53 protein-coding genes, 1 tRNA gene and 2 riboswitches (1 of these 56 only partly in view) are annotated in these 56973 nt (G+C 65.6%); of the genes, 36 read left to right on the top strand and 18 right to left on the bottom strand.

Going from position 1 to position 56973, the window contains the following annotated elements; genetic code table 11:
• The 3 genes from QK290_RS13045 to QK290_RS13035 form a co-directional block, all read right to left on the bottom strand.
• Window positions 1-1036, bottom strand: partial view of a metallophosphoesterase gene (locus QK290_RS13045; RefSeq protein WP_282331075.1) — the 5' portion only. Its footprint begins 68 nt before the window's first position; only the first 1036 of its 1104 coding nucleotides appear in the window; the start codon lies at window positions 1034-1036; the stop codon falls past the left edge of the window.
• A 211-nt stretch (window positions 1037-1247) separates the two neighbouring features.
• Complete coding sequence (locus QK290_RS13040; protein ID WP_282331074.1) at window positions 1248-2087, bottom strand: siderophore-interacting protein; 840 nt, start codon at window positions 2085-2087, stop codon at window positions 1248-1250.
• A 14-nt stretch (window positions 2088-2101) separates the two neighbouring features.
• Window positions 2102-2872, bottom strand: coding sequence for a uracil-DNA glycosylase (locus tag QK290_RS13035; RefSeq protein ID WP_282331073.1), 771 nt, complete (start codon window positions 2870-2872; stop codon window positions 2102-2104).
• Window positions 2873-3057: 185 nt separating this feature from the next.
• On the opposite strand from QK290_RS13035, the gene QK290_RS13030 reads away from it, so the two are divergent.
• The 6 genes from QK290_RS13030 (at window position 3058) to QK290_RS13005 (ending at window position 8812) form a co-directional block, all read left to right on the top strand.
• The gene (locus QK290_RS13030) at window positions 3058-3336 is read left to right on the top strand and encodes a DUF3263 domain-containing protein (RefSeq protein ID WP_282331086.1); all 279 of its coding nucleotides are present in this window, start codon (window positions 3058-3060) and stop codon (window positions 3334-3336) included.
• 51 nt (window positions 3337-3387) lie between these two features.
• Window positions 3388-4005 (top strand): LytR C-terminal domain-containing protein, encoded by a 618-nt coding sequence (locus tag QK290_RS13025; protein WP_282331072.1) that lies wholly within the window; start codon window positions 3388-3390, stop codon window positions 4003-4005.
• Window positions 4006-4163: 158 nt separating this feature from the next.
• A complete protein-coding gene (locus QK290_RS13020; protein WP_282331071.1) occupies window positions 4164-4370 on the top strand; it encodes a cold-shock protein in 207 nt (68 codons plus the stop codon).
• The gene (locus QK290_RS13015; protein WP_282331070.1) at window positions 4367-5644 is read left to right on the top strand and encodes an ABC transporter substrate-binding protein; all 1278 of its coding nucleotides are present in this window, start codon (window positions 4367-4369) and stop codon (window positions 5642-5644) included. Before QK290_RS13020 ends, QK290_RS13015 begins: the two co-directional genes overlap by 4 nt.
• A gap of 290 nt (window positions 5645-5934) precedes the next feature.
• Entirely contained in the window at window positions 5935-7563 is a 1629-nt protein-coding gene (gene groL, locus QK290_RS13010) for a chaperonin GroEL (RefSeq protein ID WP_058929984.1), read from the top strand.
• A 190-nt stretch (window positions 7564-7753) separates the two neighbouring features.
• Complete coding sequence (locus QK290_RS13005) at window positions 7754-8812, top strand: ribonuclease HI family protein (RefSeq protein ID WP_282331067.1); 1059 nt, start codon at window positions 7754-7756, stop codon at window positions 8810-8812.
• Between the two features lie 20 nt (window positions 8813-8832).
• On the opposite strand, the gene QK290_RS13000 is transcribed toward QK290_RS13005, so the two are convergent.
• From QK290_RS13000 to QK290_RS12990, 3 genes are all read right to left on the bottom strand, one after another.
• Window positions 8833-9120, bottom strand: coding sequence for a WXG100 family type VII secretion target (locus QK290_RS13000; RefSeq protein ID WP_058932786.1), 288 nt, complete (start codon window positions 9118-9120; stop codon window positions 8833-8835).
• Between the two features lie 109 nt (window positions 9121-9229).
• Window positions 9230-10780: a HAMP domain-containing sensor histidine kinase gene (locus QK290_RS12995; RefSeq protein ID WP_282331065.1), complete on the bottom strand. Its 1551-nt coding sequence runs from the start codon at window positions 10778-10780 to the stop codon at window positions 9230-9232.
• 2 nt (window positions 10781-10782) lie between these two features.
• Window positions 10783-11496, bottom strand: coding sequence for a response regulator transcription factor (locus tag QK290_RS12990; RefSeq protein ID WP_282331064.1), 714 nt, complete (start codon window positions 11494-11496; stop codon window positions 10783-10785).
• A 308-nt stretch (window positions 11497-11804) separates the two neighbouring features.
• On the opposite strand from QK290_RS12990, the gene QK290_RS12985 reads away from it, so the two are divergent.
• Together QK290_RS12985 and QK290_RS12980 are read left to right on the top strand one after the other, a co-directional pair.
• On the top strand, window positions 11805-12062 hold the full coding sequence (locus QK290_RS12985; RefSeq protein ID WP_282331085.1) for a hypothetical protein: 258 nt from the start codon (window positions 11805-11807) through the stop codon (window positions 12060-12062).
• 6 nt (window positions 12063-12068) lie between these two features.
• Entirely contained in the window at window positions 12069-12941 is an 873-nt protein-coding gene (locus tag QK290_RS12980; RefSeq protein WP_282331063.1) for an FHA domain-containing protein, read from the top strand.
• Window positions 12942-13008: 67 nt separating this feature from the next.
• Here QK290_RS12980 and QK290_RS12975 read toward each other — a convergent pair whose 3' ends face one another.
• The 3 genes from QK290_RS12975 to QK290_RS12965 are packed head-to-tail and all read right to left on the bottom strand — an operon-like array spanning window position 13009 to window position 17402.
• Entirely contained in the window at window positions 13009-14655 is a 1647-nt protein-coding gene (locus QK290_RS12975) for a DNA repair helicase XPB (protein ID WP_282331062.1), read from the bottom strand.
• Window positions 14656-14668: 13 nt separating this feature from the next.
• Complete coding sequence (locus QK290_RS12970; RefSeq protein WP_282331061.1) at window positions 14669-17158, bottom strand: helicase-associated domain-containing protein; 2490 nt, start codon at window positions 17156-17158, stop codon at window positions 14669-14671.
• A gap of 10 nt (window positions 17159-17168) precedes the next feature.
• Complete coding sequence (locus QK290_RS12965) at window positions 17169-17402, bottom strand: hypothetical protein (RefSeq protein WP_185262630.1); 234 nt, start codon at window positions 17400-17402, stop codon at window positions 17169-17171.
• A 245-nt stretch (window positions 17403-17647) separates the two neighbouring features.
• Between QK290_RS12965 and QK290_RS12960 the strand changes: the two genes are divergently transcribed.
• Genes QK290_RS12960 through QK290_RS12950 form a run of 3 tightly spaced genes read left to right on the top strand, consistent with a single transcriptional unit; the run spans window position 17648 to window position 19954 of the window.
• Complete coding sequence (locus tag QK290_RS12960; RefSeq protein ID WP_056347308.1) at window positions 17648-18031, top strand: cold shock domain-containing protein; 384 nt, start codon at window positions 17648-17650, stop codon at window positions 18029-18031.
• Between the two features lie 9 nt (window positions 18032-18040).
• Complete coding sequence (locus tag QK290_RS12955; protein WP_282331055.1) at window positions 18041-18574, top strand: DUF3027 domain-containing protein; 534 nt, start codon at window positions 18041-18043, stop codon at window positions 18572-18574.
• A 45-nt stretch (window positions 18575-18619) separates the two neighbouring features.
• The gene (locus QK290_RS12950) at window positions 18620-19954 is read left to right on the top strand and encodes an MFS transporter (RefSeq protein ID WP_282331054.1); all 1335 of its coding nucleotides are present in this window, start codon (window positions 18620-18622) and stop codon (window positions 19952-19954) included.
• Between the two features lie 83 nt (window positions 19955-20037).
• On the opposite strand, the gene serC is transcribed toward QK290_RS12950, so the two are convergent.
• Entirely contained in the window at window positions 20038-21168 is a 1131-nt protein-coding gene (gene serC, locus QK290_RS12945) for a phosphoserine transaminase (RefSeq protein WP_282331052.1), read from the bottom strand.
• 276 nt (window positions 21169-21444) lie between these two features.
• On the opposite strand from serC, the gene QK290_RS12940 reads away from it, so the two are divergent.
• From QK290_RS12940 to QK290_RS12895, 10 genes are all read left to right on the top strand, one after another.
• Window positions 21445-22140 (top strand): metal-dependent transcriptional regulator, encoded by a 696-nt coding sequence (locus QK290_RS12940; RefSeq protein WP_282331051.1) that lies wholly within the window; start codon window positions 21445-21447, stop codon window positions 22138-22140.
• Window positions 22141-22270: 130 nt separating this feature from the next.
• Window positions 22271-22515: riboswitch (cyclic di-AMP (ydaO/yuaA leader) on the top strand.
• A gap of 3 nt (window positions 22516-22518) precedes the next feature.
• A complete protein-coding gene (locus QK290_RS12935) occupies window positions 22519-23343 on the top strand; it encodes a peptidoglycan DD-metalloendopeptidase family protein (protein ID WP_282331050.1) in 825 nt (274 codons plus the stop codon).
• A 148-nt stretch (window positions 23344-23491) separates the two neighbouring features.
• Window positions 23492-23654: riboswitch (cyclic di-AMP (ydaO/yuaA leader) on the top strand.
• 70 nt (window positions 23655-23724) lie between these two features.
• Entirely contained in the window at window positions 23725-24399 is a 675-nt protein-coding gene (locus QK290_RS12930) for a C40 family peptidase (protein ID WP_282331084.1), read from the top strand.
• Window positions 24400-24569: 170 nt separating this feature from the next.
• Window positions 24570-25322, top strand: coding sequence for an NlpC/P60 family protein (locus QK290_RS12925; protein WP_282331049.1), 753 nt, complete (start codon window positions 24570-24572; stop codon window positions 25320-25322).
• A 236-nt stretch (window positions 25323-25558) separates the two neighbouring features.
• On the top strand, window positions 25559-26059 hold the full coding sequence (locus QK290_RS12920) for an HNH endonuclease (protein WP_104062827.1): 501 nt from the start codon (window positions 25559-25561) through the stop codon (window positions 26057-26059).
• Between the two features lie 62 nt (window positions 26060-26121).
• Window positions 26122-26844 carry an NTP transferase domain-containing protein gene (locus QK290_RS12915; protein WP_282331047.1) on the top strand — a complete coding sequence of 241 codons (723 nt, stop codon included), beginning with the start codon at window positions 26122-26124 and terminating at the stop codon, window positions 26842-26844.
• Entirely contained in the window at window positions 26841-27134 is a 294-nt protein-coding gene (locus QK290_RS12910; protein ID WP_282331046.1) for a DUF6457 domain-containing protein, read from the top strand. Before QK290_RS12915 ends, QK290_RS12910 begins: the two co-directional genes overlap by 4 nt.
• Before the next feature lie 10 nt (window positions 27135-27144).
• Window positions 27145-28536, top strand: coding sequence for a molybdopterin molybdotransferase MoeA (locus QK290_RS12905; RefSeq protein ID WP_282331044.1), 1392 nt, complete (start codon window positions 27145-27147; stop codon window positions 28534-28536).
• A gap of 122 nt (window positions 28537-28658) precedes the next feature.
• Window positions 28659-29594: a formate dehydrogenase accessory sulfurtransferase FdhD gene (fdhD, locus tag QK290_RS12900; RefSeq protein WP_282331042.1), complete on the top strand. Its 936-nt coding sequence runs from the start codon at window positions 28659-28661 to the stop codon at window positions 29592-29594.
• Window positions 29595-29732: 138 nt separating this feature from the next.
• The gene (locus QK290_RS12895) at window positions 29733-32768 is read left to right on the top strand and encodes a glycoside hydrolase family 38 C-terminal domain-containing protein (protein ID WP_282331041.1); all 3036 of its coding nucleotides are present in this window, start codon (window positions 29733-29735) and stop codon (window positions 32766-32768) included.
• 269 nt (window positions 32769-33037) lie between these two features.
• Here the strand turns inward: QK290_RS12895 and QK290_RS12890 are convergent, their stop codons facing one another.
• Window positions 33038-33775, bottom strand: coding sequence for a hypothetical protein (locus QK290_RS12890; RefSeq protein WP_282331039.1), 738 nt, complete (start codon window positions 33773-33775; stop codon window positions 33038-33040).
• Window positions 33772-34518 (bottom strand): hypothetical protein, encoded by a 747-nt coding sequence (locus tag QK290_RS12885; RefSeq protein ID WP_282331037.1) that lies wholly within the window; start codon window positions 34516-34518, stop codon window positions 33772-33774. Before QK290_RS12885 ends, QK290_RS12890 begins: the two co-directional genes overlap by 4 nt.
• A gap of 249 nt (window positions 34519-34767) precedes the next feature.
• On the opposite strand from QK290_RS12885, the gene QK290_RS12880 reads away from it, so the two are divergent.
• Both QK290_RS12880 and QK290_RS12875 read left to right on the top strand, forming a co-directional pair.
• Complete coding sequence (locus tag QK290_RS12880) at window positions 34768-36441, top strand: ABC-F family ATP-binding cassette domain-containing protein (RefSeq protein WP_282331036.1); 1674 nt, start codon at window positions 34768-34770, stop codon at window positions 36439-36441.
• Complete coding sequence (locus tag QK290_RS12875; RefSeq protein ID WP_282331035.1) at window positions 36438-38351, top strand: ABC transporter ATP-binding protein; 1914 nt, start codon at window positions 36438-36440, stop codon at window positions 38349-38351. The genes QK290_RS12880 and QK290_RS12875 overlap by 4 nt, the downstream gene beginning before the upstream one ends.
• 9 nt (window positions 38352-38360) lie before the next feature.
• On the opposite strand, the gene QK290_RS12870 is transcribed toward QK290_RS12875, so the two are convergent.
• From QK290_RS12870 to QK290_RS12860, 3 genes are all read right to left on the bottom strand, one after another.
• Window positions 38361-38780: an NUDIX domain-containing protein gene (locus QK290_RS12870; protein ID WP_282331034.1), complete on the bottom strand. Its 420-nt coding sequence runs from the start codon at window positions 38778-38780 to the stop codon at window positions 38361-38363.
• Window positions 38781-38827: 47 nt separating this feature from the next.
• On the bottom strand, window positions 38828-39265 hold the full coding sequence (locus QK290_RS12865) for a DUF6314 family protein (RefSeq protein ID WP_282331083.1): 438 nt from the start codon (window positions 39263-39265) through the stop codon (window positions 38828-38830).
• A gap of 40 nt (window positions 39266-39305) precedes the next feature.
• Window positions 39306-39378: transfer RNA gene (locus QK290_RS12860), tRNA-Arg, on the bottom strand.
• A gap of 83 nt (window positions 39379-39461) precedes the next feature.
• On the opposite strand from QK290_RS12860, the gene QK290_RS12855 reads away from it, so the two are divergent.
• On the top strand, window positions 39462-40223 hold the full coding sequence (locus tag QK290_RS12855) for a DUF998 domain-containing protein (RefSeq protein ID WP_282331033.1): 762 nt from the start codon (window positions 39462-39464) through the stop codon (window positions 40221-40223).
• On the opposite strand, the gene QK290_RS12850 is transcribed toward QK290_RS12855, so the two are convergent.
• Entirely contained in the window at window positions 40220-40846 is a 627-nt protein-coding gene (locus tag QK290_RS12850) for a hypothetical protein (RefSeq protein ID WP_282331032.1), read from the bottom strand. The two genes, QK290_RS12855 and QK290_RS12850, sit on opposite strands and share 4 nt — an antisense overlap.
• Before the next feature lie 32 nt (window positions 40847-40878).
• Between QK290_RS12850 and QK290_RS12845 the strand changes: the two genes are divergently transcribed.
• From QK290_RS12845 to sucD, 5 genes are all read left to right on the top strand, one after another.
• A complete protein-coding gene (locus QK290_RS12845; protein WP_282331031.1) occupies window positions 40879-41724 on the top strand; it encodes an inositol monophosphatase family protein in 846 nt (281 codons plus the stop codon).
• Between the two features lie 98 nt (window positions 41725-41822).
• Window positions 41823-44402, top strand: coding sequence for a DNA helicase PcrA (gene pcrA / locus QK290_RS12840; RefSeq protein ID WP_282331030.1), 2580 nt, complete (start codon window positions 41823-41825; stop codon window positions 44400-44402).
• Window positions 44403-44571: 169 nt separating this feature from the next.
• Window positions 44572-45279: a hypothetical protein gene (locus tag QK290_RS12835; protein ID WP_282331029.1), complete on the top strand. Its 708-nt coding sequence runs from the start codon at window positions 44572-44574 to the stop codon at window positions 45277-45279.
• Between the two features lie 222 nt (window positions 45280-45501).
• Window positions 45502-46671: an ADP-forming succinate--CoA ligase subunit beta gene (sucC, locus tag QK290_RS12830; protein ID WP_282331028.1), complete on the top strand. Its 1170-nt coding sequence runs from the start codon at window positions 45502-45504 to the stop codon at window positions 46669-46671.
• An 11-nt stretch (window positions 46672-46682) separates the two neighbouring features.
• The gene (sucD, locus tag QK290_RS12825; protein ID WP_282331027.1) at window positions 46683-47585 is read left to right on the top strand and encodes a succinate--CoA ligase subunit alpha; all 903 of its coding nucleotides are present in this window, start codon (window positions 46683-46685) and stop codon (window positions 47583-47585) included.
• Window positions 47586-47738: 153 nt separating this feature from the next.
• On the opposite strand, the gene QK290_RS12820 is transcribed toward sucD, so the two are convergent.
• Both QK290_RS12820 and QK290_RS12815 read right to left on the bottom strand, forming a co-directional pair.
• Window positions 47739-48221, bottom strand: coding sequence for an SRPBCC family protein (locus tag QK290_RS12820; protein ID WP_282331026.1), 483 nt, complete (start codon window positions 48219-48221; stop codon window positions 47739-47741).
• The gene (locus tag QK290_RS12815; protein ID WP_282331025.1) at window positions 48218-48577 is read right to left on the bottom strand and encodes a metalloregulator ArsR/SmtB family transcription factor; all 360 of its coding nucleotides are present in this window, start codon (window positions 48575-48577) and stop codon (window positions 48218-48220) included. Before QK290_RS12815 ends, QK290_RS12820 begins: the two co-directional genes overlap by 4 nt.
• Window positions 48578-48746: 169 nt before the next feature.
• On the opposite strand from QK290_RS12815, the gene QK290_RS12810 reads away from it, so the two are divergent.
• The 7 genes from QK290_RS12810 to QK290_RS12780 all read left to right on the top strand — a co-directional run bounded on the left by QK290_RS12810 (window position 48747) and on the right by QK290_RS12780 (window position 56827).
• Window positions 48747-49151: a tautomerase family protein gene (locus QK290_RS12810; RefSeq protein WP_282331082.1), complete on the top strand. Its 405-nt coding sequence runs from the start codon at window positions 48747-48749 to the stop codon at window positions 49149-49151.
• A 185-nt stretch (window positions 49152-49336) separates the two neighbouring features.
• Window positions 49337-50371 (top strand): 5-dehydro-2-deoxygluconokinase, encoded by a 1035-nt coding sequence (iolC, locus tag QK290_RS12805; protein ID WP_282331024.1) that lies wholly within the window; start codon window positions 49337-49339, stop codon window positions 50369-50371.
• Window positions 50368-51291, top strand: coding sequence for a deoxyribose-phosphate aldolase (locus tag QK290_RS12800; RefSeq protein WP_282331023.1), 924 nt, complete (start codon window positions 50368-50370; stop codon window positions 51289-51291). The genes iolC and QK290_RS12800 overlap by 4 nt, the downstream gene beginning before the upstream one ends.
• 21 nt (window positions 51292-51312) lie before the next feature.
• Window positions 51313-53241: a 3D-(3,5/4)-trihydroxycyclohexane-1,2-dione acylhydrolase (decyclizing) gene (gene iolD / locus QK290_RS12795; RefSeq protein WP_282331081.1), complete on the top strand. Its 1929-nt coding sequence runs from the start codon at window positions 51313-51315 to the stop codon at window positions 53239-53241.
• A gap of 34 nt (window positions 53242-53275) precedes the next feature.
• On the top strand, window positions 53276-54787 hold the full coding sequence (locus QK290_RS12790) for a CoA-acylating methylmalonate-semialdehyde dehydrogenase (RefSeq protein ID WP_282331022.1): 1512 nt from the start codon (window positions 53276-53278) through the stop codon (window positions 54785-54787).
• Window positions 54788-54864: 77 nt separating this feature from the next.
• A complete protein-coding gene (locus QK290_RS12785) occupies window positions 54865-55776 on the top strand; it encodes a sugar phosphate isomerase/epimerase (protein WP_282331021.1) in 912 nt (303 codons plus the stop codon).
• A 37-nt stretch (window positions 55777-55813) separates the two neighbouring features.
• A complete protein-coding gene (locus tag QK290_RS12780) occupies window positions 55814-56827 on the top strand; it encodes a Gfo/Idh/MocA family oxidoreductase (RefSeq protein ID WP_282331020.1) in 1014 nt (337 codons plus the stop codon).
• Window positions 56828-56973: the final 146 nt, after the last annotated feature.

Raw genomic sequence — 56973 nt, 5'->3', positions numbered from 1 at the left:
GTGCGTCCGTCAACCTCACGTCCAACGTTCCGAGGGTCCGCTCGCTGTTTTTCCCTGTCCAGACAGCAAACAGGCCAGCCTCAGGATCATCGGCTTGGACGTCGTGGTGCCCGGCGCCGCCCACACCGACCGTGACAAAGACCGTGCCCTGCCCCTGGGCAAGGTCGTTGTCGGAGTCGGCCACACAATCGTCCCGGGCCTCTCCGGGGACCAGCACGGGGCAGCGTTCAGTCAGGCGGAGTTGACGTGTCCGCTGATAGACATGTTGGTGGCCGGTGAGCACGAGGTCCACGTCTTTGCTCACCAGCATGTTCGTCAGGTGCTCCCCGGGCTGGCAGCCGTAGTGTCCCATGCTGAAACACGGGGTGTGCATGCCCACCACAGTCCAGGGGATCTTTGCGGCACGGGCACCGTCGATGGCAGATTCGGTCCAGCGCCAACGGTTGCTGCCCTGCGAATAGTCCAAGGGCTGTCCGCCGGGAAAATCAATCCCGGGAGAAATGAGGATGAATCTCACCAGGGGCCGGTCCTGGGGGACGTCGACGTACCATTGCGTACCGTAATCGCCTTTCAGCCCGGGCAGCCTGTTGGGCAAGCATTGGGCGAACGTGCCGATGTCGCCGTCGTGGCCGTCGCTTTCATGGTTGCCCGTGATCAGCTCATACGGGAAATCCTGGCCAAGTTTCTTGGTCACCATGTCGCAGAACGCCTGCTCGGCGCCGGCCTGGTAAGAGAGGTCGCCGAGCACTATGTTTAGATCCGGCTTCAGCCCGGCGATCACGTCGAGCACTGCCTTGGCGCCGCCGCCCATGCCGATGTCCCCGGCTGCGGTGAAGTGAACAGACCTCGAGTCGGAGTCAGGCTGTTCTTCGGAGGCTGGCTGCTCCTGCGGCTGCACAGGTGGGCCCTCCGGCGCCGCTTGGCACGCCGAGCCCGCAAGGCAGATGAGGGCGGCCCAGGACAGGGCCGCCCAGATCCGGGGCGGGGCGGATGCTGCACGGGCGGCCGTTGGGGCGAACACTGCTGTTTTGACCACTGCGCGGCAGAAGGTAAAAACCCGGCGGAGGAATCGCCTGGTCGTAGCATTCATGACGGCTCCCCGGGACGCTCGAACGGCGTAACCGGAAGCCTGATCAGCAGCTGCCGGAGTGCCGTTTACGGTGAGTGTAGGCCTGTGTGGTGCGCCGGACAAGATTTGGACCATTTGTTGGGCGATTGGTCAGAGGGTGCGGAGCGCTGGCTACGGGTCAGACCTTCCCGACGGGGAGCTTTTTGTCGGCCTGGAAGTCGTCCTCCACCCGGCCCTGGGCCCAGTATCCAGACAGCGAAACCTGGCTCCGTTCAAGGCCGCGCTGGACGAAAAACACGTCCCGCAGGCCCTTCATGTAGCCGCGCTCGCCGTGGGCAAAAACGTCAACCCGGCCGGCAGGCCATTCGGCGCCGGCCACCGCTGAGACCAGAAGGTCCCCGACGCCGGCCGGTGCGCCGTTGCGGCGTAGCCAGGTCACCTGAACCCCGGCAGGGGACGCGACGGACTGGATGTCGGCATCGCTATCCACCTCGATAAATGCCAGGCCGGCCGCTTCAGCAGGCAACGATTCAATGGCGGCGGCGATTGCAGGAAGTGCGGCCTCATCGCCGGCAAAGAGGTACCAGTCCGCGTCAGGCGCCGGATTGTAGGCGCCGCCCGGCCCGGTGAAGGTGATGGTGTCGCCGGGCTTGGCAGCAGCCGCCCACGGACCCGCCAGCCCCTCGGCGCCGTGGATCACAAAGTCGATGGCGAGTTCCTGCGCCTCGGTGTCCACCCAGCGGACCGTGTACGTGCGGGCGAAGGGCCACTGCTCGCGGGGCATGGTTTCGCGGATGGTCCACAGGTCCAGGGGCTGGGCATAGTCCACGCCGGGCTGCGGGAAGACAATCTTGACGTAGCGGTCCACGAAGCTGTTGTTCACGTAGGCGGCAAAACCTTCGCCGCCGGCCACGATCCTGACCATGTGTGGCGAGAGTTCTTCCCGCCGAATGACCGTGAGATCAAACTGCGGACGTGTTTTTTTCGTGGCGTTGGTCGCGGCCGGAAGAGTGCTCATAAGGCAAGCCTAAGCTAAGGGATCGGGGGAAGTTCCCAGGTTACGCCAGGGCTTCCCTGGTCCTCCAGCAGCTGGTTGATGGTGCTGAACGGCCGGGAGCCGAAGAATCCGCGCGACGCCGACAATGGGCTGGGGTGGGCGCTGGACACGACCGCCGCGCCCGGCAGGAGGGGCCGGACGCTCTCCGCGTCCTTGCCCCACAGCACCGCCACCAGCGGCGCCGGGCCGCCGTCGGACGTCCGCCGGCTGGCAACCGCGGTGACAGCCGCCGTCGTGATGGCCTCCCAGCCTTTGCCCCGGTGGGAGCCGGCAGCCCCGGCGCGGACGCTCATGACCCGGTTCAGCAGCAGGACCCCTTGGCTGGCCCAGGCGGACAGGTCGCCGTGGACGCGCGCGGGAAGGCCAAGATCGGCCTCCAGTTCGCGGTAGATATTCGCCAGGCTCCGCGGGATGGGCCGGGTCCGCCCGTCAACGGCGAAGGACAGGCCGATCGCATGGCCCGGCGTCGGGTAGGGGTCCTGGCCCATTACCAGGACTTTCACGCTGGTCAGGGGCTGCCGGAAGGCGCGCAGAACGTTCGACGGCGCTGGCAGCACGTGGTGCCCCGCGGCAACTTCGGTGGCCAGGAAGTTCAGGACGCCACGCAGTTCAGCCTCAACGGGGCCCAGCGTCTCCGCCCAGTCGGCCGCCATCAGCTCACTGAGCGGCAAAACGGCCATCCCGGCAAAGCCGACGGGCTCGGCCGGGTCCGCCGTCAGTTCGAACAGCGCGTCAGAATCAAACACCCTCCCATTCTCGCAGGGTTACCGGCCACTGCAGCCGGGGCGCAAATGACATCAGTGTTATTCACGCCGTAACATGGGGAGGAGATTTTGAAACTTAACCGGTGATTCAGCAAAGACCAGCGAAGGGGTGTGCCGTGGCGGAACCTGCTCGGGAGCGCGTGCCGGAGCCTGAGGAGCGCGGCTCTTTGCTGGCGGGTTTTACCCTCCGTGGCTCTCCCCTGGGCGAGCGCGACCAGCAGATGCTGGCACTGGAGCGGCAGTGGTGGAAATACGCGGGGGCCAAGGAACAGGCCATCAGGGAGCTGTTCGACCTGTCCGCGACCCACTACTACCAGCTGCTCAACGCCCTTATTGACACCGAGGCAGCAGTGGCCCACGACCCCATGCTGGTCAAGAGATTGCGTAGACTACGTACGTCGCGTCACCGGGCACGCACTGCACGACGCCTGGGTTCCGACGCCTGACCACGCTCGTGCTGAGCCATCAGCAGCAATCAACAAGGACGTCTCCCCACCATGACCAAATACGCTCGGGATGAATTCGATAAGGTTCCGGAGTCCGCCTCGCGGCAGGGTGTCCACCGTGCGGCCTCGGCGCCGGCCCGCCGCAAGCTGTGGCCCATCCTTGCTGTGGGAATTGTGGCATTGGCCATCGGAGTATTCTCCTTCCTGATCCTTCCCAAGCTCGGGTCCACCCAGGCCGGCAGCGAAGCCTCAACCAGCCTGGAATCAACCGCGGCACCCGAGGCAAGCTCGGCACCGTCCGTCACCGCTGAATCCTCCGCGGACCCGGAGCCCTCGAAGAGCCCGGACGCAGAGCCCAGCGCTTCGCCCAGTAACGTCCCCTCCGCAGCTGTGCTGGACAAGACCCAGGGTGTTGCCATCTACAACGCGGCAGGTACGGCCGGGCTCGCCGGACGCGTCAGCTCGATGGTCCAGACCGATGGCTGGACGCTGGGCCAGGTGGGAAACTGGGGCGGCGCTCCGCAGCAGACATCCGCAATTTTCTATGCGGGCCCGGCGCAGGAAGCCAACGCCGAAGCACTCTCCAAACTCCTGAACATTCCCACGCTGGTGGATACCCAGGAATTCCAGGTGCCCTTGGTTGTTGTCCTGGGGCCGGGCTACCAGTAGTGGCCCGCGGTCACACCTGAATAACTTTTGGTCACCGGAGCGGCCGGGCGGGTCTGCCCGCCGGATGGCTTGTCGCTAGAGTGATTTCAGGCTTCGGTCCGTAACAAGCGGCACACTCCCGACGGGGACCGGCGGCACGACGGAAAAGAGCGGACATCATGGCATTGGGAACGGTTAAGTGGTTCAACGCCGAAAAGGGCTACGGCTTTATTACGGTGGACGGCTCCGGGAACGATGTCTTTGTGCACTGGTCGGCCATCGAGGGCGAAGGTTACCGGGCCCTGGATGAAGGCCAGCGCGTCGAGCTTGAGGTCGGCGAAGGCGAGAAGGGCCCGCAGGCAGAAAATGTCCGGCCCGCTCAGTGATCTCTCGCAGCCTGCGCTCAACAATCGTCCGCACAACTGCGGGGGCGTCCCTCCTGCTGGCGCTGGCCGGCTGCGCCGGGGCAGGCGGCAATGCACGCGTTGAATCCGCTGAAGCATCCGGTGACGGCACGCTGCGGATCGGGCTGATCCAGGACAGCATAGGGGAGCAGGCCTTCCTCAACGACTCGCAGCTCGCCGCGGCACAACTTGCCATCAAGGAAATCAATGCGTCCGGCGGCCACAAGGGCAGACCTGTTGATCTGGTGGTAGCCGCCGGCGATGGAGCCGATGCCCAAGCCAGGAATCTGGCCTCAGCCAGAGTTGATGCGGTGATCGGACCAACCGATTCGAGCCACGCTGCCGCCGCCATCGATGTCCTTTCGGCTGCGCGCGTCCCGCTTGTCTCGCCGGCCAACTCCGCTGCCGGCCTGTCCCGCTACAAGAGCGGCGGCTATTACTTCAGGACGGCGGCAGCGGACCTTGCCCAGGCATCGGTGCTGGTGAAGCTGGCCAAGGACGGCGGCGCCACGAGCCTTGCCGTGGTCCACCAGGACTCAGGCTACGGAAAAGACGTAGCTGCCGCGGTGGCCACCGCCGCCAAGGACGCCGGCCTGGATACCGTCTCCACTACCGCCTTCAAGCCCGGCGACGCCGGGGACGCGGCAGCCGCTGCCAAGGCCGCCACACCTGACGCGGTAGTGCTGATCGCCAGGGACGGCGCCCAGGGTGCCCTCGCAGAGCTCAATAACGCAGGGCTCCCGGGCAAGAGCATCATCCTGAGCGACGGCGCCTTCGCCCAGTATGGTCCGGGGCTGGGATCCAAGGCCCTCGACGGCGCCCGTGCAGTGGTGCCGGGTCTGTTGCCGTCCGCGGACTTCCAAGCCCGTCTTGTGGCGGTCACCCCTGCACTGAAAGACCTTTCATTCGCCGCAGAGACCTACGACGCCGTGAACCTCGTGGCCCTGGCCGCAGCAAAGGCTGACGACGATGCCGGCCGCTCCATTGCCGCCAACCTGATCGCCGTCTCCGGCGGGACAGCAGGCGGGCAGCCCGCGCAGGCCTCTGGCCCGGCCACCAAGCCGTGCCTGTCCTACACCGATTGCCTCGCGGTCCTGACGACCGGGGCCGGCATTAATTACGACGGCGAGTCTGGACCGGTTGCCTTCGACGCCAATGGTGACATCACTACGGCCAACTACATGGTGTTCACCTACGGCGCAGACAACAGGGCGGTGCTCACCGGCCGGGAGACTGCAAGCCGGGCAGCGGGCTGATCGCCGGTGGCGAACGGGCCGCCCTGACGGCGCGATTTGCGGGGCCTTTCGCTTGCACTCTCACCTAGGGAGTGCTAATTATTGAGTTAGCACTCTTACGTATCGACTGCTAAAGCAACGTCCGGTTTTCCGGCATCGGAGCTTGGCGGCGGTCGTGGAGCGAGAGAAATACCTAGCTGGAGTGAGATCCCCGGCCGCGGCATACAGAGGCCGCCGGTGAAGGATCGTCCGTCGCGGGCACTGCAGTGAGGTTCATTCTTAACGACTGTCCCGAAAGGACTACTGCCGTTATGGCCAAGATCATTGCATTTGATGAAGAGGCACGCCGCGGCCTTGAGCGGGGCCTGAACATCCTCGCCGACGCCGTCAAGGTCACCCTCGGCCCGCGTGGACGCAACGTCGTCCTCGAAAAGAAGTGGGGCGCCCCCACGATCACTAACGATGGTGTTTCCATCGCCAAGGAGATCGAGCTGGACGACCCTTACGAAAAGATCGGCGCCGAGCTGGTCAAGGAAGTTGCCAAGAAGACTGACGACGTCGCAGGCGACGGCACCACCACGGCTACCGTGCTGGCGCAGGCACTTGTCAAGGAAGGCCTGCGCAACGTCGCGGCCGGCGCTGACCCGCTGTCCCTCAAGCGCGGTATCGAAAAAGCTGTAGCGGCCGTCACGGTTGAGCTGCTGGCCTCCGCCAAGGAAATCGAAACCAAGGAAGAGATCGCGGCTACTGCCTCCATCTCCGCCGGTGACGACGAAATTGGCGCCTTGATCGCTGAAGCCCTCGACAAGGTGGGCAAAGAAGGCGTCATCACCGTAGAGGAGTCCAACACCTTCGGCCTGGAGCTCGAGCTCACCGAAGGCATGCGCTTCGACAAGGGTTACATCTCCGCTTACTTCGTTACCGATACTGAGCGCCAGGAAACAGTCCTTGAGGACCCGTACATCCTGATCGTCAACTCCAAGATCTCCAACGTCAAGGAACTGGTTGCTGTCCTGGAAAAGGTCATGCAGTCCAACAAGCCGCTGCTGATCATTGCCGAGGACATCGAGGGCGAGGCCCTGGCCACCCTGATCGTCAACAAGATCCGCGGCACCTTCAAGTCCGTTGCCGTCAAGGCTCCGGGCTTCGGCGACCGCCGCAAGGCCCAGCTGGCCGACATCGCTGTACTCACCGGCGGCCAGGTCATCGCCGAGGAAGTCGGACTTAAGCTGGAGACCGCCGGACTGGAACTCCTGGGACGCGCCCGCAAGGTTGTTGTCACCAAGGACGAGACCACCATCGTTGAAGGTGCCGGCGACGCAGACCAGATCGCTGGCCGCGTTTCCCAGATCCGTGCCGAGATCGAAAACTCCGATTCGGACTACGACCGCGAGAAGCTGCAGGAACGCCTGGCCAAGCTGGCCGGCGGCGTTGCAGTCATCAAGGCCGGTGCCGCAACCGAAGTTGAGCTCAAGGAACGCAAGCACCGCATTGAGGACGCTGTCCGCAACGCGAAAGCTGCTGTTGAAGAAGGCATCGTCGCCGGTGGCGGCGTTGCGCTGATCCAGGCCGGCGCCAAGGCGTTCGCGAACCTGAACCTGACAGGTGACGAAGCAACCGGTGCCAACATCGTCCGTGTTGCCATCGACGCCCCGCTGAAGCAGATCGCCTTCAACGCCGGCCTCGAACCTGGCGTTGTTGTCGACAAGGTCCGCGGCCTGCCTGCGGGCCACGGCCTGAACGCAGCAACCGGCGAGTACGTCGACCTGCTGGCTGCCGGCATCAACGACCCGGTCAAGGTAACCCGCTCTGCCCTGCAGAACGCGGCTTCCATTGCCGGTCTGTTCCTCACCACCGAGGCCGTTGTGGCCGACAAGCCGGAGAAGAACGCTCCGGCCATGGGTGGCGGCGACGACATGGGCGGCATGGGCGGCTTCTAGCCCCAATGTCCCCACAGTAAGACGCACTACGGCGGTCCTCACCAAACGGTGGGGGCCGCCGTCGGCGTTAACGCCTCGCCCCAACAGGAAGTTGCTCTATCAGATATGGTTCCTTAGAGGGCCGGTTGGCAACCAAAAGTGATAGAGCATCGCGGGCTGGCGTGCAGCGGAACTCTGGCAGGATGGTTCCGTGACAATTACTGCAGCGGCCGACGGTTCGGCTTTAGGAAATCCCGGCCCGGCCGGTTGGGCCTGGTATGTGAACGACGACTGCTGGCGCGCCGGGGGATGGCCGCACGGCACCAACAACCAGGGCGAGCTAATGGCTGTGCTGGATCTGTTCCGTGCCACCGCGCACGTCCCGGAAGAGGACCTGAGGGTTCTCTGCGACAGCCAGTACGTGATCAACTCCATCACAAAGTGGATGCCGGGGTGGAAACGCAAGGGCTGGCGGAAGGCCGACGGCAAACCTGTCCTGAATGTGGAGCTGCTCAAGGAACTTGACCGGGAAATCGCCGGCCGGAAATACACCTTCGAATGGGTCAAGGGCCACGCCGGCCACGACCTCAACGAGGCAGCCGATGTCCGCGCGCGTGCCGCCGCCACCGCCTACCAGCAGGGTGTGGCAGCGCGGTCAGGCCCAGGCTTCGCTGGAGCCCCGGAAGCTGTTGGCCCAACAGCTGATAGCCGCGTTGCCGTCAGCTCCGGGGCAGGCCCTGCGCTGGCCGGCCCCGACGCCGTCACTGCAGCCGGACTGAAGACGGCCACCACAGCCGGTGGTGCCGGCGCCGTCGGTCAGGCCTCGTACGGCCAGGACCTCGTGAACCAAGACCCCTACGACGGGCCGGACCTCTTCAGCGAACTGGAGATCGAATCGTTCATCCCTGCGGAGTCCGCCGGGGCTGAGATGAGCCCAGAGGCGATCGTCGAGGCCCTCGAACGCGAATTGTCGGGCCCCGACATCCGTGGCGACATCGGCCGTACCGGCGTCCTCCTCCACCCTGATTTTATGGAAATCGGAATCTCGGGCAGAGTCTGGACCCGTGACGCCACGATGATGGCGCTCGAAGAGGAACCAGTGCAGCACACCGAGCTGGAGATCCTGGGTGCGGACCGCATCGGCACCAGCGCGATCCTGCTGACGTGCCGAAGTTACTCGCGCCCCGGCACGGCTCTCCATAGCTCACTGTGGCTCCTGGACGGCAACAGGTGGCGGCTCCGGTACCGCCAGGGTACGCCGGAGGCCTAGAATGCATTTCGGTCGCGGCCTCAGCTGAAGCGCTGGGTGTTGCCCTGCTCGGCCTGGGCGTAGGTGGACGCTGCCGATGCCAGGGCCATGTTGATGGATGCCAGTGACGCCTCCACCTTGCCCTGGGTGAGGGTCCACTCGGTCACCAGGGCCTGGAAGTTGTTGGCAGCCGAGCCCCGCCAGGTGGACTGCAGTTCGTCCAGGCCTCGCTTCATCGTCTGGACGTCCGAGCTGATCCGGTCCACGGTTGCTTTGACGTTGGCCGACTTGAGCTGAAGGAGTTCGGTGTCGACGGAAATGATGCTCATGGCTAGCTGCCTCTCGAAGTAGTGGGACAGCATCTGCTGCCCGCCCGGCTGCTCCGGGCCACTACAGCGAGCCTACGGACGGGAACTGCCCGCATGCCACGCTCCATGGCTATATGTGGATAACCTTGCCATCGCCGTGGCCTCCGTCCAGAGGATCGCCATGCTGGGCTGCCGACCGGCCCGGAGCCGCTTCCACCAGGTGCTCATCGCCGGAGGGAGCCTCGTCGGTGGCGTCGTCCCTAACAGGCAGGCTGACCACCAAGGTAGCCCCGCCGCCGTCGGTCGTTTCCACCCTGACGGACCCGCCGTGCGATCCCACGATGGCCGCGACAATCGCGAGCCCCAGGCCGCTGCCGCCGGTCTCCCGCGTCCGGGACGTGTCCGCCCGATAGAAACGCTCGAATACCTTGGATGCATCCTCTTCTGAGATGCCGGGGCCATGGTCCCGCACCTCGATCACGGCGACCGGCTGCCCGCCGTCGGAGGTCCGGACCCCGACGGCGAGTTCAATCGGGCTGCCGTCCGAGGTGTAGCGCAGGGCGTTCCCCACCAGGTTCCCCACCACCTGTCGCAGTTTTGCTTCGTCACCGAGCACGGGAGCGGGTGCGGCCCGATCCTCACCAAGGCCGGCCAGGGAGATGGGACGGGAGCGGTCGCTTGCCTGTGTGTCCACCACCGCGTCGTGGGCGATCAGCTGCAGGTCAACGGGCTTTTGCTGGAGCGGGCGCTGTTCGTCCAGGCGCGCCAGCAGGAGCAGATCCTCCACCATTGAACCCATCCGTTTGGCTTCGCTTTCGATCCGCCCCATGGCCGTGGCCACGTCCTCGTCGGTGGCCAGCGCACCATGGCGGTAGAGCTCGGAGAAACCCCGGATGGTCACGAGTGGGGTACGCAGCTCGTGGGAGGCGTCTGCTGCGAACCGGCGCATTCTGCCTTCGGAGGCTGTCCGGGCGGCGAAGGCCGTCTCGATGTGCGCCAGCATGGCGTTGAGTGAACTGCCGAGCCGCCCCACTTCGGTGCCGGGATTCTCGACGTCCACACGCCTGGAGAGGTCGCCGGCGGCGATCGCGGCCGCGGTCTTTTCCACTTTGGCCAGCGGCCGGAACGACCGCGACACGGTCCAACTGGCGATCAGGGAGGCCAGCAGCAGGGTGAGCAGGCCGACGCCGGTGACCACCAGGGTGGCGTGCTTGAGGACATCGTCCACGCTTTGCAGCGGCAATCCGATGACAACAACGGCGGGTTGGCCGATATAGAGCACGGTCACCGCGACCACCCGCCAATTATGGCCGTCCGTGCCACGCACCTGGTAAGGACGCGCGCCCCTGTCCTGGGCGTCCTCAACGGAGATGGTTGAGATGTCGGGGTGGGCATCCGGATTGCCGCCCAACAGCTGCGGGTCCCCACCGGGGGTGTAAAGGATCAGCGAGTAGTCACTGGGGACCATTGGGTTGGTGGGTGCCTGTAACTGGGTGAACGAGCGCTGCTTGCTGGCCAGGTCGACGGCGGCGTACAGCTTGTCATCCACCTGTGCCTGGAGGTAGCTGTGCAGCAGCGTCAGGGTGCCGGCGCCGGTCGCAGTCAGCGCAATAATCAGCAGAGCCATGATCATGGCCACCAGCTGGGACCTCAGCGAGGCCGATTTCCACCGCTGCAGCAAGGTCAGCGCTTCTCTGCCGTCCGGAGCACGTAGCCCACTCCGCGTTTGGTCTGGATCAGGGCGGGGGCGTCCGGATCAATGTCCACCTTGCGCCGGAGGTAGGAGATGTACGACTCCACGATCGAGGCGTCGCCGTTGAAGTTGTACTCCCAGACGTGGTCGAGGATCTGGGATTTCGACAGCACTCGGTTGGGGTTCAGCATGAGGTACCGGAGGAGCTTGAATTCCGTGGGGGACAATTCGATCACGGTGCCGCCGCGGCGCACTTCGTGGGCGTCGTCGTCGAGCTCGAGGTCATCCACCCGGATCACCGCATCGTCGTCGTCGAGCATGGGCTGCGTGCGGCGCAGGACAGCGCGGATGCGGGCCACCACCTCGTCCAGGCTGAACGGCTTAGTGACATAGTCATCCCCGCCCACCGTGAGGCCGGTGACCTTGTCCTCGGTGTCGTCCTTCGCCGTAAGGAACAGGACCGGGAAGTGCTTGCCAGACGCCCGCAGCTTGCGCGTGACGGTGAAGCCATCCATATCCGGCAGCATCACGTCCAGCACCGCCAGATCGGGCGAGTGGAGCTCGGCGGCGGCCAGCGCGTCACGGCCGTTGGCAGCAGAGACCACCTCGAAGCCTGCGAACCGGAGCGAGGTGGACAGCAGCTCGCGGATGTTCGGTTCGTCATCAACAACTAGCAGCTTGGCTTCTGGGCCGGTCTTCTTCATACTCCCATCATGCTCCCAGAAACTGTGAGTTTTCTGGATGACTGGTGTGAGCATGGTGGGAGCTGTGGCCCGCAGGGGTCCGTGCGTTCCGTGGCTTCATTGGCGGACAGGAGGCTGGACATGGCCCGCTTTATCCTCCCGCGGCTAAATAATGTGCAGCGGTGGGAGTCAGGGGAACCCTTTTTTGTCCCGGAACGTTCACCGCTTCCAGGGTTTCGCCGTGTTACGGCCGGGGCTACGCTGGGGCCAGCGGGCTAGCCTGAGCCGCGCTGGGGTTTCAATCATCGCCTAATGAAACGGGAATGACCATGTCGGACATCATCGCAACAGAGAGCACCGCCACTTCTGACCGCAGCATCCGCGACTGGGCCGACCTCGCGGAGGAGATGTGGTCGTACCTGACCGGTAAGGGTGCGGCCATCAACTATGAGTTCATAGACATGACTGTGGAGGTTCCGCGCGATATCGGAAGCGACGCACCGCGGGCAACCTGGAAGCTCAACGGAAGCCTGCGGGTGACAACGAGTGACAAGGACGCCGCAGGGTCCGACAAGAACCGAGGGTGAGCCACGGTGGTCCGATACCGCTTGGACATGGATTTGGACTTCTCGTACACGGACGAGTCGGGGACCGTAGTGCGGGGCAGTGCACGGGCGGCCGGAAGCTCAGTCGCGGTCTCCGTAGACGCCATTGACCCGTTCTTGTCGGGCAGGGCGCCGTCCCTGGACCAGATAAGGCCCCTGGCCCAGACGTTCGCTGAGCAGGGACTCACTGTGACCATGGAGGGTCCGGACGGACACATTGTCAGTATCGGCGCGGTTCACAGCCCGCCTACGCAGCGGCTGATCACGAGGTCTCCCAATATCAAGCTGGGGAACCTAGGCGCCTTGATGCCGCTGATCAGGCCGGGCAGGCGGCGTGCTGCGCAGGGATTTTCGCTGCTGCCGCCCCAGACACTGCTGCCCGTGATGCCTACGGTCAGGCGCAACATCGTGCGCCGCGCCACTACCACCCACTACACCCGTGGGAGCGGACGGCCGAGACTGATCTTTGTCCAGAATTCGTCCACGTGGACCGGCCAGATTCCGCGGGAGGTCAATCTGGACAAGGAGACGTTGCTGATCGGCAGCGACCCCGGCTCGGACCTGCAGCTTGCGGGCCTGGACCCGCTGCACGCCCAGATCAGACACAGCGACGCTGACGAGTACATCCTGGTTCCGCACGGTGAGGTCGGCGGAAGTGTTTCCCCAACAGGTGAGTCCGTGCTCCGCACAGGTGCGCGGATCCAGATGGGGCAGTGGTGCCTCGCCTTTTTCCGGGAAGAGTTCGCTGACCACGGCCGGCCGTTTGGGGGACGCAGCGGCGGTGAACTAGCCTACCAGCGGCCGCAGTTCGACCCCCGGACAGGTGCCACAGAACGGGACGCGTCCCAAGGGGTCTCGTGATCACGCGGGAGGCCCGCTGATCTGAATCAATTGACGTTGGAGGCGGCCGGGCCGCGAGGGACGCCGCTCAGCCGGGCTGGTCGACATCCTTGGCGTCCATGATCCGGTAGGCATAGCCCTGCTCAGCCAGGAAGCGCTGCCGCTTGGCCGCGAAATCCTGGTCCAGGGTGTCCCGGGCCACCAGCGAGTAGAAGCGGGCCGCCCGGCCGTCCTTCTTCGGCCGCAGCAGCCGGCCCAGCCGCTGGGCTTCCTCCTGCCGGGACCCGAAAGATCCCGAAACCTGGATGGCCACCGAGGCCTCCGGCAGGTCGATGGAGAAGTTGGCCACCTTGGACACCACCAGGGTGTTCACGTCGCCGGCACGGAAGGCATCGAAGAGCTTCTGCCGTTCCTTGACGGAGGTGTCGCCCTTGATGACGGGAGCCTGCAGGCGCTCGCCGATCTCGTCCAGCTGGTCAATGTATTGCCCGATCACCAGCAGCTGCTCGCCCCGGTGACGTGCCACCAGCTGTTCCACGATCAGGGTTTTGGACTCGGACGTGGCGCACAGCCGGTACTTGTCCGCGTCCTCGGCCATGGCGTAGGCCACGCGCTCGTCCCGGGGCAGGTCAATGCGGACCTCCACGCAGTCCGCGGGAGCGATGTAACCTTGCGCTTCGATGTCCTTCCAGGGTGCGTCATACCGTTTGGGCCCAATCAGGCTGAAGACCTCGCCTTCGCGGCCGTCCTCGCGGACCAGGGTTGCGGTGAGGCCCAACCGGCGGCGCGCCTGCAGGTCCGCGGTCATCCGGAAGATCGGAGCCGGCAGGAGATGGACTTCGTCATAGATGATCAGGCCCCAGTTGTGGCCGTCCACCAGCTCCAGGTGCGGGTAGAGGCCGCCGCGCTTGGTGGTGAGGACCTGGTACGTGGCGATGGTGACCGGCCGGACCTCTTTGACCGCGCCCGAGTACTCGCCGATTTCATCCTCCGTCAAGGACGTCCGCTTGAGCAGTTCGTCCTTCCACTGCCGGGCGGCCACGGTGTTCGTCACCAGGATGAGGGTTGTGGTGGAACTCGTGGCCATGGCCGCGGCACCCACCAGAGTCTTTCCCGCACCACAGGGCAGCACCACCACGCCGCTGCCGCCGGCCCAAAAATTCTCGGTGGCGAGCTGCTGGTACGGGCGGAGCTTCCAGCCGTCCTCGTTCAGGGCGATCAGGTGAGGTGTGCCGTCCACATAGCCGGCCAGATCCTCCGCCGGCCAGCCGATTTTCAGGAGCAGTTGCTTGAGCTGGCCGCGCTGTGAGGAATGGACCACAATGGTTTCGCCGTCGATCCGCGGACCCAGCAGCGGCTGGATTTTCTTGGCCCGGATGACCTCTTCCAACACCGGGTAGTCGTCCGTGCGCATCACCAGGCCGTGCTGCGGGTCCTTTTCCAGCCGCAGCCGCCCGTACCGGGACATGGTTTCTTCGACGTCGATCAGCAGCGAATGCGGCACCGGGAACCGCGAGTATTTGAGCAGGGTGTCCAGGACCTTCTCCGCGTCCAAGCCGGCGGCGCGCGCGTTCCACAGGCCCAGGGGGGTCAATCGGTAGCTGTGCATGTGCTCCGGAGCACGCTCCAGTTCGGCGAAAGGCGCGATCGCGTGGCGCGCCTCGGTGGCCAGTTCGTGGTCCACTTCGAGCAGGATGGTTTTGTCACTTTGGACGATCAGCGGGCCGTCGTTCACGCGGGGGCGTCCTTCACTGGCGCAGTTCTTCTGCGGCCTCGATATCGATGATGCGGTGGATGGAGAGTACGCGCTCGGTTTCCTTGACAGGATCGAAGACCCTGACGCGTCCGCCGGTTACGGAGAGGGGAACGACTGTCTCCAGGCAGCAATTCCCCTGGCTGTCCACTACGTTCATGCTCACGCGCTGCTTAAGCCGGATAGCCCGCTGCAGGGTCTCCAGGCCAAGCTGGGTTGCGGCTTCGCCGGTACCCGGCACTGCACGTGTGTGGTTTCCGTTGGCTGCGGGCCGCCCGTTCCGCAGGACGGCGAGCTGTGCAGCGACGTCGTCCTCCGCTGGCGCGGTCCGCGGCGCTGTGTAGACGGGGCGGGTGCTGCCCGGAACGCCGGTGGTGCGCCGGAGCCGGACCACTCCGGGCTGGGCCTGATCCACCGACGGCGAGAGGCCCAGCCCGCGCAGGACCTGCGCCGTTTCCCGCGGCGGAGCAGTGGAGATCAGCACGGTCGGCGCAATCCGGGCCAGCCCCAACCCGGCTGCTTTGGACTCGGCCGCCAGCTCCAGCACCGTTGCCTCATCATCGCTTTGGATAAAGCTGGCGGCCGTTCCCACCCGGAGCCGGCCGTGCCGGGACGCGGTGTCCTCCACCAGATATTCCAGGGGTTGGGGCACTGCCGTGGCCGAGTGCTCACGCAGGAACTCCAGCAGGCTCGATGCGTCATGCCCGGCATCCAGGGCGCGCCGGACCGAGTTGGCGGAGAACCGGTAGATAGTGGCGGGCCCGTGCCCCTCGGCGTCGGCCATCACCAGAAGCTTTTCGGCCAGCTCCGGAGCCAGATAGCCCGGGGCAACTGCGGTCAGGTCCGCCTGAAGCAGGACGTGGTTCAGCGCCGCAGGCAGATGCTCGCCCAGGATGCCCAAGGCTTCGTCCGGGTTGTCTTCGGCGATGGCGCTGCCCAGCTGGCTCAACGCACCGGAGCCGATCAGTCCGAGCAGCTCCGCTTCCGCGAGCACACCCCTGATCAGGGAACTGAACCGGCGGGCCATCCGTGGCTGCGTCCATTCAGCCCGCTGCAGCACTGCCGCAGCATCCAGCACCGGTGCCGTGCCGTCCGCAGCGGCAGCCTCCTGGGTGAGTTCCTCCAGGATTTCCAGGATCCGCTTCCTGACCACCGGGGCGTCCGGCCGCTGCGCCTCTGCCGAAAGGGCATTAACGGTGTTCCCGGCCAGGGCGCGGTGCGCGCTGGGAACGCCGCCGGGGCCGTTAGCGGGCTGACCCACCAGTGAAGGCACACGCTCGCTCGCGAGCCAGGCATTGACCAGCCACAGCCACTGCTCCTGGCGGGGGAGGGCCAGCCACTCCAGCTGCGGGGGCTGCACCCACGAGGACGAGTCCACATCAAGGCGCAACAGGCCGGCGAGGGCGCTGACCTCCAGCAGCAGGCCCGCCCGGTGCTGGTCGATGCGAAGCGTCTCGGCCAGCCGCTTCATTTCCCGGACGCCTACGCCGCCGCTGCGCAGCGTGGCCAGCGGCTGTTCGCGGACGGCGTGGAGGAGGTCACCCACCAGCCGGAGGGTTTCGGCGATGGCGCCCAGCGCCGCGTTCCGGCGAAGCGCAGCGGTGGTGCTGCCCAGCTCCGGAACCGGTGGGGACAGGGAGAAGTCATTGATGATGGCGCCGTCACGCAACGACAGCCCCACGCTGTGCGGCAGTTCCACGTGCGCGGCGTCCAAGGGGACCAGCAGGCCACGGGCCAGGAGCCAGTCCACGGGCCCGACGTCGGCGCCCTGGTTCGAGACCGACGCTTTCCGTTGCGCCTGGGGGACGGCGCCCATGGCCCAGTTGCGGAATTTGGCGAGCAGCGCCGTCGTGCGTTCCGGGGCTCCGGCCAGAGCCGCGCTGAGTGCCTCGGGCGAGGATGTCCAATGCTGCAGCGCCAAGGCTGCCTCCATGGGGGTAGTGGCGTTCTGGATGGAGACGCCGCTGCGGTGCAGCTCCGCAACGAGCTGGACAACCCGCTGGGCAAACGCGGGCTGAAGCCTTACCAGCTCGGTGTAGCTGCGCCCCAGCCCCGCAGGATAGATTCCCACCACGTCCTTGAGGCTTCCCACCGGCAGGTAGTAGGGGTGCCGATGGCCCGAGGCCGCCGTTCCATGCGGCGGCTCGGCCCGGTGCACCAAAGCCAGTTCCTGGAGCGAGGCCAGGATGCGTTCCAGCGCCACCACCGTGGATCCTGCAATGAGTTTCCGGAGGCCCACCGCAGATGCGCTGTGTTCGGTGTCCGTGTTGGTGCACAGATGCAGGGTTTCCAGCACCTGCATCTGCGGCCTGTTCAGCCGTTCGAGCGCCCGCTGGACGCTGACCCGCGCGCTTGCCCGGGCGGCCAGGGCTGAAAAGTCAGGAACCGCGGGGGACATAAGGTCCGGCCGCGCTGCGAAGAGCGCCCGCAACGAGTCATCGCTGCGTGCTTCCAGTTCTTTGCTGAGCGCGCGGATAAGGGACATCAGTCCAACGTTACCGCCCGCTGGACTTTCCTGCCCGGCGCCGGCCGGCCACACTGTCCAACACCAGGAAGAGCATCAGCAGGAACGCCACAGGCAACCCGTACAAGGCAGCGGCGGTGACCCATGCCGGAGCGGCGGAGCCTGCGAAGGCCAGCGCCATGACTGCGCCCACTGCCACGAGGGAAAGCATGGCAACAACCGCTGCGCAGATCATCAGTGGGCGCCGGTATCGCGAGGGTGTCATGCAGGTAACGCTAACAGCCGGGTGGCCGCTGGTGGCGCCACAGGCGGCCGTGAGCCGCGGGCCCGCAGCCGCGGCAGGCGGCGGGACGATGCATGCGTGAAAGCAGGATTCCGGGTCCCGGCAGGATAACCTTGAGGAACAGACCAACACGGTCCGTTGCTGTCATACCCTGAACCCGCACATCAGTGCGGATGCGGTGACTGCAGGCCGTGTCAGAAGACGTCAGAACGAAGAAGGTTGATTACGTGCCTACCGGCAAGGTCAAGTGGTATGACAAGGAAAAAGGTTTCGGATTCCTCGCAGGCGAGGACGGCCAGGAAGTCTTCCTGCCCAAATCATCGCTGCCCGAGGGCATCACGGAGCTGAAGGCAGGCACACGCGTTGAGTTCGGCGTTGCCGACGGCCGCAAGGGCGCGCAGGCCCTGGGCCTGCGAGTCCTGGACAAAACGCCGTCCATCGCCAAGGCCAAGCGGCCCAGCGCCCGGGACCTCGCGCCGCTCGTCCAGGACCTGGTCAGCGTGCTGGACAACCTTTCCGGAACCCTGTCCGCGGGCAAGTACCCGGAAGGCAACAAGGGCAAGGCCATCGCGGCTGCCCTGCGTAAGGTTGCCGACGAGCTGGACGTTTAGGTCTTGGCCATGAACACGGAAGCTGAACAGCCGGACACCACGGCATCGGGGACGGTGGGCGCCAAAGCCGGGGCCAAGTCCCGGACCGGCGTGCCCGTGTGGCGGACCGGCAAGCCGGACGCCTTCCTCGCTGCTGCCGTTGGTGAGGCGCGGACCGCCATCGAAGGCATCACTGCGGCGTCGGACATCGGTGCGCACCTGGCTGCCAAAAGTGAGGGCGACCGCCTGGTCACCCACCTCTTCGAATCAAAAATGGCCGGCTACGACGGCTGGCAGTGGTATGCGGTCCTGACCAGGAACTCCCGCTCCAAGGTGGTCACGGTCAGCGAGCTTGGCCTCCTGCCGTCGGAGGATTCCATCCTTTCCCCGGAGTGGGTGCCGTGGGCAGAGCGCGTCCGCCCCGAGGACGCACGGGCGGCAGAGGAAGAGGAACCGCGCGCTGCTGTTGCTTCAGCTTCGGAGCCGGACACTTCGCAGGCCGATGCTTCCGGGTCCGATGACGAAGACGCCGAGGACGACGAACCCGCCGGCGAGGCTGACTAAGCAGTTGAGAATGCGCCGGGTAGAGAACCAAGAAGGCCGGCACTGATGTCCACTTTCAAATCCCTGCACATCCTCAATTACCGGATCTGGTTCATCGGCGCACTGGTTTCCAACATCGGAACCTGGATGCAGCGGACGGCCCAGGACTGGCTGGTGTTTGACCACCTCACCGAGCACGACGCCGGAGCCATGGGCATCACCATGGCGCTGCAGCTGGGACCACAGCTCTTCCTGGCGCCCATCGCCGGCCTCGTGGCTGACCGGTACAGCCGCCGGCAGCTGCTGATCATGACGCAGTCAATGATGGCCCTCCTGAGCGCCGGCCTGGGCCTCCTGGTGGTGCTCGGCGCCGGCCAGCTGTGGCACGTCTACGGCTTTGCCTTGCTGCTGGGCATGGTGTCCGCGCTCGATGCCCCGGTCCGCCAGACCTTCGTTTCCGAACTCGTGCGGGACGACTACCTGCCCAACGCCGTGGCCCTGAACAGCGCCTCCTTCAATGTCGCCCGCATGATCGGACCCGCCGTGGCCGGCGTGCTCACCGTGGCGGTTGGTCCTGGCTGGGTGTTCCTGATCAATACCGCCACGTTCCTGGCCATGCTCCTAAGCCTGTGGAAAATCCCCTCCGCGTCGCTGCGCCGGCTTCCCCGGGCGGCTCCGGGCAAGGGCCGCATCAGGGAAGGGCTGCGCTACGTCCGGTTCCGGCCGGACATTCTGGTGGTCCTCGTAGCCGTGTTCATCGTGGGCACACTCGGGCTTAACTTCGTACTGTTCATCGCCGCGATGGTGGGCACGGAATTCGGGTTGGATGCCAGCGCCTTTGGGCTTATGAATTCCGTCATGGCCATCGGGTCCGTGGCGGGCGCGCTGCTCTCCGCCGGCCGCGGCAAACCCCGCCTTCGGATGATCTTCGGCGCGGCGGCTGCCTTTGGCGTGACGGCAGGGCTGGCGGCGCTTGCCCCGAACTACTTCTGGTTCGGCGTAGCGCTGGTGCCGGTGGGCCTGTTCGCGATCACCATGATGACCAGCGCCAACGGCTACGTCCAGACCACCACCGATCCCGTCATGCGGGGCAGGGTCATGGCGTTGTACATGGCCATTTTTATGGGCGGCACACCCATAGGCGCCCCCCTGGTGGGATGGGTGGCCAACGTCGCTGGCCCCCGGTGGTCCCTTTCCGTGGCGGCAGCGTCCGGGATCATCGCCGCCGTGATCGGAATGATCTGGATCATCCGCGCCCAGCAGCTCCGGCTCACCTTCAACCGCCGCGCCCGCGGCCTGCGGTACTTCGGCGTCGTCCCGCATCTGGGCGTCCAACAACCGGGGGACAACGCAAACGGCGCCGCCCGGGACGAAGACCCGGACGACGCCGTCGAACTCTGACAGCTGGCGTCACCACAAAACAGTGCGAACGGACACTTGGGGCCCCGGTATCTGGGCCCCAAGTGTCCGTTCGCGCGGGTGCGCTACTTGCGCAGCTCGCCCACCACGTAATCAATGCTTGCCAGCAGCGCAGTGACATCAGCCGGCTCGATGGCCACAAACGTGGCGATCCGGAGCTGATTGCGGCCCAGCTTGCGGTACGGCTCGGTGTCCACGATCCCGTTGGCGCGCAGGACCTTGGCGATCGCCGCGGCGTTGATCGAGTCGTCGAAGTCGATGGTGGCGATGACGTTGGAACGCTCCTCCAGCTTGGCCACAAACGGGGTGGCATACTCGGAGGCCTCGGCCCAGGAGTAGATCCGGCCGGCGGAGTCAGCGGTGCGGGCGGACGCGAAGTCCAGGCCGCCGCTGGCGTTCAGCCACTGCACCTGCGCGTCGAGGGTCACCAGCGTGGAGAGCGACGGCGTGTTGTAGGTCTGGTTCAGTTTGGAGTTGTCGATGGCGGTCTGGAGGTCCAGGAAGTCCGGGATCCAGCGGCCACTGGCTTTGATCCGGGCAGCGCGCTCCAGCGCGGCGGGGGAGAAGAGACCCAGCCACAGGCCGCCGTCGGACGCGAAGTTCTTCTGCGGGGCGAAGTAATAGACATCCGTCTCTGAGACGTCCACGTCCAGGCCGCCGGCTGCGGAGGTGGCGTCCACCACGACCAGGGAACCGGCGTCGGCGCCCGCAACGCGCTTGACCGGAGCGGCCACGCCGGTGGAGGTTTCGTTCTGCGGCCACGCGTAGACATCCACGCCTGCCTCGGCGGCCGATACCGGGCGGGTGCCGGGCTCGGACGTGATGATGGAGGAGGCGTCCAGGAACGGGGCCTTGTTGGTGGCAGAGGCGAACTTGGAGCCGAACTCGCCGAAGGACAGGTGCTGGGCCTTCTTTTCCACCAGACCGAAGCTGGCGACGTCCCAGAATGCTGTAGAGCCGCCGACGCCGAGGACTACTTCGTAGCCTTCGGGGGCGCGGAAGAACTGGCTGAGGCCTTCACGGACGGAGCCTACGAGGTTCTTGACGGGGGCCTGGCGGTGGGAGGTGCCCAGAATGGTCTTGGACGCCGCTGAGAGCGCCTCGAGCTGCTCCGGCCTGACCTTGGACGGTCCCGCGCCGAACCGTCCATCCTTTGGCAAGAGGTCGGCAGGAATAGTGATGCTGGTTTCGCTCACGGGCGCTCCAATTTCGACATGGACGTCGCTCACGTCCGGACGGTGGGGTGGCCGGTAGTCGGCAGTGACTGCATTAAGGGCCTCCCTTATTCTGCCTGAACCCCTCGGTTGGGCAGGAACCGGCACCGTCATAGTCCGGCCAATGAGACCATGTGGACCCGTCCGGGGATTATCCGGACAAACTCAAAATAGGCTAAGCTTTTTACCGGACCTCGCCGCTGCTGGACGCGATACGGTGGGACAACGCAAGGTACTGCGCTCGAGGAGCTGAGCTGGATGACGGATCTGATCGATACTACGGAGATGTATCTTCGGACCATTTTGGAGCTTGAAGAAGAGAACATCGTTGCTCTTCGCGCACGCATCGCCGAACGGCTGCGGCATTCCGGCCCCACCGTGTCCCAAACCATCGGCCGGATGGAACGCGACGGACTGGTGGTGGTTTCCGGAGACCGCCACTTGGAACTGACTGGGGCCGGGCGGAAGCGCGCCACGGAAGTGATGCGCAAGCACAGGCTGGCGGAACGGCTCCTGGCGGACGTGATTGGCCTGGACTGGGCCTACGTCCACGATGAGGCGTGCCGCTGGGAGCATGTGATGAGCGAACGCGTTGAGCAGCGCATTTACGAATTGCTCAACCACCCCACCGAGTCTCCCTACGGCAATCCCATCCCCGGGCTGGCGGCCCTGGGCGGGCCGGCGTCGGCGCTGCCTGATGCCGGCGTGATTAATCTCCTGGACGCGATGCAGGGCTACGGGCCGGCGTCGAACGTAACGGTCAGCCGGTTGGCCGAGCCCATCCAGGTGGAGCCTGAGCTGCTGGTCCAGTTGGACGAAGGCGGAATCAGGCCCGGCGCCTCGGTGTCCCTGGAACGCGTGGGGGAGTACATCTCCGTGCGGGTTCCGGGCATAGAAGGGGCGCTCGAGCTCCCGCCGGAAGTGGCATCCCACGTCTTCGTTTCCGTCCGCTGACGGGACGTCGACTCCCTCACGCGGGGCCGCGCCATAGCGCAATGGCGCCAGGTTCCGCAAAGATAACGGAATTGTTACTGTCCAACTTAATCGCCTATACTTGGACCGCAGCGTCGATATAAAAGCGTTACCTGATCCGGAGCCGAGCTCTGCCAGCGGATCAGGTGCACGAGTCACCAACTGGCAGAGGCGGGGGAACCACAACCGGCAGTCGCGAGACTGCCTTGGGGTGAAGTCCGTCAGCAGCAAGCCTCTTCCAGCGAAGGATCCTCACGGGGTATCTCTGCGTCAAGTGCTTGTCATGGCGGACCGGGTCTTTGAACTCTCTAGACCCGAATCCGACAGCTAACTTCGCAGGCTATCCAGAGAGGAACATTCTTGACCACGCAATACTCCAGGGGCCGCCGTCGCGCGGTTGGTCCCGCTTCGGCGCCGAGAGTGGCCGAGGATTTCACCGCGGAGAGGCCCCGCGACCCACAGCGGGAAGCACGCCGCCGCCGGGGACCCTTCCGGCAGATGACGGACTTCGCCGCTGCCAGTGGCCTGGGCCAGAAGGCCGGCATCGCCCTTGCGGCAACAGGCCTGGCTCTCACCGTGACGGTTCCTGTGACCGGCCCCGTGATGGCAACTCCGGCACCCGGCCAGGCCGCGTCGGCCGTTTCCGCGGCTCCGCAACCTGAAGTCACTGCCGAAGCCGCCGCCCAAATAGATTTCAGCCGCTCGTCCGTGGTAACCCAAGGTGATCCCGACGGCAAACTGAAGCAGCTGCTGAGCGCCCAGTCCGCGGGATCCATTACCCGCGCCGCCTCTGCCGGAAGCCTCGGCCCGCCGCTGGCCCAGCTGGCTACAGTCTCTCCCTTCGGATTCCGGGTCAGCCCCATCACCGGCGGCTCCGGCGACTTCCACCGTGGCCAGGACTTCGCAGCGCAGTGCGGAACCTCTGTCCTGGCTGCTGCCAGCGGCACCGTGACCTTCGTTGGCTGGCACCAGTACGGTGGCGGCAACCGCGTGGTGGTGGATCACGGCAACGGCCTTGAAACCACGTACAACCACCTCTCCTCCGCCAACGTCAAGATGGGCCAGACGGTCAACCGCGGCGATGTGGTTGCCCTCAGCGGCACCACGGGCGCCTCCACGGGCTGCCACCTCCACTTCGAGGTCCAGGTAAACGGCGAAGTCGTTGACCCCAGCGGCTGGCTCTGAATCAAATGATGGCAAACTCTCGAATCGCCGTGACCTGCCGTGACCTGAATGTGACATTGGCGCTGAACTCCTGTAACGTCTAAAGCGCGTCAACTTTTCCGAAGTTGACGTTCTTGAGTGGATTGCCTAGCTCTGCCACCGCTCAAGGTCCGTTCGCATGACATCGTCTGGCAGGGGCGGGGGAACCAATTTTGGTCTTCGAATCTGAAGACCTTGGGGTTAAGTCGCAAAGCTTCCACTGTGAAGCAGCGTGGCCGGGTGACTCCCATCCGAATCCGACAGCTCACCTCGCAGGCATTGGGAGAGGCTACCTTCGTGTCTTCACGCCATAATTCTGCGCGCCACCGCGCGCAACCGGTTCGCACCAACCCCTTGGGCTCTGTGTCCAAGGCAGTCAGTGCCAATGCCGGGACCGTAGGTCGCCAGGCTGCTGTTATCGCAGCTGCGTCAGGTCTGATCCTGAGCATGGGGCTTCCGGCCAACGCCGCGGATACCACCGCCGGCGTTTCGGCCTCTACCGAGTCCGGTTCAGCGCAGACGGCACTCGCCGTAACTGCGGCGCCCACGGCTACCGTTTCCTTCGAGCGCCCCGTCATCAAGACCACGCCGGCACCGAAGGTTGAAACGGTCCGTGCGCAGTCCACGGCCTCCGAAACCGGGGCTCAGGGTGCTGCGGCAACCGAGGCCGCGGCCTCCAAGCTCGCTGACAGTGTCTCCTCAGCCGCCGCTTCGGGTCTGGCAGCACTTGCCTACACCGGTATCGGCCGCCCCTACGTCTGGGGCGGGACCACTCCCAATGGCTGGGACTGCTCAGGCTTCACGCAGTGGGTCTACGCCCAGGCCGGCATCAGCATTCCCCGCACCAATGCCTGGACGGCCATGCGGCCCACCGCCACGCCGGTTCCTGGTGATCTGGTCATGCAGAATGGCGGCGCCCACGTTGGCATTTACGTCGGCAACGGCATGATGATCAGCGCACTTAACCCGTCACAGGGCACTCTGCTCCACTCCGTGGCATCCACGGGCTCCTCCGCGTTCTTCACGCTGGCCCCGTAGTTCCTTCAATCCAGCAGTTCCTGCAGCCCTGTGCTGCCGTAGCCGTTCTTCGCTGGAAACTTTTCGCTAAATCCCCGTTCGGGGCGTGCCGGCGTACCCCCAAGATGCCGGCGCGTCCAAAGCCCTTGGGCTGCCCACGCGGTCCTGAGGAAAACGAAAGAGAGAAATTAATGACTACACGTGCAACTGTTGCGCGGCACCGCGCCGAGGTCACCAAGACCAACTCGCTGGCTGTCATTGCCAAGGCTGTCGGCGACAACGCCGGTGGCATGGGCCGCCAGGCCGCGGTTATCGCTGCTGCCTCCGGCCTTGTCCTGACCAGTGGCATCGCTGCAAACGCGGCAGACTCCGGGGTCCAGCGTGAAGCTGCTTCCGCTTCGAACCTTGAAGTTGGTGTTTCCGCGCCGGCCATCATTTCGGCCGCCTCCACCATTGCCATCTCGTACGAGAAGCCGGCCGTGACCACCACGCCGGCTCCTGTTGAGGCTCCCGCGCCGGTTGTTGAAGCTCCGGCTCCGGCTCCGGCCAAGGCCGCGGCAACCATCAAGGTCGCGTCGGCAACTCCGGCAGCTCCCTCGGCTCCGGTCGCTGCCAGCGGCAAGGGTGCTGCCATCCTCTCCGCTGCGTACGCCCAGCTGGGTGTGACGCAGGACTGCACCATGCTGGTGACCAATGCCCTGGCCGCCGTGGGCATCAATTTCCGCGACTGGCCTGCCGGCTACCTGTCTCTGGGTACGACCGTTAGTGCAGCCGAGGCCCAGCCCGGCGATTTGTTGTACTACGCTGATGGCGGCGCCGGCGTTGCCCACATTGCCGTCTATGCCGGTAACGGCCAGGCCGTGCACGGCGGCTACAACGGCAACCAGACTGTTGTGTTCAGCGCCAATGTTGGTTCAGGACCGGTCTACATCCGCGTGCGCTAGCACCAAAGTCGATCTTCAAAGGACCCCTGCCGCACGGCTGGGGTCCTTTGTTGTTGGCAGGGCTGCTGCAGCACCCGGACGCGTGGCCCGATCCGACACGTGACTGCTGCTGCGGCCGAAATTAGTTGATCCCGGGATTCTTTGTTTACTCTTGTGGTGTCGATCCATAGCCCGGATATGCCGGGGGCAGCCGGCCCTCGTGCCCCTGACGGGTGCGGCCACGAAGAGGTACGTGCATGCGCACTCTCGTTCTGAATGCTGGATATGAACCGCTGGCGGTAGTCACCTTCCGCCGGGCGCTGGTGCTTGTGCTCACGGGCAAGGCCAGTGTTATTGCCGAAGGCGATGACCCTGTGGTGGGGCCCCAGGAGATTCTGGGCCGCCCGTCCGTGATTCTCCTGAACCGCTACATCCGCCCGAGATACAACCAGGGCACTGCGGTCAGCCGCCGCGGAGTCCTGCGGCGGGACGGTCACCGGTGCGCGTATTGCGGTAAAGGCGCCCACACCATTGACCATGTGCAGCCCAAATCACGTGGCGGCGCCGACTCCTGGGAGAACCTGGTGGCCGCCTGCCTTCGCTGCAACAACACCAAAGGCGACCACACTCCGGCTGAAATGGGCTGGAAGCTCAGGTTTGTACCGGAACCGCCGCATGGCACTATCTGGCAGATCAAGGAACTGGAGAAGCCCACGCCGGCCTGGGACCCGTTCCTGTTGCCGGAACGGGCCGCCTGAATTCCGGCCGCAAGGGCCAGCCCCGCACAGTATTTCAGCCCCCGCACCGTTAAGCTGGGAGGGTGGACGCTGACCCCCTCGACTTCGATGCCGTCATCCTCGCCGGCGGCCGTTCGTCGCGGCTCGGTGGTGTGCCCAAACAGAGCCTGACGTACGACGGCGACTCCCTGTTGCGCCGCTCCGTGGCCGCTGCCGGGGGAGCCCGTTCCGCCGTCGTAGTTGGTCCGGACACTGTGGAAGTGCATGGCTGGAACGTACCGCCCGGGTTTCTGCGCTGCCGCGAGGAACCGCCGTTTAGCGGTCCAGCGGCTGCCATTGCGGCCGGGCTGGCGGCACTGGCCGCTGCGGGCGGAAGCCGCCCCGGGCTGACGCTTGTGCTGGCCTGCGACATGCCCAACGTGGGGCAGGCGGTGGCGGTACTGAAGGCTGCGATGCGTTCACGGGGCCCCGGTACGGGACGCTTTGAGGGTCAGCACTCGGGCCGGGAACCGGACGGCGTGGTGGCCGTCTCGGAGGATGGCCGCAGCCAGCCGCTGGTTGGATTTTATAGCACAGCCGCGCTACATCAATCTGTCAGTCAACTGGAAACCGCAGGACGATTAATCAACGGGTCGGTGCGGGCACTCCTTGCTAGTCTGGACGTGCAGCTTGTCGCCGTTCCGGCCGGCTCCACGGCCGACGTGGACACCTGGGACGATGCCGCCGCACTTGGTGTGGCCGGTTCGGATCCCCTAAGCGGGCTCCGGGGCAACACTGCCGCAGACGATTTGGGAGGCAGAGCGTGAAAAGCCAGGAAGAGACGCTGGAAGAGTGGTGCAGGTCCTTGCTCCAGGCGTATGAACTGGAGGACGTCCAGATCGACGTCAACACCATTCTGTCGCTGGCCGGTGTGGCGGCACACTCAGTGGTCCGCCCGGCCGCCCCTCTCACCACCTTTATTGCCGGATTCGCCGCCGGCCTGGCTGCTGGATCGGGACAGGCTACGAACGCTGCCGCCATGACCGCCGCCATGGACCGTGCCCGCACCCTCGCTGCTGACTATGATTCCGAATCTGCCGGGACCCCCGTCGAATGACTTCCGTTCAGTGACCGCCGCCCCCGGCGACGTATCCGAAAAGCCCCAGCAGCAGGCAGCCCCGGCAAAGCACCTTGCCCATACCTGGGAGGAGGCTCGCAAGGCCGCTTTTGATATCGCCACCCCGATTCCGCCGGGCCGGGTTCCCCTGGGCCAGGCGCTGGCCAGGGTCCTGGCCAGCGACATCACGGCGTTGCACGACATGCCGCACTACGCGTCATCTGCGATGGACGGCTGGGCCGTCAACGGCAGCGGTCCGTGGATCGTGGCGGAGGCCGGCCAGCGGCTGGCACCCCACCAGGCCAGCCCCATCGTCACCGGCGGGCTGATCCCGCCCGGGGCTAAGTCTGTCCTGCGCAGCGAAAGTGCAGTGCTTGTTATGGACGACGACGGCCTGCCGCTGCTGATGACCGGCGGCGCCGTCCGCCCCGGCGAGCCCGGGAACGGCCAGCACATCAGGAAGGCCGGCGAGGAAGCCGCCGCGGGAGAGGTGCTGGTCAAGGCCGGCGTAACGCTGAACCCGGCCCATCTGGCGGTCGCGGCCCTGGCCGGGCACGATGACCTGCTGGTCCGGGGCAAGCCGGTGGTTAAGCTCCTGCTGACCGGCTCCGAAGTTGTAGCCCAGGGGCTGCCGGTCCCCGGACAGGTCCGCGACACCTTCGGTCCGCAGCTCGCTGACGTTGTGGAAATGCTTGGCGGCATCAATGGCGGCCAGGAACGGATCGGCGACTCGTACGCTGAGTGGCTGGGCGGCCTGGCGGACCTCCCGCCCGAGGTTCCCGACCCCTCCGCGCTGCCGGCCGACGTCGTGATCACCACCGGCGGTACGGGCGTCTCGGACACCGATCACCTCCGCCGCGCTATTGAGGAACTGGGCGGGCGGCTGGTTATCGACGGCATCGCCATGCGCCCCGGTCATCCGGCTGTCCTGGCCGAACTCCCCGATGGGCGCTTTGTCCTGGGGCTCCCCGGAAACCCGCTGGCCGCCATGATGGCACTGTCCACGGTGGGCGAACCCCTGCTGGCCGCGCTGGGCCACGGCGCCATGCCGCCGGTGCAGGAAGTCCCGTGCGGGACCACCATCGAGGCTGAACCGGGCCGGACCAGGCTGATGCCGTTCCGGCTTCTGTACGGGATGGCGTCACCGGCCAAACACACCGGTCCCGGGATGATGCGCGGACTGGCGTCGGCGCACGGGGTGATGGTTGTTCCGCCGCATGGGGTGCGGCTGGGCGAACCCGTCCCGGCGTTTGCCTTGCCGTGGGGACCGCCGGTGCCAGCGCCCGAGCAGCCGGGCAGCAGGACCAAGAGTAGGTCCGGCGCGAAACCAGCCACCCGGGCAGCTGGCAAGGACACTGCGAAGCCCGCCGGTCCGGTGGACTGGAGTGCCCTGCTTGGCTGACGTGCTGCGGAATCCCGTACGCCACAGTTCGGCCAGTGGTGCAATGATGGACCTATGAACAGCGCCAGCCGGCAGGTCCGGAACGTCCACGGGGCCCTTCAAGACAGTCTGGCGGTTCGCTGATGGGGCGCGTGACGCAGCGCCGCAAGGTGCACAAGTATGTTTTGGATGGCTCGCCTAATGCCCTCGAGTTCCCGGTCCGCCACCGCGAGGACGTCCTCGCCGTCGAAGAGCCGCTGGAAATCCGGCTTGGTCCGCTGTCATTCTCGGTGACCATGCGGACGCCCGGGGACGACTTTGACCTGGTGGCCGGCTTCCTGGTGTCCGAGGGGATCATCTGGGCTCCCGAGCAGCTCGTATCGCTGCGGTTCTGCGCCGGCGAGGACGAAGACGGCGTCCAGACGTTCAACGTGGTGGAAGCCCAGCTGCGGCCCGACGTCGAACTCCCTGCGAAAGGACGGAACGTCTTCACCTCAAGTTCCTGCGGTATCTGCGGCACGGACTCGATCGAGGCAGTGCGCAAGTCCTCCCATTTCAGCCCCGCAGCGGATCCATTGACCGTGCCCGCCCACGTGCTGGCTTCCCTGCCAGGACGGCTCCGCGAAGCCCAGGACGTTTTTGACGTTACCGGCGGAGTGCACGCCGCGGGCCTTTTTCGGATAACGGACGACGGTGGCGTGCAGCTCTTGTGCCTCCGCGAGGATGTGGGGCGCCACAACGCCGTGGACAAGGTAGTGGGCTGGGCCCTGCGGGAGCGGTTGCTTCCGCTGACCGGGCTGGTCCTGCAGGTCTCGGGCCGCGCATCGTTTGAACTCGTCCAGAAGGCAGCGTTGGCGGGCATTCCCGTACTGGCGGCAGTGAGTGCGCCGTCGAGCCTTGCTGTGGAGCTGGCGGAGGCCAGCGGGATGACCCTGGCAGGATTCAGCCGGGGCACGAGCCTGAATGTCTACGCCGGGCAGGGCAGGATTACGCTGCCCGCCCCGCACGTTCCCGCGCAGGTTCCGGAGCCGGTTCCCGGGGAGGACGCGGCCGAATTAGGCGCGAACGCGCAGGGATAACAGCGGTACCAGCCCCTTCGGCGGAGATTTACCCTGACGCTTGGCTATTGAGCTACTAGCCGGTAGATTTCATCCATCGATTGGACGCGTTTGGTCCGGACTCGAATACTCCAGTTCAAGCACCGAAGAGGGTTCACATTGCATGACGACCGCCGGATCACCGAGGTCCGCCTGGACCGGTTTGTCCGCGAGCGGATTATTCCCGCCGTTTACGCCCGCACCGTTCCGCTGAACCTGAGCAGCTGGGACGCCCCCGGCGAACCCGTGCCCGTGTTGGATGCACTGCGGAATCACTTCGAGCCGCAGGAGCACGGTGCCGCCTGGGGCAAGCCGTGGGGCACCAAGTGGCTGCGCCTGCAGGGCGACGTCCCGGAGGCGTGGGGCACCGGCCCGGACACCGCGGTGGAAATCGTGGTGGACCTGGGCTTCATCAACGAAGCCCCCGGATTCCAGTGCGAGGGCATCGCCTGGCGCCCGGATGGCACCATCATCAAGGCAATTTCGCCCCGGAACCAGTACATTCCCCTGAAACTCCTGGGCAGCGGCATGTCCGTTGACTTCTACGTTGAAGCGGCCGCCAACCCGGACATGGCGCAAGGTTGGACCTTCGCCGCCACACCCTACGGGGATAAGGCAACATCAGGCACGGCGCCGCAGTACCGGCTGGGCAGGATCGCCATCGCCGAACTCAACCAGACAGTCTGGGAACTACAGCAGGACATCTGGACCCTCGCCGGGCTCATGCACGAACTCTCCACCGAACAGCCGCGGCGCCATGAGATCCTCCGTGCGCTGGAGCGCATGATGGACCAGATGGATCCCGACGACGTCCCGGGCACCGCCGGAGCCGGGCGGGCAACCCTGGCGGAAGTCCTGTCCAGGCCCGCCTATGCTTCCGCCCATCAATTGGTGGCTACGGGCCACGCCCACATCGACTCCGCCTGGCTCTGGCCGGTGCGTGAAACCATCCGCAAATGTGCCCGGACGTTCTCCAACGTGGTGGCGCTGATGGATGAGGATCCGGGCTTTGTGTTCTCCTGCTCGTCAGCCCAGCAGCTGGCCTGGATGAAGGAGTTCTACCCTGAGCTTTTCAGCCGGATCCGGGAAAAGGTCAAGGCCGGTCAGTTCGTCCCGGTGGGCGGCATGTGGGTCGAGTCGGACACCAACATGCCCGGCGGCGAGGCCATGGCACGGCAATTCATTGAGGGCAAGAACTTCTTCCTCGACGAGTTCGGCGTCGAATGCCGCGAAGCCTGGCTCCCGGATTCCTTCGGCTATTCCGCGGCCCTGCCTCAGATCGTCAAGTCGGCGGGCAGCCGCTGGTTCCTGACGCAGAAGATCTCGTGGAACCAGGTCAACCGCATGCCGCACCACACATTCAACTGGGAAGGCATCGACGGCACCCGGCTGTTCACGCACTTCCCGCCCGTAGACACCTACAACGCCGAGCTCAGCGGACGCGAACTGGCGCACGCCGAGCGGAACTTCCGCGACCACGGGCACGGCAACAGCTCGCTTGTCCCGTTCGGCTACGGCGACGGCGGCGGCGGGCCCACGCGCGAAATGCTGGCGGCCGCCAGCCGCACCGCGGACCTCGAAGGCTCGCCCAAAGTCAGGGTGGGTTCCGCCGAGAGTTTCTTCACCCAGGCGGAGGAAGAGCACTCCTCCCTGCCCGTCTGGGTGGGGGAGATGTACCTGGAGCTCCACCGCGGCACGTACACGAGCCAGGCCCAGACCAAGCGGGGCAACCGGCGCAGCGAACACCTGCTCCGCGAGGCCGAACTCTGGTGCTCCACCGCTGCCGTCCGCAACCCCGGTTCGTTCGAGTACCCGGCAGCAGAGCTGAAGCGGCTATGGCGGTTGGTGCTCCTGCAGCAGTTCCACGACATCCTGCCCGGCAGTTCCATCGCCTGGGTCCACCAGGACGCGGAACGTAACTACGCCGCCATCAGCGCCAGCCTAGAAATCCTCATTGGGAAGGCGGCGGCCGTGCTCCTCGGCGGGGGATCGCGGACCTTCCTGCTCAACGCCGCACCGCACGCGCGCAACGGGGTTCCGGCGTTGGCGGCTGCAGAGCTTTCGCCGGCCGGCCGGCCGGTTCAGGCAACCGCGCTGAATGGCGGCCATGTGCTGGACAACGGCATCATCAGGGCGGTCCTGGATGCCGATGGCCTGCTTGCCTCCCTGACCGACTACGCCACGGGACGAGAAGCCATCGCTCCAGGTGCGCGCGGCAACCTGCTGGAACTGCACCGGGACACGCCCAACCAGTGGGACGCCTGGGACATCGATGAGTTCTACCGGCGCAACGTCACGGCCCTCACAGCGGCGCAGGCCATCCGGCTGGAGCATGCCGGACCCAGTGCGGTTGTGGTGGTTGACCGGGTTGCCGGCTCGTCACCGGTCACCCAGCGGATCACGCTGGAGGCCGGCAGCGGATCCCTCACCATCACCACGGCCGTGGAGTGGCAGGAGAGCGAGAAGCTGCTGAAACTGGGCTTCCCGTTGGACGTCAGGGCCGACCGCTCCGCTTCGGAAACCCAATTCGGTCATGTCTTCCGTCCCACCCACGTCAACACCTCGTGGGAGGCTGCCAAATTCGAGATCTGCGCGCACCGCTGGATCCACGTGGCCGAGCCCGGCTACGGTGTTGCGATTTCCAATGCTGCCACCTACGGACACGATGTCACCAGGAGCGTGCGGGATTCCGACGGCGGAACCACCACTTCGGTGCGTCTCTCCCTGTTGCGGGCACCGAAGTTCCCGGACCCGACGTCGGACCGCGGCCCCCAGGAACTGACCGTGACCATCCGCCCTGGTGCCGGAATCGCCGAAGCCGTGGAGGAGGGGTACCGCACCAACCTTGTGCCCCGGCTGGTCAAGGGCACGCACGGCGCGGAGCCGCTGTTCGCCGTGGACAACCCGGCCCTGGTCATCGAGGCGGTCAAGCTTGCCGAGGACGGTTCTGGCGACGTTGTGGTACGCCTCTACGAGTCCCTCGGGCAGCGGTCCGCGGGCGTACTCACGGCGCACTTCCCGGTCACGGCCGTTCAGGCCACGGACCTGCTGGAGCGGATCATCGAGTCACCCGGGGTCAACGCTGCCGCGGCAGAGCAGTCGGTGGAGCTTTTGCTGCGCCCGTTCCAGCTGGTGACGTTGAGGTTCGCGCGGTAGGTGCGGCATGGATGCCAAATGTTCCGCCGCACTCGGGCGGGGCAGCACTGGGGTGAGTCAGCACTCAGGCGGGGCATTAAATGCTGCCTGGCCGTTAAACGGCTGAGTGGGGGCGGTCCCCAACGGCCCGCCACCACTCATCCCCCCAAAGAATGCAAAGACTCAACGGGCCCGGCGTCCAGAATCTATCCCCGTTCGTGAACACCGGCACCCAACTTCACACATTCATGATTGTGCCATGTCTAATGATTTTGTGAAAGCACGCAGGGTTACTTTCCGGTAGAAGTCTTTTTCCCAGGCGCATTCAACCCGGACCGCAGCTTGGCTACCCAGATCAGCGCCAGCCCGATGACAAAGCACAGGACGGCTGTGTAGTTGATGACAAACTCCACTGAGCCAAGCGCCGGTGGGAACACCGGGAACAACAGACTCACGCCAATGGCGACCGATCCGAGAACCAGCAGCAATGCCGCCACCCGGATCAAGGCCGGAAGGTTGCTCCGGCAGGCCCGGACCATGGCCGGCAGCAGGACCAGTGAAACGTAGGCAGGGTAGGCGCGGCCTGCTGCACCGTAGTACTCCACCAGTAGACCGTTCCTGTCACTCCGGTCTGACATGGCGACTAATCCGGCGGAGGACCCTGCCGTATCCATCATGAGAAACAGTACAAGCACGGCGAGGGAGATCAGGCCCAGGATGGCCATCCCGATCCGTCCCGTGAGCAGCCGGTAAGCGCTGTCGGCCCCAAAGCCCCGGGTGACGCGGATACCCACGAAGAAAATAGCGGCGAAGATGACAAAGCGGAGCAGCAGATTCGCCACGTTAACCCCGCCGAGCGCTTGGTCGATGGCAAAGTACGGCGCCCGGATGCTGAGCAGGGTGGCGAGCGTCATCAGGGCAAAGATGTAGAAGACTGTCCTGTTCTTCCCCCTCAGGGCACTGGGAACGCGCGTGATGGCCGCCAGGCCGCAGACAGTCAGCGTGGACCACTGCAGGATTTCGATCATCCCAGGTTCTCCCAGATCTTTTCGGTTTTTTCATGGTCATGTTCCTGCCGGCGGAGGGCCCGGCCGAGTGTCTGCAGCCGGTCACCGGCCAGCGTGGTCAATTGTCCGTCGGACAGGCTGTCGAGCGCGGCCTGCCGGGCTTCGGGAGGCCAGCCTGCCTCCGCCTCCGTGACCAGCCCGGTGGCCACCAGGCCGCTGGCAGGGCCGACGCCGGCGGCAAGGGAGGTGGCAACCGCCAGTTCGGGCGCCAGCCGGTTCGCGGTCAGTTGTGCCGAATAGTTCTGCGGGGCGATTCCGGTGGCAGCGGAGACCCGGTGCCGCAGTTCGCCGTCGTCGATGGCCTCCACCCAGTTCTTGACCGAGGTGGCGTGCGGGGCCGGCTCCAACGCCGACGAACCGGCCGGCGCGGCAACAGCAGGTTCCCCGCCCGGGTCCGCGACTGAACGGGCCAAAACTGCCCGCAGGAGATCCGTGGTGGAGATCTGGCTGACCAGTTCTGGCCTTGTAGGCGGGCGCGTGTCCGTGAGCTGGCTGTAGGCGTCGAACGCCGCCAGCGCCGAAACGGGATTGACGTTGTACGCCCGGCTGATGCTCACCACGGTAGTCTCTGCCACCTTGCCCCGGACAAGCTGCTGGGCAAGGGTGGTCCGCTTGATGCCGGAGACGCGGCAGATGTCGGACGTGCTCGTATTGGGGGCGATGCCGTGCAGCCAGCGCTGGAACGCTTTGGCAGGAATGGGCATATCGGCTCTCTGCTGAACGGATGGTCGCTTCCGATTTTAGCCTGATCCCCGCAGACGGTTTGTTGCGGCGTCCTGAGTCGACTATGCTTGATGGTCGAGCCCGTTGGTCCGTACACCCCCCAAGTCCGGACCGGCGGGCTCTTTAGTGCCCGGGCACTTTTCGGGGCGGCACATTGCGGATTCACCGCAGTTTCGGGCCGATTCAAGCGGGCTCCTCCGGCCGGGCGGCGGGAGAGGATGGACCAACCTATGACTGCAACCCTTGTTGCCAAAGATCTTTCCGGCGGCCACGACCACCGGACACTGTTCGCCAAACTTTCCCTCACGGTGGCCCCGGGCGACGTGGTGGGTGTGGTGGGCGCCAACGGCGCCGGCAAATCCACCCTGCTGCGACTGCTGGCCGGCGTGGACCAGCCCCAGTCCGGCAGCGTCAGCCTCGCACCTGCGGATGCCTTTGTGGGCTGGCTGCCCCAGGAACACGAGCGCGTCGTCGGCGAGACTGTGGCAGGTTACATTGCGCGCCGGATCGGCTGCGCCCAGGCGACGCTGGAGATGGAGTCCACCGCCGAGGCTTTGGGTTCCGGTGCACCGGGAGCCGATGACGCCTACTCGCTGGCCTTTGACCGCTGGATGGCCTCCGGCGCGGCAGACCTCGACGAACGCATCCCGCCGGTCCTGGCCGACCTCGGCCTGGACACCGGAGCCGACGCTCCCATGACCGGGCTCTCCGGCGGCCAGGCCGCCCGCGTGGCACTCGCCGCGCTCCTGCTCAGCCGTTTCGATGTTGTGCTGCTGGACGAGCCCACCAACGACCTTGACCTCGCCGGCCTGGCCAAACTGGAGGCTTTTGTCCAGGGCCTGCGCGGCGGTGTGGTGCTGGTCTCCCATGACCGCGAGTTCTTGGCCCGCTGCGTCACCACCATTGTGGAACTGGACCTGGCGCAGAATTCCGTGGCGGTCTACGACGGCGGCTACGAAGCCTTCCTCGAGGAGCGCGCCGTGGCGCGGCGCCACGCGAGGGAAAAATTCGAGGAGTTCGCCTCCACCAAGGCAGACCTGGTCTCCCGTGCCCGGACCCAGCGCGAATGGAGCTCCCAGGGCGTGCGGAACGCCATGAAGAAGAGCCCGGACAATGACAAGATCCGCCGGGCCGCCAGCACCGAGTCATCGGAAAAGCAGGCACAGAAGGTCCGGCAGATGGAATCCCGGATTGCCCGGCTGGACGTGGTGAAGGAGCCGCGGAAGGAATGGCAGCTGCAGTTCACCATCGGCCAGGCGCCGCGCTCCAGTGCGGTGGTGGCCACCTTGCGTGACGCCGTTGTGCAGCAGGGAAGCTTCACGCTGGGCCCGGTGAACCTGCAGCTTAACGCGGGGGAGCGGATCGGGATCACCGGCCCCAACGGAGCCGGCAAGTCGACGCTGCTGCGCCTGCTCCTGGGCGTGCAGATGCCCGACGCCGGCAACGCGGCCATGGGAGCCTCGGTAGCCGTCGGCGAAATTGACCAGGCCCGCGGGCTGCTGGCCGGCCATCTCAACCTTGGCGACGCCGTCGAAGCCGTGCTCACGGACCTGACGCCGGCCGAGGTCCGAACCCTGCTGGCCAAGTTCGGGCTGAAGGCGGACCACACCACGCGCCCGGTGGATTCACTGTCGCCGGGGGAACGCACCCGCGCAGCCTTGGCGTTGCTGCAGGCACGGGGAGTGAACCTGCTGGTCCTGGATGAACCCACCAACCACCTGGACCTGCCCGCCATCGAGCAGCTGGAAGAGGCCCTGGAAAGCTACGAGGGTGCGCTGCTGCTGGTGACGCACGATAGGCGGCTGCTGGAGAACGTGCGGCTGGATGTACGGTGGAATGTGGACAACGGAACGGTAACTGAACTGATGGCAGACGATTCCTCACAGGCGGGGCACCAGCGATGAGCATGGACGGCGTTGCCTGGCACTCCCTGTACAACATCTCCCGGGCCAAGAACGGCTCCCGGCCCTTCTCCAAGGCAACGCTGAAGCGGGTGCTGGGTTTCGCCCGCCCCCACCGGACAAAACTGATCGCGTTTGTGGCGCTGTCCATTGTGATGGCGTTCCTGGCTGTCGCCACGCCCGTGCTGGCCGGCCAGGTGGTTGACACCATCGTGGCCAAGGCGGGTACCGACGAAGTGATCCGGCTGGCGATGCTGATCGCCGTGGTGGCCGTAGCCGAAGCAGGGGTGGGACTCGTCAGCCGCTGGCTGTCCTCCAACATCGGCGAAGGCGTGATCGTGGACCTGCGCACCCGGGTCTTTGACCATGTGCAGAAGATGCCCATTGCGTTCTTCACCCGTACCCGCACCGGGGCCCTGGTCAGCCGGCTGAACAACGACGTCATCGGCGCCCAGTCCGCCTTCGCCGGAACCCTTTCCGGTGTGGTCAGCAACGTGGTGGCCCTGATCCTGACGCTGATCGTGATGCTCGGGACCTCCTGGCAGGTCACGGTGCTCGCCATGATCCTGCTGCCGATCTTCCTCATCCCCGCCCGCCGGATGGGCTCCCGGCTCGCGGACCTGCGCCGTGAGGCCGCGGACCACAACGCGGCCATGGGCACCCAGATGACCGAGCGGTTCTCCGCTCCGGGCGCCACGCTGGTGAAGCTCTTCGGCCGGCCGGATGAGGAGTCCCGCGAGTTCGCTCTCCGGGCCGGCCGTGTCCGGGACATCGGCGTCCGCACCGCCATGCTGCAGTTCACCTTCGTCACCGCGCTGACGCTGGTCTCCGCGCTCGCCTTGGCGCTGGTGTACGGGCTGGGCGGCTGGCTGGCCATTGGCGGGCAGCTCGCCGCGGGCGACGTCGTGGTGCTGGCACTGCTGCTGACCCGCCTGTACGCCCCGCTCACCGCCCTGTCCAGCGCCCGCGTGGAAATCATGAGTGCACTGGTCAGCTTCGAGCGGGTCTTTGAGATCCTGGACCTCAAGCCCCTGATCCAACAGAAGCCCGACGCCGTGGCCATCCCGCCGGGACACGTTTCGGTGGAGTTCGACGACGTCCGCTTCGCCTACCCCTCCGCGGACAAGGTCTCACTGGCCTCGCTCGAGGAAGTATCCACGCTGGACACCCGAGGCGGCGAAGAGGTGCTCCATGGCATCAGTTTCCGCGTGGAACCGGGGCAGACCGTTGCCCTGGTGGGTTCATCGGGTGCCGGAAAGTCCACTATCGCGCAGCTGCTTTCCCGGCTGTACGACGTCGATTCCGGCGCTGTGCGGCTCGGCGGCACCCTTCCCGGGACCGGGCTGGACGTCCGGGACGCCACCTTCGATTCCCTGCGGGACACCCTGGGTATGGTTACCCAGGACGGGCACCTTTTCCACGAGTCGATCGCGTCCAACCTCCGGCTCGCCCGGCCGGACGCTACCGAAGAGGACATGTGGGACGCCATCCGGCAGGCCCGCCTCGAGACCATGATCCGGTCCCTGCCCGACGGCCTGGACACCGTGGTGGGGGAGCGCGGCTACCGGCTCTCCGGCGGCGAACGCCAGCGCCTCACCATCGCCCGGCTGCTGATTTCCCAGCCCCGGGTGGTCATCCTGGACGAGGCCACCGCCGCACTGGATTCCACGAACGAAGCCGCGGTGCAGGCGGCCCTGGGCGCCGCGCTCGAGGGGCGCACCGCCGTCGTGATTGCCCACCGGCTGTCCACGATCCGTGCCGCAGACGTCATCCTGGTGGTGGAGGGCGGGCAGATCGTGGAGCGCGGGAGCCACACTGAGCTGCTGGCCGCTGACGGCCGGTACGCCGAGCTGTACCAGACGCAGTTCGCCGAGGCCACGGCCGTGGCAGCGGAAGCCGTTCCGGAGTTCTAGCCCAAGTTCTCAGCGGCGCAGCGCAGCCAGTTCCGGCAGGATGTGGTCGGTGAGCAGTGGGGCGAGGTCCGCGGGCAGCGGCGCGCCCCGGTCCAGCGCTGCCAGATCCAGCCAGCGGATCTCGGCGATCTCAGCTGAGGGGTGTGCCGTCCAGGTTCCGGGTGCCGTAAACACGGTGGCCTCAATGTCCGTGGCGGCCTCGTTCGCGGCGTCGGCGGTCCAGACGCCCATCAGCTCCAGCTCGCGCGGATCTACAACGATCCCCACTTCCTCCTGAAGTTCCCGCGCCGCGGCGTGCACGGCGGTTTCACCGGCTTCGGGTTTGCCGCCGGGGTGCATAAACATGCTGGTGCCGCGCTTGCGGACGGTCAGGAGCCGGCCGGCGTCGTCGAAGACACAGACGGCGGAGACAACGATGCGGGCTTTCACGGTACCGAGCCTAGCCTGTTCCGACGGGCCGCTTCAGGCAAGTCGCTTTAGACCAGCCGCTTCAAGGCGGACGTCAGCAGCAGGTCCTTGCGCGGGCCGGTCACATCCCAGGTGTAACTGAATGCGTCCGCGCCTTCGTAGTTGTACGCCACGCGGTACGTATCGGGATCGCACCAGTGCCGGTCCTGGCTGGCCTCCGGGCTGAAGCTCATCCGGTGGAAGGGCCGCCCGTCGGAAAAAAACACGTCCAGGGCGTCCGGCCGGGGGGCGGGTTTCAGGACGTATTCGCGCGAGGCGGGGCCGGTAAAGGTAGGCCACCGCATGGTGCCTTCTTCACGGAAGTCCAGGCCGCCGTCGTGCGTGGGGGAAAAACGTACGACGCCGGCAAAGGTCCCGTGGGTGCCGGTGGACCGGTCCAGCAGCTGCCGTTCGACGGCCCAGTTCCCCTGAATGGGAAGGTTCCCGGCCTGCGAGGGGCCGAGCAGGTAGGAGCGGAGGTCGAACTCCGGGGAAGGAAGATTCAAGTGCCCTCGATTGGAATCGAACCAACGACACCGGCTTTAGGAGAGCCGTGCTCTATCCACTGAGCTACGAGGGCGCGTGTCCGCTGTTCCGGCAGGGCCGGTCCGTCCGGACACGGATACAAGCATACAAGGTGGTGGGCCGTACTACGCTCTTGGCATGAGATCAGCCCCGACATCCGCCCCCGCCGGGGCCTACCTCCCGGACACAGCCTCCACCCGCCAGTACATCGGCGCCTGGTCCGTCCTGAGTGTCCTGCAGTATTTTGTGGCGGAAACGGCCGTGATCGGAGCCTGGGGCGGCCCGCAACCCTACGACCGCCGGACCGGATACATCAGCGACCTCGGCGCGCTTAACTGCGGGATCTACGACGGACGGGACGTGTGTTCGCCGCTGCATTGGCTGATGAACGCCTCTTTTGTGGTCCAGGGCCTGGGGATGTTGCTCGGTGCAGTGCTGCTGGGCTCGGGGTTGCTGTGTGTCGCTGCCCGGGCCGGGGCCAGGGTCCAGCCGGCGCGCCGGAAGCCCTGGTTGGCTGCGGTCTGCGTCCGGATCCTGACCGGCGCCGCCGGTGCCGGGACCATAATCGTGGGGCTGGTGCCGGAAGACGTCGGCTCCGGCTGGCACTTCGTCGGCGCGTTGATGTACTTCCTGGCCGGCGCGTTGGCACTGCTGCTGCTGGGCGTGTTGTGGCTGCGGCAGACGCCCCTGGGGTGGTTCGTGCTGGTGTGCGGGCTGATGTCGCTCGCCGCACTGGTGACCGGCGGCCTCACGCGTTTGGACGTGCCGGAGCCGGGCACGCTGGAACGGCTGATGGGTTATCCGGTCACCGTAGGCGTAGCGGCCGCGGGCCTCGTGATCGCCCAACGTGTGCGCCGGCAGCGCAAGGACGGGCGCGCCACTGCTGCCGCGCGGGCCTAAAGGGTTTTTGCGGGCTTTTTGCGCAGGAACACTGCCGCGGCCCCGGTCAGCAGGCTAAGAACGAACAGCACCCACCCCGCAACCGTAAGCCCGGACGCCAAGGCGACCTGGCCGGCGTCGGCCGTTTCCGATCCCAGCGCGGCGTCGATGGCGACATTGCCCCACAGCCGGACCACCACAAACAGCAGCGGCACCGCCCAGAGAGCCCAGCGGAGCGTCTTTTTGGCGACGTTGGTCCCGATCAGGAGCAGCCACGTGAAGCCGAAGATCAGCGGGAACAGTGTGCCGGCCGTTTTGTGGACGTAGTTGAGCTGGCCGCGGGCGTCGTCATCCATGACGGCGTTCAGTTGGCCAATGTAGCCGGCGTCAAAACCTCCCACGAGCGAGTCGGGCATGGCCAGCTCGCCGGAAAGCTGGGTGAGCTGCTGCAGCGTGAGCAGATGGACGTACCAGAACAGGAACAGGCTCACCGTCACGCCCGCGATGAGGATCAGGTTGGTGTTGTTCTGGGCCTTCTGCGGCGAACGGCCGGTGGTGGGGTTGATCACCGGCGGAAGGCTGTGCTGCGGGACAGCCGCCTTGGAGCCGTGCTTCTTGATCCGCTGCGCTGGGGTTTTGGCCATGCCACCATTATCACTCCACCTAAACTGGATCCATGACCATTGGCCGGCACAGCACCCTTGAACTTGACCCCGCCCTGGACGACTACCAGCTGGCATCCGCTTTGGTGCGCGAAGCCGGGCAGCTCGCCCTCCTGATGCGCATGGCCGGACTGCAGTCCCAGCAGAAAACCTCCATCTCCGACGTGGTGACCGCCGCGGACCACGCCGCGGAAGCTTACGTGCTGGGGCAGTTGCAGCGCTGCCGGCCGGAGGATGGCATCTTGGGGGAGGAGGGCGCTTCGGTGGCCGGAACCAGCGGCCGTACCTGGGTGATCGACCCCGTGGATGGCACCTACAACTTCCTGCACGGATCCACGTACTGGTGCTCGGCCATTGCCCTTAAAGACACATCCGATGTCCTGCTCGGCGCGATTTTCCAGCCCGAGGAGGACAAGCTCTGGCTCGGCGGTACGGCCCACGCGGCAACACTGAACGGCGAACTGCTAACCGCTTACCGGGACCCGGGCGCTGTCCCGGACGGCAGGGCACGTAACGCGACCGCGCTCGCCGAACTCGGGGCGGCCACGTATATCCACCCCACCTGGCTGATGGACCCGCTCTGCGCCATGCCGTGGCACGCGGCGGCCATCTCCGCCGCGGCGCTGCGGATGTTCGGCTCCGGGTCCTGCGACCTGGGCAGGGTGGCCGATGGCCAGCTGGGATGCTGGTTCCAGCACAGCTGCCCGGAATGGGACTGGCTGCCCGGCAAAGCAATCGTCCGGGCCGCCGGCGGCGCCACGGATACGGTCCGGGTCAACGGCCTGGACTGGTTTATGGCGGGAGGAACGACGGCGGTGCGGGAGTTGCGTGCCGCCCTCGAGTCGGGCTCCGTGGCCTGAGTCCGGGCCTGCTATTGCGCGCGTCCGGGGGTGGCTCGCGGTGTTATCCACAGGGTTGGACCTGAGTGTCAGCCCCACCGCCTAGACTTGTAGGCACCATGGATATGTTGTTTGACCCGTACTCTGACGGACCGTTCAAGGCCGCCACGCCAGCCTCCGCCCGCACCAAGTCGCGCCCGGAAGGCCTTGCTGCGGCCGCCGAATTCGGGGGCGGGGGGCCTGGCGGCGCGTCCGCCAACGGCCCCGACCACGCAGCAGGAGAAGGCGCCCAGCACACGGTCGGCTGGGCCAACCAGCAGCCCGCTCGTGACGGCAACGGCGAGCAGGTCCACCACCGGCCGAACGCCGAGGAGCTCCTGCAGGGACTGAACCCGCAGCAGGAAGAGGCCGTTAAGCACGCCGGTGGAGCCCTGCTTATTGTGGCCGGCGCCGGTTCGGGAAAAACCCGCGTCCTCAGCAACCGGATCGCCTACCTTATTGCCACCCACCGTGCGCACTACGGTGAGATCCTGGCCATCACGTTCACCAACAAGGCCGCCGCCGAGATGCGGGAGCGTATCGCTGCCCTGGTGGGTGGACGCGCCAAGATCATGTGGATCTCCACGTTCCACTCGTCCTGCGTGCGAATCCTGCGCCAGGAGGCCGCCAACGTGGGCCGGAAGTCAAACTTCTCCATCTACGACTCCGCGGACTCGCTGCGGCTGGTTATCCAGGTTTCCAAGAGCCTGGACCTGGACCCCAAGAAGTTCGCGCCCAAGGCCATCCAGCACAAGATCTCCGCGCTCAAGAACGAGCTCATCGACGCCGATTCCTACGCGTCATCCGCGAACCACAACGATCCCTTCGAGTCCGCCGTGGCTGACGTCTTCAAGGGCTACACCCAGCGGCTGCGCCAGGCCAACGCCATGGACTTCGATGACCTCATTGCCGAGACCGTCTACATGTTCCGCGCCTTCCCCGCGCTCGCCGATTCCTACCGGCGGCGTTTCCGGCACGTCCTCGTGGACGAATACCAGGACACCAACCACGCCCAGTACGCCCTGGTCCGCGAGATCGTGGGTGAGGGCCCCGGAGCATCCGAGCTCACCGTCGTTGGCGACTCCGACCAGTCCATCTACGCCTTCCGCGGCGCTGACATCCGCAACATCGTGGAGTTCGAGAAGGACTACCCGGACGCCCGGACCATCAAACTGGAGCAGAACTACCGCTCCACCCAGAACATCCTCAGCGCGGCCAACTCCGTGATCTCGCGCAACCCCAACCGTCCCGACAAACGGCTGTGGACGGCCGAGGGTGACGGGCACAAGATCATCGGCTACGTGGGCGAGAATGAGCACGCCGAGGCCCAGTTCATTGCCAAGGAGATTGACCGGCTCCAGGACGAGGACAACCTCCGCCCCGGTGACGTTGCCATTTTCTACCGCACCAACGCCCAGTCACGCTCCATAGAGGATGTGCTGGTCCGGGTTGGCCTGCCGTACAAGGTAGTGGGCGGCACGCGCTTCTACGACCGCAAGGAAATCAAGGACGCCCTCGCGTACCTCCGGGTTCTGGTGAACCCGGAGGACGACGTGAACCTGCGCCGGGTGCTGAACGAACCCAAGCGCGGCATTGGTGACCGCGCCGAAGGCGCCGTTGCCGCACTGGCCCAGCGCGAACGGATGTCATTTATGGCCGCCGCCCGGCGGGCTGAAGAAGCTCCCGGCATGGCCACCCGTTCCGTCAACGCTGTTCTCGGGTTTGTGAAACTGCTGGACGACCTCGCAGAGGTAGCCTCCGGTTCCGGCGCCGCCGCCGCGCTGGAGGCCGTCCTGGAACAGACCGGCTACCTCGCCGGGCTGCGTTCCAGCACTGATCCACAGGATGAGTCCCGCGTGGAGAACCTGGCGGAACTCGTCGCCGTCGTACGTGAATACGAACAGGAGAACCCGGAAGGGTCCCTGGGCGCCTTCCTGGAACAGGTGTCCCTGGTGGCTGATGCCGACCAGATCCCGGACGCCCCCGGCGCGGACATCGACGCCGCCGTGGCCGAAGCCAAACGCCTGGGCGTGGTCACGCTGATGACCCTCCACACGGCCAAGGGGCTCGAATTCCCGGTGGTGTTCCTGACCGGCATGGAACACGGGCTGTTCCCGCACCAGCGCTCGGCCACGGACCCCAAGGAACTCGCCGAGGAACGCCGGCTGGCCTACGTGGGCCTGACCCGCGCGCGCAAGCGCCTCTACGTCACCCGGTCCGAAGTCCGCAGCATGTGGGGCCAAAGCCAGTACAACCCGGCCAGCCAGTTCCTCGAGGAAATTCCCGCCGAGCTGCTGGACTGGAAACGCGAAGGCACCAGCCGGCAGTCCGGCGGGTGGGGGAGCAGCAGCGCGTCGATCGGTTCCAGCCGTTACGGTGGATCCTTCTGGGGCGCCGGCACGTCCCGCGGCGCGGCCGCCGATTCGTCGGCGGGCTTCAACGCGGACGTTCCCGCAGCCATCGCCAAGAACCGGGTCCAGCCGCAGAAGGAGATTGTGGCCGTCAGCGTGGGTGACAAGGTCAACCACACCAGCTTCGGCAACGGCACCGTGCTGGCGCTGGAAGGTGCGGGGGACAAGACGGTGGCCAAGGTGAAGTTCAGCGTCGGCGAAAAGCGTCTCCTGCTCCGTTACGCGCCTCTGACGAAGCTCGACGCCTAGCCACGGGTGCCCTTGTCAGGGCACGGCGCCTCAAGCTGTCAAGGACATGGATACGCTGGTCATTGTCGCAACCGGCGGGCACGGCACAGAGGCGTTGACAGCCCGCTACGCGCGACCCAACGAGGCCGCGGGCAGGCGTACGCCGGGCTGATACCGGCACCGGGGCATAATGGAGGCCATGCGACGGACTGTATTGGGGATCCTGGCCGCCCTCTTCCTGCTGGCGGGCGCTGGCTGCAGCATCACCACGGAGGACCCGGGCTACGTAGCGCCGCCCCCGCTGCCGGCTATGGAGCAGCTCGAACAAGCAGCGCTGACCGACCCCGCCGCGTTCAGGGCCAGCGGAGACGTCCTGTCCTTCATTACGGAGGACCGGAACATTGTCTGTTCCCTGACGTCGGCCCGTGGGGAACACCTCAACCTCCCGTATGAGTCGAACAGCTTCAGCGACGCGGCAACCAACAAGCTCGCGACCGTCCCTGTGGCGCATTGCGAGCTTGCCGGATACCCCAAACCTGCTGCGGGCGACATCAAGGACGACTGCGCCGGCACCGGCCTGGGCTACCTGGGCGGCACGGCGCTGCTCAGCCCGGACAAGGCAACGTACGGGGAGTGCCGTTCCGGCGTCACACAAATGGAGACCGCCTACGGACCCAGAGGAAGTAAAAGCGGCCCGCTGACCGAACTTGCGGTCCTCGCCGAAGGCCAGAACCTGGAACGGAATGGGCTGCGCTGTACCGCCTACAACGGCGGCGTGGCGTGCGGAAACGTCTCGGCCGGCGTCGGGTTCTTTGTGGCACGGGACCGCTACGAACTTATTTCCAAGGCAGCGGCAACGGCCTCCCCGGGACCCACGGAGGCCCTAAAAACCCCGTAATCTAGCGGTTTTTCTACGCTCCATAGAATAGTGTCGTTTCTCACATAAGCGGTACTGTGGGACGGGCCGGTCCTCAGAGAGGACTAGAGTTCCGAATGGAGCATTGCACTGTGTGGCCCGTTTTCGAACTGGCCGCAGGTGCAGGCAATCCGCAGCCCGGTCATCGTCTTCGGCGGTGCCCGACTGTACAGAAACTACTTCGACGTAGAAGGACACTAAACCGTGGACCTGTTTGAATACCAGGCGCGCGATATGTTCGAGGCGCACGGTGTACCCGTGCTTGCCGGCATCGTGGCGTACACCCCAGAAGAAGCAAAGGCAGCTGCCGAGAAAATCGGCGGCGTAACTGTCGTTAAGGCCCAGGTTAAGGCCGGAGGCCGCGGTAAGGCTGGCGGCGTCAAGGTTGCCAAGACCGCCGATGAGGCGTTTGAGCACTCCACCAACATCCTGGGCATGGACATCAAAGGCCACACCGTCAACAAGGTGATGATTGCCCAGGGTGCCGACATTGCCGAGGAGTACTACTTCTCCGTCCTGCTGGACCGGGCCAACCGCAACTACCTGGCCATGTGCTCGGTAGAAGGCGGCATGGAAATCGAACAGCTCGCCGTCGAACGCCCCGAGGCGCTCGCCAAGATCGCCATCGACCCCGCTGTGGGCATTGACCAGGCCAAGGCTGACGAAATCGTTGCAGCTGCAGGCTTCGATGAGGAACTGCGCGGCAAAGTCGCCGCCGTGATCCTCAAGCTCTGGGACGTCTTCAAGAAGGAAGACGCCACCCTGGTTGAAGTCAACCCGCTCGTCAAGACCGGCGCTGGCGACATCGTGGCACTGGACGGCAAGGTCTCGCTCGACGAGAACGCCGACTTCCGCCACGCCAAGCACGCCCTCCTTGAAGACAAGGACGCTGCAGATCCGCTCGAGGCCAAGGCCAAGGCGCAGGACCTGAACTACGTCAAGCTGGACGGTGAAGTGGGCATCATCGGCAACGGTGCAGGCCTGGTCATGTCCACCCTGGACGTTGTTGCCTACGCCGGTGAAAACCACGGCAACGTCAAGCCCGCCAACTTCCTGGACATCGGCGGTGGAGCTTCCGCCGAGGTTATGGCCGCCGGCCTCGACGTCATCCTGGGTGACCCGCAGGTCAAGTCCGTGTTCGTGAACGTCTTCGGTGGCATCACCGCGTGTGACGCTGTAGCCAAGGGCATCGTCGGTGCGCTGGCCGAGCTGGGCCATAACGCGAACAAGCCGCTGGTAGTCCGCCTCGACGGCAACAACGTTGAGGAAGGCCGCCGCATCCTGGCCGAGGCCAACCACCCGCTGGTTACCCTGGCCGCCACCATGGACGAGGGCGCCGACAAGGCCGCCGAGCTCGCCAACGCCGCTAAGTAAAGGGACGCACCATGTCTATCTATCTGAACAAGGACTCCAAGGTCATCGTCCAGGGCATCACCGGCGGCGAAGGCACCAAGCACACCGCCCTGATGCTGAAGGCCGGCACCAACATTGTTGGCGGCGTCAACGCCCGTAAGGCCGGCACCACGGTCCTGCACGGCGACACCGAGATCAACGTTTTTGGCACCGTCAAGGAAGCCATTGCCGAAACCGGCGCCGACGTCTCCATCGTCTTCGTCCCGCCGGCTTTCACCAAGAACGCCGTGGTTGAAGCCATCGAAGCAGGCATCGGCCTGGTTGTTGTCATCACCGAAGGCGTGCCCGTCCAGGACTCCGCCGAGTTCTGGGCACTGGCCCAGTCCACGGTTGACGCCGACGGCAAGCAAATCACACGCATCATCGGACCGAACTGCCCCGGCATCATCACGCCCGGCGAAGCGCTGGTTGGGATCACGCCGAACAACATCACGGGCAAGGGCCCCATCGGCCTTGTTTCCAAGTCCGGAACCTTGACCTACCAGATGATGTACGAACTGCGCGACCTGGGCTTCTCCACCGCCATCGGCATCGGCGGTGACCCCGTCATCGGTACCACACACATCGACGCCCTGGCCGCGTTCGAGGCTGACCCGGAGACCAAGGCGATCGTCATGATCGGCGAAATCGGTGGCGACGCCGAAGAGCGTGCTGCCGACTACATCAAGGCACACGTCACCAAGCCCGTTGTTGGCTACGTTGCCGGCTTCACTGCTCCCGAAGGCAAGACGATGGGCCACGCCGGCGCCATTGTCTCCGGTTCCGCCGGAACCGCCCAGGCCAAGAAGGAAGCCCTCGAGGCTGCAGGCGTGAAGGTCGGCAAGACGCCGTCCGAGACCGCCAAGCTGCTGCGAGAAGTCTACGCAGCGCTCTAGCACCAAGAAGTACAACGCGGGGTCATTTACGGCCCGTTCCACTCGGTGGGATGGGCCGTAAATGACCCCGCGTTGCTTGTTTAAGTACGACGGCGGACGGTCTCCTTTCCCGAGAAGGTCACCGTCCGCCGTCGTCCGCGTTTAAGTGCTGTGCTATACCTTGGCGCCGCTGAGCAGTTCGTCGAGCCGTTCGTAGCCCTCGGTCATGCCGCCTTCCATACCGGATTGCGCCATGCCGTCGCGGGCCTCCTGGGTGGGGTAGACGGAGTGGCCGCGGACGCGGGACCGGCCCTCTCCGAGATCCTCGAAGGTGAGGAACTCGATGCTGACCACGTCGGGGTAGCCGCCGAACTCGAAGGTCTGAATGGCAAATTCGTTCTCGCGGACGGTGTGATAGACGCCGCTGAATTCGTACGCGACGCCGTCGGGCCCGGTGTGCAGATAGCTGTAGCTGCCGCCAGTCCGGAAATCGAAGTGGTTGATTTCCATCTTCATGCCACGCGGGCCGAGCCACTGGACGATGAGGTCCGGGTCCTTGTGGGCGCGGAACACGTCCGCCACCGGGTAGTCGAATTCGCGGTCGAAGTCGATGAAGGGGAGTCTTTCGGGAATGGTGAGATTCAGTGGATTGCTCATGATGATTCCTTGGGGTGGCTGCCGCCGTTGGCGGTACTGGATCTGAGCACGGCGTCCAGGCTGCGGAACTGCTCTTCGCGGACCAGCCGGTATTGGTCGATCCATGCTGTGAGTGCCTCCAGCCGTGCGGGATTCAGGTGGACGGGCCGGCGCTGGGCTTCCCTGCTGCGGGTGACGAGCCCTGCCTGCTCGAGAACCTGGATGTGCTTCGAGACCGCCTGTTTGGTGATCGCGAAGGGTTCCGCCAGTTCGTTGACTGTTGCCTGCCCGCGGCTGAGCCGGGCGATGATCCGCCGCCGCACGGGGTCGGCCAAGGCCATAAAGGCCGAGTCCAGGGTGCCGTCATCGGGGTTCATCGTGGTGCAGGCCTTTCTGGATCGGTAAGCAACTAATTAGTTGATCAACCATCTGCTTGTTTAACCATACCGCCGGCCTCCTCCGGATGGAAGGGGTTTGCCGGGATTTCCTTGCTACTTATTCCCATAGTTTGTTAGTATGTCAGGACAAATCTCTAGGGAGATGAAAATGCCACTGGTTCGAATCGATGTCAATCAAGGGCGAAGCGCCGAACAGTTGCAGCGCTTGAGCCGGGGCATCCACGATGCCATCCTCGCGGAGTATGCCATCCCGGAGCGCGACTACTTCCACGTTCTCACAGTGCACCCGCAGGGCCAGATTGTCGCCCAGGATGCGGGGCTCGGCTTCGAGCGCACCCCTGATGTGGTGATGATCCAGATTTTTACCCAGGGTGGCCGCAGCCAGGCGGCCAAACAATCCCTCTTTGCCGCGATCGCCGCCCGCCTGGCGGAACTTGGCATTGCCGGCGAAGACGTATTCATCGGTTATGTGGAGAATGCCGCCGGCGACTGGTCATTCGGCTTCGGGCGGGCGCAGTACGTCACGGGCGAACTGGCGGTTCCCCCAAAGTAATCCCGAGGGCGCCAATCCGGCCCCTTGTGCAGGTTGTAAATATGTCAGTACAAACCTTTGACAGGACAATGATTCTAGGGCAAGGTAGTGGTTGTGGTCCCGCTCACGGGGGCCCGGCCAGGAACCGGAGTTCTAGCTCTTGCTGTACAGGGTATGGAGCTCAAACAGAAAGGTCCGCGATTACCGTGACCCACGAACTGCTCACGATCGGGCGCATCAGTGTCGATATCTACCCGAACGATATAGGGGTGGATCTGGAGGACGTCACGTCCTTCGGAAAGTACCTCGGAGGTTCCCCGTCCAATGTGGCCGTGGCCGCGGCGCGGCATGGCCGCAACGCCGGCGTGATCACGCGCACGGGCGACGACGCCTTCGGGAAATACCTCCACCGTGAACTGCGCAAGTTCAACGTGGACGATACGTTCGTTACACCGGTGAAGGAATGGCCCACCGCGGTGACGTTCTGCGCCATTATGCCGCCGGATGATTTTCCGCTCTACTTCTACGGGCGTTTCCCCACGGCCCCTGACCTTCAGATCAAGGCCGCGGAGCTGGACCTGGACGCCATCCGTGAAGCCGGGATCTTCTGGTCCACCGTGACTGGCCTGTGCCAGGAGCCCAGCCGCGAGGCTCACCTGGCTGCCCATGCTGCGCGTCCGCGGACCGGGCTCACGGCAGGCCAGTACACCATCCTGGACCTGGACTACCGGCCCATGTTCTGGGCCTCCGAAGCGGATGCCCGGGCGGAGGTTGCAAAGATCCTGCCGCACGTTACGGTTGCCATCGGCAACGACAAGGAATGCGCCGTCGCCGTGGGCGAAGGTACCCCTGACGAGCAGGCCGACCGATTGCTGGCCGCCGGTGTTGAGATCGCCGTCGTCAAGCTTGGCCCCGAAGGCGTGATGGCTAAGACCCGCACCGAACGCGTTGTCTCGGCGCCGGTCCCGGTGAAAACCCTTAACGGCCTCGGTGCCGGCGACTCGTTTGGCGGAGCTTTCTGCCACGGACTGCTGTCCGGCTGGCCGCTGGCCCAGGTGCTGGATTACGCGAATGCCGCCGGCGCCATTGTGGCCTCCCGCCTTTCCTGCGCCGATGCCATGCCGACGCCGGAGGAAGTCACCTCGCTGCTGGCCGAACGCGGCCGCTTGGCACCGGCCCTGGCCGGTGCCGCCGCTTCACAACCGTCCCACACCACAGTTTCCGAAGGAGCAGCGTCTTGAGCGCCAACGATGATCCCCGCCGCTACCAGCACCTGAGTGCCCTCCGGCTCGAAGATCCCGACGCAGTTGCCCGTGCGGCAGCCACCCGTCGCCGTCATCCGGGGCTGAAGTATGGTGTGCAGAACTTCATCGTTGCCGCCGACCACCCGGCCCGCGGCGCCCTCTCCGTGGGAAACGCTCCGGTGGCCATGGCGGACCGCCTCGATTTGTTGGACCGCATTCAGATTGCCCTGGCAAATCCCGCCGTCGATGGTGTCCTGGCGTCCCCGGACATCATGGATGACCTGCTCCTGCTGGGGGCACTGGAAGGCAAGCTCGTCTTCGGCTCGATGAACCGCGGGGGCCTGGCCGGGCTCGTCAACGAAATCGACGACCGCTTCACCGGCCATACGGCCGCGGCACTGGAAGCCCTGGGCGCCGACGGCGGCAAGATGCTGACCCGTATCTGCCTCGGCGACCCGGACACCGCCTCCGCACTGGAAGCCACGGCACGCGCCGTCGACTCCCTCGCTGCACGCAAGCTGATCGCCATGGTGGAACCCTTCCTCTCGGTCTGGAAGAACGGGAAGGTCCGCAACGACCTCAGCCCGGACGCCGTCATCAAGTCCATCGCGATCGCCCAAGCCCTGGGCTCCACGAGCGCCTACACCTGGATGAAGCTCCCCGTGGTGGCCGAGATGGAACGCGTCATGGCCGCCACCACGTTGCCCACCGTGCTGCTCGGCGGGGACCCGGAAGGCACCCAGGATGAGGTCTTCGCCAGCTGGCAGGCCGCCCTGGCCCTGCCCGGCGTCCAGGGCCTCACCGTGGGACGGACGCTGCTGTACCCGCACGACGGCGATGTGGCCGGGGCCGTCGCCACCGCCGCCTCGCTCCTCAAGGCGCCCGTGCTGCAGTCATCAGCGAAAGTATCGGAGTAAGCCCCCATGGCAACACGCAGAATGACAGTGGCCCAGGCCGTCGTCGAGTACCTGTCCCAGCAGTACACGGTGGACCGCATCGGTACCGAGGACTATAGGGAGCGGCTGATTCCTGGGACGTTCGGCATCTTCGGCCACGGCAACGTTGCCGGCGTCGGCCAGGCGTTGAAGCAGTACCAGCAGCTCGATCCGGTGATCATGCCGTACTACCAGGGCCGCAACGAGCAGGCCCAGGTGCACCAGGCTGTCGGCTACGCCCGGCACACCCGCCGCCGCCAGACGTTTGCCATCAGCACCTCGATCGGTCCTGGGTCCTCCAACCTGCTGACCGGTGCGGCGTTGGCCACCACCAACCGGCTGCCCGTGCTGCTGCTGCCCAGTGACACCTTTGCCACCCGCGCCGCGGACCCGGTCCTGCAGCAGCTCGAGCAGCCGTACGCCTACGACATCACGGTCAACGACGCATTCCGGCCGCTGTCCAAGTTCTTTGACCGGGTCTCCCGCCCGGAGCAGCTGTTCTCGGCCTTCCACCACGGCCTGCGCGTCCTGACGGATCCGGCCGAAACCGGTGCCGTGACCATCTCGCTGCCGCAGGACGTCCAGGCCGAAGCCTTTGACGTGCCTGAGGAGTTCCTGGCCGAACGCGAATGGCGCATCCGCCGCCCCGAAGCCGAGGACGAGGACATCCGCCGCGCCGCCGAGGCCATCCGGGCCGCGAAACGCCCGCTGATCATCGCCGGCGGCGGCGTCCTCTACGCCTACGCCAACGAGGAACTCGCTGCATTTGCCGAGTTGACGGGCATCCCCGTGGGCAACACCCAGGCCGGCGTCGGCGTCCTGCCGTGGGACCACAAGTTCTCGCTCGGCGCCATCGGCTCCACGGGTACGACGGCGGCCAACACCATCGCCGCTGAGGCGGACCTGATCATCGGCATCGGTACCCGCTACGAGGACTTCACCACTGCCTCCCGGAGCGCGTTCCAGAACCCCGACGTAAAGTTCATCAACATCAACGTCGCCGCGATTGATGCGTACAAGCACGGCACGTCCCTGCCGATTGTCGCGGATGCCCGCAAGGCCCTGGTCAAGCTGAACCAGGCCCTGGGCGGCTACCGCGTCGGCGCGGACCTCGAAGCGAGGATCGCCGCGGAGAAGAAGCGTTGGGACGCCACGGTGGATGAAGCCTTCGACACCCGCTTCACGCCGCTGCCGGCCCAGAATGAGATCATCGGCGCCACACACCGGGCCATGGACGCGGCCGACGTCGTCATCTGCGCGGCAGGTTCCCTGCCCGGTGACCTGCACAAGATGTGGCGGGTCCGGGACCCGTTCGGCTACCACGTGGAATATGCGTATTCCTGCATGGGCTACGAAATCCCGGGCGGGCTCGGCGTTAAGCGCGCCGCACTGGCAGAAGCCGCCCGCAGTGGCACGGACCGGGACGTTGTGGTCATGGTGGGGGACGGCTCCTACCTGATGATGCACACCGAACTGGTCACCGCCGTCGCCGAACGCATCAAGCTGATCGTGGTCCTGATCCAGAACCACGGCTACGCCTCCATCGGCTCGCTGTCCGAATCCCTTGGTTCGCAGCGTTTCGGCACCCAGTACCGGTCGCTGAACGAGGAGCAGCACAGCTTCGACGAAGGCGAAACCCTCCCGGTGGACCTGGCCCTGAACGCCGAAAGCCTCGGCGTGAAGGTGATCCGGATCGAACCGGGGGAGAAGGTCATCGCCGAACTCGAGCAGGCCATCCGGGACGCCAAGGCCGCGCCTGAACGCGGCGGCCCCATCCTGATCCACGTTGAATCGGACCCCATGCTGGACGCTCCGAGCTCCGAATCATGGTGGGACGTTCCCGTCTCCCAGGTCTCGGACCTCGACTCCACGCAGCAGGCCTTCAAGACCTACACCGACCACAAAAACCGCCAGCGCAAACTGCTCGGCTAGAACTCCCCCTACAGACCGAAGGAAGTCCAACACCATGTCAACGACGACCGTCACCACCACCATCAACCACTTCATCAACGGGGCCGAAACCGCTGGCGTTGGTACCCGCACACAGCCCGTCTACAACCCCGCCACCGGCGCCGTCTCGGCGGAGCTGCGGCTGGCCAACCGTGTGGACCTGGACAACACCGTCGCCGCCGCCCGCGCCGCCGCCGACACCTGGGGCGACATCTCCCTGGCCAAGCGCACCAATGTGCTGTTCAAGTTCCGTGAACTCGTTGCCGCGCATGTGGACGATCTCGCCGAACTGATCACCGCCGAGCACGGCAAGGTCCTCTCCGACGCCAAGGGCGAGATCGGCCGCGGCCTGGAGGTCATCGAGTTCGCCTGCGGCATCCCGAGCCTGCTCAAGGGTGACTACTCGGACCAGGTCTCCACCGGCATCGACGTCTTCTCCTTCCGCGAGCCGCTCGGCGTGGTGGCCGGGATCACCCCGTTCAACTTCCCCGTGATGGTGCCGCTGTGGATGGCCCCGATGGCCATCGCCGCCGGCAATGCCTTCATCCTCAAGCCCTCCGAGCGTGACCCCTCCGCGTCGATGCTGCTGGCCAAGCTATGGAAGCAGGCCGGCCTGCCCGACGGCGTGTTCCAGGTCCTGCACGGCGACAAGGAAACCGTGGAGGGGCTCCTGACCCACCCGGACGTGGACGGCATCTCGTTCGTCGGCTCCACCCCGATCGCCCAGTACGTCCACGAGACCGCCACCAAGCACGGCAAGCGCGTCCAGGCCCTGGGCGGGGCGAAGAACCACGCGATCATCATGCCGGACGCCGATCTGGACAACGCGGCGGACCACCTCGCTGCCGCCGCCTTCGGCTCCGCCGGCGAACGCTGCATGGCCATCTCCGTGGCCGTCGCCGTCGGGGACGCCGCGGACCTGATCGTCAAGAAAGTCGAAGAGCGCGCCCTCGCCGTCAAGGTTAACAACGGCACCGCGCACGACGCCGAAATGGGCCCCGTGATCACGCCCGCCTCCAAGGAACGCATCGTCAAGATCGTCACCGAGGCCGAAGCCGCCGGCGCTGCCATGGTGGTGGACGGCCGCGACCTGGTGGTCCCCGGCCACGAGGAAGGCTTCTGGGTAGGCCCCACGGTGATCGACCACGTCAAGACCGAAATGACCGCCTACACCGAGGAAATCTTCGGACCGGTCCTCGTGGTGGTCCGCGTCGAGGACCTGGACGCAGGCATCGCCCTGATCAACGCCAACCCCTATGGCAACGGCACCGCCATCTTCACCTCTTCCGGCGCGAACGCCCGCAAGTTCCAGCGCTCGGTGACCGTGGGCATGATCGGCATCAACGTGCCGCTCCCGGTGCCGGTGGCCTACCACTCGTTCGGCGGCTGGAAGGCCTCGCTGTTCGGTGACAAGCACATCTACGGCCCCGAAGGCGTCTCCTTCTACACCCGCGGCAAAGTTGTGACCTCGCGCTGGCCCGAGCCCACCCACGCCTCAGGCGCCTCCTACAACTTCCCCTCCAACTAGTCCCCACCTCTGGGTTTCGACAAGCTCAACCACCGGTGGTTGAGCTTGTCGAAACCAGGCGATGCAAAGGAATGGAAATGACTGAGAACAAGCTGATCATCGGCACCGCGCCGGACTCCTGGGGCGTGTGGTTTGCGGATGACCCCAAGCAGACTCCGTGGGAACGGTTCCTCGACGAAGTGGCCGAATCCGGCTACAACTGGATTGAACTTGGCCCCTACGGCTACCTCCCGTCCGACCCCGCACGGCTCGCCGAGGAGCTTAAACAGCGCGACCTGAAGGTCACCGCCGGCACCGTATTTACCGCTTTCCACCGTGGTGCCAAGCAATACGATGAAGCCTGGGAGCCGGCCCGCAGGGTGGCCGAACTGACGGCTGCCATGGGCGGCGAGCACATTGTGGTCATTCCCGCGATGTGGCGCGACGACGTCACCGGCGAAGCGGTCGAAAGCGGCGAACTCAACGACCGTCAGTGGGAGGATCTCTTTACCGGGCACAACCGAATGGGCAAGGTTCTGCTGGAGGACTTCGGCCTGAAGCAGCAGTTCCATTCCCACGCCGATTCGCACGTTGGTGCGCAACAGGACATCGAGACTCTCCTCGCCGCGACCGACCCTGAATACCTGAACCTGTGCCTGGACACCGGCCATGCCGAGTACTGTGGGGCCTCCAGCCTGGAGCTGATCAAGAACTACCCGGACCGAATCGGCTACCTGCACCTGAAGCAGATCAACCCGGACATCCTGAAGAAGGTCAACGACGAAAACATGACCTGGGCCGCGGCGAACCTGGCGGGCGTTATGACCGAGCCGCCGAACGGTCTGCCGGACCTCCGCGCCGTGATTGAAGCCGTCGAGGCGCTGAACCGACCCATTTTCGGCATCGTGGAGCAGGACATGTATCCCGTCGCGTTCGACGTGCCGATGCCCATCGCCAAGCGAACCCGCAACTACCTGCTCTCGTGCGGCTCCCGCACGGCAGTCAATTAACAGCCGCCCCGGAATCCGATACCTAAGGACAGAAACAATGACTGACATTCTCCGCGTTGCCGTCATCGGCGCAGGCCGCATGGGTGCGGACCACATTAAGCGGCTCAGCACCCGTATCCACGGCGCCGAAGTGGCCGCCGTCGTCGACGTCGACCTCTCCCGGGCGCAGGCCGCCATCGAAGGCATTCCGGGCGCCGTGGCCCTGGCCAGTGCCGACGAGGCCCTGAACAACGGCGACGTCAACGCCGTGCTGATCGCCACGCCGGGCTTCCTTCACGAGGAAATCCTGCTGAAGGCCCTCGCCAAGGACATTCCGATCCTTTGCGAGAAGCCGCTCACCCCTGATGTCGAATCAGCCTGGAAGATCGTTCAGGCAGAGGAAAAGCTGGGGCATAAGCGCATCCAGGTGGGCTTCATGCGCCGCTTCGACGCCGAATATGCGGCCCTGGGCCAGCTTATCCATGGACACGACCTCGGCGAACTGCTGATGCTCCACCACCAGCACCGCAACCCCACCACCCCGCCGGGCTTCACCAACGAAATGCTGATCAACGATTCCGTGGTCCACGAATTCGACGCAATCCGGTTCTTCACCGGTGAGGAAATCACCTCCGTCCAGGTCCGGCTCGGCAAGGCCACCCGCAACGCCCCGGCCGGCCAGCACGACCCCCAGCACGTGTTGCTCGAGACCGAGACGGGGGTACTGGCCGACGTGGAGATCTTCGTCAACGCCAAGTTCGGCTACGAGGTGGCCACCCAGGCCTCCTTCGAGGACGGGATCGTGAACATCGGCGGCGACAAGGGCCCGTACACCCGCAGCGCCGGCCACTGGGGCGGCAACGTGACCCCCGGCTTCGAAGAGCGTTTCGGCGCGGCATACGACGTCGAAATCCAGTCCTGGGTGGACGCGGCGCTCCGTGGCGAAATCGGCGGACCTACCGCCTGGGACGGCTACGCCACCGCCGCCTGCTGCGAAGCCGGCGTCGAGGCGCAGAAGTCGGGCGAAAAGGTCAAGGTCCGGCTGAACATCAAGCCGGACCTCTACAACTAACAGCCCCTGCCCGCTCCCGTAGTTTTTGTCCAGATAATGCGGCTTTGAGATCCTTCTCGGCGCATTATCTGGACAAAAACGCTAGATCAATGGCTCTCCTGACTCTTCCGTGGGCGTTTTCAGCGCGCCTTAACGAACGCACGCCG

Source organism: Pseudarthrobacter sp. AL07 (assembly GCF_029960665.1).
In the GTDB taxonomy this organism is placed as follows: Bacteria; Actinomycetota; Actinomycetes; order Actinomycetales; family Micrococcaceae; genus Arthrobacter.
Note: the sequence above shows the minus strand (reverse complement) of the source record. Positions and strands in the feature narration are given on the sequence as shown.

Bases quoted from the DNA above. Each gene is read 5' to 3' on its own strand.
- QK290_RS13040 (WP_282331074.1), bottom strand. From the start codon at position 2,087: ATGAGCACTCTTCCGGCCGCGACCAACGCCACGAAAAAAACACGTCCG.
- QK290_RS13025 (WP_282331072.1), top strand. From the start codon at position 3,388: ATGACCAAATACGCTCGGGATGAATTCGATAAGGTTCCGGAGTCCGCC.
- QK290_RS13020 (WP_282331071.1), top strand. From the start codon at position 4,164: ATGGCATTGGGAACGGTTAAGTGGTTCAACGCCGAAAAGGGCTACGGC.
- groL (WP_058929984.1), top strand. From the start codon at position 5,935: ATGGCCAAGATCATTGCATTTGATGAAGAGGCACGCCGCGGCCTTGAG.
- QK290_RS13000 (WP_058932786.1), bottom strand. From the start codon at position 9,120: ATGAGCATCATTTCCGTCGACACCGAACTCCTTCAGCTCAAGTCGGCC.
- QK290_RS12990 (WP_282331064.1), bottom strand. From the start codon at position 11,496: ATGAAGAAGACCGGCCCAGAAGCCAAGCTGCTAGTTGTTGATGACGAA.
- QK290_RS12985 (WP_282331085.1), top strand. From the start codon at position 11,805: ATGTCGGACATCATCGCAACAGAGAGCACCGCCACTTCTGACCGCAGC.
- QK290_RS12970 (WP_282331061.1), bottom strand. From the start codon at position 17,158: ATGTCCCTTATCCGCGCGCTCAGCAAAGAACTGGAAGCACGCAGCGAT.
- QK290_RS12965 (WP_185262630.1), bottom strand. From the start codon at position 17,402: ATGACACCCTCGCGATACCGGCGCCCACTGATGATCTGCGCAGCGGTT.
- QK290_RS12955 (WP_282331055.1), top strand. From the start codon at position 18,041: ATGAACACGGAAGCTGAACAGCCGGACACCACGGCATCGGGGACGGTG.
- QK290_RS12950 (WP_282331054.1), top strand. From the start codon at position 18,620: ATGTCCACTTTCAAATCCCTGCACATCCTCAATTACCGGATCTGGTTC.
- QK290_RS12940 (WP_282331051.1), top strand. From the start codon at position 21,445: ATGACGGATCTGATCGATACTACGGAGATGTATCTTCGGACCATTTTG.
- QK290_RS12925 (WP_282331049.1), top strand. From the start codon at position 24,570: ATGACTACACGTGCAACTGTTGCGCGGCACCGCGCCGAGGTCACCAAG.
- QK290_RS12920 (WP_104062827.1), top strand. From the start codon at position 25,559: ATGCGCACTCTCGTTCTGAATGCTGGATATGAACCGCTGGCGGTAGTC.
- fdhD (WP_282331042.1), top strand. From the start codon at position 28,659: ATGGGGCGCGTGACGCAGCGCCGCAAGGTGCACAAGTATGTTTTGGAT.
- QK290_RS12890 (WP_282331039.1), bottom strand. From the start codon at position 33,775: ATGATCGAAATCCTGCAGTGGTCCACGCTGACTGTCTGCGGCCTGGCG.
- QK290_RS12885 (WP_282331037.1), bottom strand. From the start codon at position 34,518: ATGCCCATTCCTGCCAAAGCGTTCCAGCGCTGGCTGCACGGCATCGCC.
- QK290_RS12880 (WP_282331036.1), top strand. From the start codon at position 34,768: ATGACTGCAACCCTTGTTGCCAAAGATCTTTCCGGCGGCCACGACCAC.
- QK290_RS12875 (WP_282331035.1), top strand. From the start codon at position 36,438: ATGAGCATGGACGGCGTTGCCTGGCACTCCCTGTACAACATCTCCCGG.
- QK290_RS12855 (WP_282331033.1), top strand. From the start codon at position 39,462: ATGAGATCAGCCCCGACATCCGCCCCCGCCGGGGCCTACCTCCCGGAC.
- QK290_RS12850 (WP_282331032.1), bottom strand. From the start codon at position 40,846: ATGGCCAAAACCCCAGCGCAGCGGATCAAGAAGCACGGCTCCAAGGCG.
- QK290_RS12845 (WP_282331031.1), top strand. From the start codon at position 40,879: ATGACCATTGGCCGGCACAGCACCCTTGAACTTGACCCCGCCCTGGAC.
- pcrA (WP_282331030.1), top strand. From the start codon at position 41,823: ATGGATATGTTGTTTGACCCGTACTCTGACGGACCGTTCAAGGCCGCC.
- QK290_RS12835 (WP_282331029.1), top strand. From the start codon at position 44,572: ATGGAGGCCATGCGACGGACTGTATTGGGGATCCTGGCCGCCCTCTTC.
- sucD (WP_282331027.1), top strand. From the start codon at position 46,683: ATGTCTATCTATCTGAACAAGGACTCCAAGGTCATCGTCCAGGGCATC.
- QK290_RS12820 (WP_282331026.1), bottom strand. From the start codon at position 48,221: ATGAGCAATCCACTGAATCTCACCATTCCCGAAAGACTCCCCTTCATC.
- QK290_RS12815 (WP_282331025.1), bottom strand. From the start codon at position 48,577: ATGAACCCCGATGACGGCACCCTGGACTCGGCCTTTATGGCCTTGGCC.
- QK290_RS12810 (WP_282331082.1), top strand. From the start codon at position 48,747: ATGCCACTGGTTCGAATCGATGTCAATCAAGGGCGAAGCGCCGAACAG.
- iolD (WP_282331081.1), top strand. From the start codon at position 51,313: ATGACAGTGGCCCAGGCCGTCGTCGAGTACCTGTCCCAGCAGTACACG.
- QK290_RS12790 (WP_282331022.1), top strand. From the start codon at position 53,276: ATGTCAACGACGACCGTCACCACCACCATCAACCACTTCATCAACGGG.
- QK290_RS12785 (WP_282331021.1), top strand. From the start codon at position 54,865: ATGACTGAGAACAAGCTGATCATCGGCACCGCGCCGGACTCCTGGGGC.
- QK290_RS12780 (WP_282331020.1), top strand. From the start codon at position 55,814: ATGACTGACATTCTCCGCGTTGCCGTCATCGGCGCAGGCCGCATGGGT.